This is a genomic window from Microbacterium sp. SA156 (assembly GCF_049065455.1).
GTDB lineage: Bacteria > Actinomycetota > Actinomycetes > Actinomycetales > Microbacteriaceae > Microbacterium > Microbacterium barkeri.
Window position 1 is genome coordinate 1 of sequence record NZ_JBAKGU010000006.1, and the last position, 55,441, is coordinate 55,441.

Here is a 55,441-nt window from a genome sequence, read left to right on the forward strand (position 1 = left end):
AAGCTTGATGTCGAACACATCACCAGATGTTTCGGCGGTCATAGCGAGAGGGAAACGCCCGGCCACATTCCGAACCCGGAAGCTAAGCCTCTCAGCGCCGATGGTACTGCAAGGGGGACCTTGTGGGAGAGTAGGACACCGCCGGACTTCACGTAGACGAAAGGGTCATCCGACGACGGATGACCCTTTCGTGCGTTACACGGGCATCACCGAGGAGTAGACATGCCGAACGACGGAGACAACGACCGCCCCGAGGGCGGGTCACGACCGCGCGGCGGCGACGATAGGGCTCGTGGGCGTGACGGGGCGCGTCCCCGATACTCCGACAGCTCATCCCGCGACCGGCGTCCCCGTGATGGGCGCCCGCAGCGAGACGGTGACCGTCGTCCGTATCAGCGTGATGACCGCAACTCGGGTGAGCGTCGTCCGTACTCCCGTGATGACCGGAACTCGGGGGAGCGTCGTCCGTACCAGCGGGACGACCGCAACTCCGGTGACCGTCGCCCCTACCAGCGTGATGACCGCAACTCGGGTGAGCGTCGTCCGTACCAGCGTGATGACCGGAACTCGGGTGAGCGTCGTCCGTACTCCCGTGATGACCGGAACTCGGGTGAGCGTCGTCCGTACTCCCGTGATGACCGGAACTCGGGGGAGCGTCGTCCATACCAGCGGGACGACCGCAACTCCGGTGACCGTCGCCCCTACCAGCGCGACGACCGGAACTCGGGTGAGCGTCGTCCGTACCAGCGTGATGATCGGAACTCGGGTGAGCGTCGTCCGTACTCCCGTGACGACCGCAGCTCCGGCGACCGTCGCCCCTACCAGCGGGACGACCGCCCGCAGCGCCGTCCGCAGAGCCGCGACGGTCAGGCCGGACCGCGCCGCCCCTACGACCGCGACAGCCGACCCGCGCGTCCGCGTCACGACGATGGCGGCGCGTCGCGTCCGCCCGAGCACGCTCGCGTGCCCGATCCGTTCCTTCCCGAGGACATCACGGCGCGCGATCTCGCGCCGGCGGCCCGCAACGAGCTGAAGACCCTCAGCAAGGAGAACGCGGAGCGCGTCGCACGTCATCTCGCGATGGCGTCGCGCCTGATCGACGAGGACCCGCAACTCGCCCACGAGCACGCCCTCGCCGCGGTGCGACACGCAGGCCGCATCGGCGTCGCCCGGGAGACGCTCGCGATCACGGCGTACGCGAACGGCGACTTCGCGCTCGCCCTGCGCGAGCTGCGCACGCAGCGGAGGATCACGGGGCGCAACGACAACGTCGCGCTCATCGTCGACAGCGAACGCGGCGTCGGGCGCCCCGAGAAGGCGCTCGAGGAGGGCCGCGCCGCCGACCGCGAGGCCCTTGACGTCGCGGCGCGCGTCGAGCTCGCGATCGCGATGTCGGGTGCGCGTCTGGATCTCGGTCAGACCGAGCTGGCCCTGCACGAGCTCGACATCCCGGAGCTCGATCCCGATCGGGCGTTCGAGTGGAGCCCGGGTCTCTTCGCGGCGCGCGCGAACGTGCTTGAGGACCTCGGCCGCACCGATGAGGCGGCGTCGTGGCGCCGCCGGGCGGAGGTCGCCGAGGAGGCGCTCCTCGCGCACCGCGGCGCAGACGAGGACGACTTCATCTTCGTCGACGACACCGACACCGAGGCGCTCCCGGCCGAGGAGGAGCACGCGGCCGACGACGTCGCCTCCGAGCAGGAGCCCGCAAGCGAGCAGGAGCCCGCCGCCGCTCCCGAGCCGGCAGAGGAGCCCGAGCGCGAGACGGCAGTCGAGCCCGAGCCCGAGCCCGAGCCCGAGCAGGACTTCACGATCGAGGACGAGGTGTCCGAGATCCTGATCGCCGCCGGGATCGAGGGCGCCGCCGACGCGACGCCGGACGACGCCGCTGCCGCCGAGCCGGACGCGACACCGGTCGACACCGAGGACGCCGAGTCCGAGGCGCGCGGAGAGCAGCAGCCTGCACCTGAGGAATCGACGACGGAGGATGACCGCCCCGATGGCGCTCTTTTCTAAGCGGACGGATGGCCCCGCACCCATCGAGGGGGTCGACGTCCTCCTCGCCGACCTCGACGGCGTCGTCTACGCCGGCCCCGGGCCGCTGCCGCACGCGGTCGAGAGCCTGAACCGTGCGACGAGCGAGGGCCGCCGGCTCGGGTTCATCACGAACAACGCCTCGCGGACGGACGCGTCCGTCGCCGCTCACCTGAGCGAGCTTGGCATCCCCACCGCGCCCGACGACGTCGTGACGAGCCCTCAGGCCGCCATGCGCCTGCTCGCGGAGCGCGTGCCGGCAGGCTCGACCATCCTCGTCGTGGGCGGGGAGGGCCTCGTCGTCGAGGCCGAGAAGGCCGGCTATGTCGTCACCCGCAGTGCCGAGGACGCGCCGGCGGCCGTGGTCCAGGGCTTCGCACCCGAGGTGGGCTGGACCCAGCTCGCGGAGGCCGCGTTCGCCCTCGCTCTTCCGGAGGAGGAGGGTGGCATCCCCTGGATCGCGACGAACACCGACTGGACGATCCCGCAGGCGCGAGGCGTCGCGCCGGGAAACGGCACGCTCGTGTCGGCCGTGCACACGGCCGTCGGGCGTCTCGCGACGGTCGCCGGCAAGCCCGAGGCCCCGATCTTCCACGCGGCCGTCGCACGATTCTCGGCGCAGAACCCGCTGTTCCTGGGCGACCGGCTCGACACCGACATCATGGGCGCGCAGGCTGCCGGGATGGCGTCGGCGATCGTGCTGACGGGGATCGACCGGCCCAAGCACATCCTCGCCGCGCCGTCTCACTCGCGCCCGACCTACATCCTCAGCGACCTGCGCGAGCTCTTCGAGCCGTATCCCGTCGCCCGCGTGAAGGGCGACACGGTCTGGGTCCGCGACGCTGCCGTGCGCATCGACGGACCCGACGTGCACATCGTGAGCGAGGGAACGCGCGACATCGACCTGCTGCGTGCGGCGTCGAAGGCGATCTGGGACACCGGCCGCCAGATCTTCGGCTTCCGCGTGCCCGAGCGCCTCTACGAGGACCGCTTCCGCCGCGGCTAGTCTGAACGGGTGACGGATCAGGACCACGGCGCAGAGCTCGTCAGCCGGCTCAGGGTGATCGAGGATCAGCCTCTCGCCGAGCGGGCGAGCGCGTACGCGGCCCTGCACGACGAGCTGGCCGCGCGGCTCGAGTCCGCTCCTCGCGACGGCACCGCGCCCCGATGACGCAGCGACTCGACGCGGCGCTCGCCGAGCGCGGCCTCGCGCGCTCGCGCACGCACGCGGCGGGCCTCATCGCGGATGGCGCGGTGCGGGTCGAGGGCGAGATCGTCACGAAGGCGTCGGCGAGGGTCGACGACACGACGCGCATCGAGGTGGACGCCGCCGATCAGTGGGTCAGCCGCGGCGCCCACAAGCTCATTCACGCGCTCGACGCGTTCTCGATCGAGGTCGCCGGCCGGGCCGCGCTCGACATGGGAGCGTCGACCGGCGGCTTCACCCAGGTGCTCCGCGCGCGCGGAGCGTCGCCGGTCATCGCCGTCGACGTGGGCCACGGACAGCTTGCACCAGCGGTCGCGAGCGATCCCGAGGTGCGGGCGGTCGAGGGCTTCAACGTGCGGTTCATGACTCCGGAGCGGCTCGCGGAGGCCAGCGGCATCGCGGCACCGCCCTCCGTCGTCACGGGCGACCTGTCGTTCATCTCGCTCACGCTCGTCCTGCCATCCGTCGCGTCGGTGGCGGCAGACGGCGCCGACGTCGTCCTGCTCGTCAAGCCGCAGTTCGAGGTGGGGCGCACCGGCATCCGCGGCGGTGTCGTGATCGACCCCGCCCTCCGCATCGACGCCGTGCGCGGCGTCCTGCGTGCCGCGTGGAGTCTCGGTCTCGGCACCCGCGCGGTGCGCCGTTCGCCGATCGAGGGCGCGCACGGCAATGTCGAGGTGCTTGTGCACATCTCGCCGGGCCGCGGAGCGGATCCGACAGAATGGGAGGACACGATCGTGACGGAGGCGGGAGGACGATGACGCAGCGCAGGATCCTGATCGTCGCCCACGCGTATCGCGAGGACACGGTGCGCGCCGCGGTGCGGGTCGTGAACGCCGTGCGTGCCGAGGGCGCCGTCCCGGTGCTCGCCCCCGACGACCGTGCCGAGCTGTCCGCGATCGTCGCCGAGCTCGCCGACGTCCCCGCTCTCGGCATCGACGTGGCCCTGACCGAGATCGACATCGCGATCGTGCTCGGCGGAGACGGCACCATCCTGCGCGCGGCCGAGCTGGTGCGCGGTGGCACGGCGCCTGTCCTCGGCGTCAACATGGGGCACGTCGGCTTCCTCGCCGAGATCGAGCGCGACGACATGGACGAGGCCGTCCACCGCGCGATCATCGGCGACTACGCGGTCGAGGAGCGCCTGGCCCTCGCCGTCATCGTGAAGGACGACGACGACCGCGTGGTCTACGAGACGTGGGCCCTGAACGAGGCGGCGATCGAGAAGGACCAGCGCGAGCGGATGATCGAGGTCATCATCGAGGTCGACCGTCGGCCGCTCACGGCGTACGGTGCGGACGGCGTCGTCGTCGCGACTCCGACGGGATCCACGGCGTACAACTTCTCCGCGGGCGGGCCCGTCATCTGGCCGACCGTGCAGGCGATCGCCGTCGTGCCGCTCTCGGCGCACACGCTGTTCTCGAAGCCCCTCGTTGTCGGGCCCGACCACGCCGTCGCGGTCGAGCTCAAGGACGACTCGGCGGGCACCGGCGTCCTCTGGTGCGACGGGCGCCGGTCGCACCCGCTCCCGCCCGGCGCGCGCGTCGTCGTGCGGCGCTCGCCGAAGCCTGTGCTGCTCGCCCGCCTGCACCCCGCCGCGTTCACCGACCGGCTCGTCCGGAAGTTCAAGCTGCCGACCGAGGGATGGCGCGGCCCGAGCGAGCACACGCCCACCGAGACCCTCACGCTGCCGAGCCTGGAGGCCCACGAGTGATCGAGGAGATGCGACTGCGCGACCTCGGCGTGATCGCCGAGGCGACCCTGCCCATGGGCGCCGGGTTCACGGCGATCACGGGCGAGACCGGTGCGGGCAAGACCATGGTGGTGACCGGCCTCGGGCTGCTGCTCGGCCAGCGCGCCGACTCGGGCGCCGTGCGCGCGGGGGCGGCGCAGGCTGTCGTCGAGGGCGTGTGGATCGTGCCGGAGACCGGCGCCGTCGCCGAGCGCGTGCGCGACGCCGGCGGCGACCTGGAGCCGATCGGCGACGGCAGCGCCGAGCTGTATCTCTCGCGCACGCTCGCCGCCGAGGGGCGCAGTCGTGCGAGCGTGGGCGGCCGCGCCGCCCCGGCCGGGGTGCTCGCCGACCTCGCTGATGCGCTCGTCGTCGTGCACGGCCAGACCGATCAGCTGCGTCTCCGCTCGGCGGCCGCTCAGCGCGACGCGCTCGACCGCTTCGCGGGAGCGCCCGTGCGCGAGGCCCTCGAGGCCTACCGGGGCGCATGGCATGCGCACCGCGAGCTCGAGCGCGAGCTGGAGACCCTCACGACCGAGCGCACCGCGCGCGAAGCCGAGGCGGAGTCCCTGCGCGCGACCCTCGCGGAGATCGAGCAGATCGCCCCTGTCGAGGGCGAGGACGTGCAGCTCGCCGAGCGCGCCGAGCGGCTCGCGAACGCCGAGGAGCTGCGGTCTGCGGCGGCGCTCGCCCGCGAGGCCCTCTCGAGCGAGGAGGGAGCTCCGGATGTCTCGGGGCTCGTGAGCGAGGCGCGTCGCGCGCTCGAGCGCGCGGGCGACCCGGCGCTCACGACCCTGGCGGAGCAGATCGCCGACCTCGGATACCGGGCGGCGGACCTCGCCGTCGAGCTCTCGGGCTTCCTCGCCGATCTCGACGAGACCGGGCCGCAGGAGCTGGCGGCGGTCGAGGAGCGCCGGGCCGCCGTCGGCTCTCTCGTCCGCGCTCACGGGTCGCTCGACGCCGCGATCGCCCTCCTCGAGACGGGCTCCGCGCGGCTCGCGGAGCTCGACGACGACGGAGACCGGATCGAGCGGCTGTCCGCCCAGCGCGAGGAGTCGCGTGCCGCGCTCGACGCCGCGGCAGCGACGCTCACCGCGGCGCGCCGGGAGGCGGCGACGCGCCTCGGCGACGCTGTCACGGAGGAGCTGCACGCCCTCGCGATGCCCGACGCGCGCCTCGTCGTGGAGGTCTCGCCGGGCCAGGAATCGGCGACCGGGCGCGACGACGTCGCCTTCCTGCTCGCTCCGCACCCCGGAGCCGAGCCGCGCTCGGTCGCGCGCGGCGCGTCGGGCGGCGAGCTGAGCCGCGTGATGCTCGCGATCGAGGTCGTGATCGCCGAGACCGACCCCGTGCCGACGTTCGTGTTCGACGAGGTCGACGCGGGCATCGGCGGCGCCGCGGCGATCGAGGTCGGCAAGCGCCTCGCGCGCCTCGCGCAGTCGTCGCAGGTGATCGCGGTGACCCATCTCGCGCAGGTGGCGGCGTTCGCGAGCAACCACCTGAGCGTGGTCAAGGCCAACGACGGGTCGGTCACCCGCTCGAGCGTGCAGCGTCTGGAGGGCGCAGAGCGGGAGGCCGAGATGGCACGGCTGCTCTCGGGACTGGCCGACTCGGACGCTGCGCTGACCCACGCGCGCGAGCTTCTCGCGCTCGCCCACACCGCCGTCTGACACCGCCCGCGAGGTCGCTCTCGCCCGCGCGCCGGGAACGTGGCACGATAGCCCGAAGGATGCCGGGCGCGGCGCCTCCCGTCGGCCGCGACAAGCATCCGCCGCTGGGAGCACACTGCGAGCGGCACGCCCTCCTCCCACCCCGGACTGTTAGGATCGAAGCCCGTGATGCAGACTCCTGAGGCACGGCGCGACGACACCACCAAGCAGATCTTCGTGACGGGCGGTGTCGTCTCCTCGCTCGGCAAGGGGCTCACGGCCGCGAGTCTCGGGAACCTCCTCACCGCACGCGGGCTGCACGTGGTCATGCAGAAGCTCGACCCGTACCTCAACGTCGACCCCGGCACGATGAACCCGTTCCAGCACGGCGAGGTCTTCGTCACGGACGACGGCGCCGAGACCGACCTCGACATCGGGCACTACGAGCGCTTCCTCGACATCAACCTGTCGCAGGCCGCGAACGTCACGACGGGCCAGATCTACTCGCAGGTCATCGCGCGCGAGCGCCGCGGCGAGTACCTGGGCGACACGGTGCAGGTCATCCCGCACATCACCGACGAGATCAAGCGACGCATGCGCCTGCAGGCCGAGGACGAGCCGCGTCCCGACGTCATCATCACGGAGGTCGGCGGCACGGTCGGCGACATCGAGTCGCAGCCGTTCCTCGAGGCGGCCCGGCAGCTGCGCCACGAGCTCGGTCGCGACAACGTGTTCTTCGTGCACGTGTCGCTCGTGCCGTTCATGGGCGCATCCGGCGAGCAGAAGACGAAGCCCACGCAGCACTCGGTGGCCGCGCTGCGCCAGGTCGGCATCCAGCCCGACGCGCTCGTGCTCCGCAGCGATCGCCCTGTGAGCGAGAGCAACCGCAACAAGATCGCCCTCATGTGCGACGTCGACATCGAGGGCGTCGTGAACACGGTCGACCTCCCGAGCATCTACGACATCCCCTCGACGCTCAACGAGCAGGGCCTCGACGCCTACATCGCGCGCCGCCTCGGCCTCGCCGAGAAGGCCGGCGATGTCGACTGGACGCGCTGGGGCCGCGTCCTGCACGCGGTCCACAATCCGAAGCACGAGGTGACGATCGGCCTCGTCGGCAAGTACATCGACCTGCCCGACGCCTACCTCTCGGTGACCGAGGCGCTCAAGGCCGGCGGATTCGCGCAGGAGACCAAGGTCAACATCCGCTGGATCCCGTCGGACACCTGCGAGACGCCCGAGGGCGCCAAGGAGCAGCTGTCGTCGCTCGACGGCATCTGCGTGCCCGGCGGATTCGGCATCCGCGGCATCGAGGGCAAGCTCGGAGCGCTCCGCTTCGCACGCGAGCAGGGCATCCCGACGCTCGGCCTGTGCCTCGGCCTGCAGTGCATGGTGATCGAGTACGCCCGCGACGTGGCCGGCATCGCCGACGCGTCGTCGACCGAGTTCGACCCCGAGACGACCGCTCCCGTCATCGCGACGATGGCTGAGCAGGTCGACATCCTCGACCGCGGCGACCTCGGCGGCACGATGCGCCTCGGTCTGTACCCCGCGCGCCTCGCGGACGGCTCGCTCGCCGCCGACCTCTACGGCGCCCCCGAGGTCCAGGAGCGCCACCGCCACCGCTACGAGGTCAACAACGCCTACCGGGCGCAGCTCGCCGAGGCGGGGCTCGTGTTCTCCGGCTTGAACCCCGACCTCGACCTCGTCGAGTTCGTCGAGCTGCCGCGCGACGTGCACCCGTACTACATCGCGACCCAGGCGCACCCCGAGCTCCGCTCGCGCCCGACCGACCCGCACCCGCTGTTCCGCGGGCTCGTCGGCGCGGCTGTCGAGCGCAGCCGGGCGAGCGAGCTGTTCGACGTCGAGAACGCCTGATGACCGAGGAGCTCCGAGACGAGGCCCACGAGGTCGAGATCGTCGAGAGCGAGGTCGCGTTCCGCGGCATCGTGTGGGACATCGTCTCGGAGCGCTTCGTCTACGGCGACGACCAGCTGACGCGCCAGTACCTCGCCCATCCCGGGGCTGCGGCGGTCGTCGCACTCGACGCGGACGAGCGCGTCCTGCTCATCCAGCAGTACCGCCATCCGATCGGCGAGCGCGACTGGGAGCTCCCCGCCGGGCTCCTCGACGTCGCGGGCGAGAGCCCGCTCGAGGCCGCGCAGCGGGAGCTCGCCGAGGAGGCCGACCTCGAGGCCGCGGACTGGCAGGAGCTGAGCGCCGTGCATCTGTCGCCGGGCGGCACGTCGGAGCTCATCCACCTGTTCCTCGCACGCGACCTCACTCCGACGGAAGGCGCGTTCGAGCGCGAGGGCGAGGAGGCCGACATGCGCGTGGAGTGGCTCCCCCTCGAGGAGGCCGTGCGCGCAGTCGTCGAGGGGCGGTTCCGGAACGCGACCACGGGCATGGGACTGCTGCTGACCGCGGCGCGGCTGCGCGGCGCCTAGGACGCGACGTGCGTCTCGAGCGCGCCGTCGACGCGTATCTGCGGCACCTCACGATCGAGCGCGGCCTGTCGGAGCACACGATCGCGGCGTACCGCCGCGATCTGGAGGGCTATGCCGCGTGGCTGCGCGCGAACGGAGTCGACGATGCCGACGCCGTGACCCCCGCGATCGCCGCGGAGTTCGCGGCGGCGCGGGCCGGGGAGAACCCGCCGCCCGCTGCCTCCTCACTCGCTCGCCTCCAGTCATCCGTGCGCGGTCTGCACCGCTTCCTCGTGCGCGAGGGCCTCGCGGCCGACGATCCCGCCCAGCGGCTGCGTCCTCCGAAGCAGCCGCAGCGGCTCCCGAAGGCCCTGACGATCGAGCAGGTCGAGCGCCTGCTCGCCGCGCCCTCGCCCGACGAGCCCCTGGGCATCCGCGATCGCGCCCTGCTGGAGCTGCTCTACGCGACCGGCGCCCGCGTGTCGGAGGCGATCTCCCTCGATGTCGACGACCTCGCGTCCGGCGACGTGCTGCGTCTGCGCGGCAAGGGCTCGAAGGAGCGCATCGTGCCGGTGGGGTCGTTCGCGCGCGCCGCAGTGGATGCGTACCTCACGCGCGTGCGCCCCGAGCTCGCGGCGAAGGGGAGGGCCACCGCGAAGCTCTTCCTCGGCGCCCGCGGCGCCCCGCTCTCGCGGCAGAGCGCGTGGCTCGTGATCCAGGCGGCCGCGGAGCGCGCGCACCTCGAGGCGCACGTGTCCCCGCACACCCTCCGCCACTCGTTCGCGACGCACCTCCTGCAGGGCGGCGCCGACGTGCGCGTCGTGCAGGAGCTCCTCGGCCACTCGTCGGTCGCGACCACGCAGATCTACACCCACGTCACGGTCGACACGCTCCGCGATGTGTACGCGACAAGCCATCCCCGAGCGCTCTGACCGGAATATCACGGGTCGGTAACGAAGTCCTCCGCGATAAGAGGAATCGGCGCTGCGGCGACACATCCTCAGTGAGAGCGCCTCCGCAGATCATCCTCCAGACGGATGCCCCGCGGGTCGCGCGCTTGGAACGATGGCAGGACACAGCACCGCGCGCTCGCCGCGCCTCGACGCAGGGACCATGATGCGAACCACACGCCCTCTCACGCTCGTCGCCTCGGCGGCCATCCTCACCGCGACCCTCGCGGGATGCTCGCAGCAGGGCGGCGGTGAGCCCGAGCTCTCGTGGGAGGACTCGCCCCTCAACGAGTACACGGCGGCCGTGTACGGCAGCGACCTCTCGCCCGAGGAGCAGCAGAAGCAGATGGACGAGCAGACGCGCGAGATCGAGGAGCGCACCGCGGAGTGCATGCAGGCCGAGGGCTTCGAGTACGTGCCCAACCTGCAGAACGGCGGCGTGGTCTTCGAGGACGACGGGGTCTGGGACCCCGAGTCGCGCGAGTGGGTCGCGCAGTACGGGTACGGCATGTTCAACGACCCGTGGCAGGACCAGCCGCAGCCCGAGCCGGAGGAGTACGTCGACCCGAACCAGGAGTACATCGAGTCTCTGTCGGAGTCGGAGCAGCTGGCCTACAACGAGACGCTGTACGGCGAGCAGCCGTCCGAGGACGAGATGAACGACCCTGAGTTCGACTGGGACGCGTTCTACGAGACCGCCGATCGCGGCTGCAACGGGGAGGCGTCGGACGAGGTGTACGGCTCGAACCTCTGGGACAAGCTGTACGAGGAGTTCGAGCCGCTCATGACGAAGATGGACGAGCTCTACACGACCGTCCAGGAGTCGCCCGAGATGGTCGAGCTCGACGCGGAGTGGGCGTCGTGCATGGCCGACGCGGGCCACGCGGGCTACACGAAGCAGGCGGACCCGATGAACGAGCTCTCGGAGAAGCAGAACGCCTTCTACGAGGAGCAGAACGCCGCGTACGAGGACTTCGACTTCGAGAACGCGAGCGAGGAGGAGCTCGCGGCTCTCGAGGAGCAGAGCGACCCCACGCAGACGCCCGAGTGGAAGGAGCTCGCCGAGAAGGAGATCGAGATCGCGCTCGTCGACCTCGACTGCCGCGAGAAGACCGACTACCGCGACGCGAGCCTGCGCATCCAGTTCGAGCTCGAGGAGCAGTTCATCGCCGACAACAAGACCGAGCTCGAGGCGTACAAGGCCGCTGCCGAGCAGGCGAGCTGAGCGGTGCGCGCACGGGATCTTCGCATGGAGGGGCGCGAGAAGAGCGGCGGGGACGAGCAGGACCGAGAGACAGAGCTCGTCCCCGCAACATCCGACGCCGCCTCGACGGACGCGACGTTCGACGAGGTCGTCGAGCAGGCGGCCGTCGAGGAGGCGCCGGCCGAGAGCACGCAGGGACGCGCCGCCGGGTGGGGGCGCGTCATCCGCGGCAACAAGGGGCTGTGGATCACGGCGGCCGTCGCGGTCGTCGCGCTCGCCGGGGGCCTCGCCCTCGGGCGCTTCGTGATCTCGCCGCTCGATGCGGCGGCAGGGGCGGGGGCGCCGGACCCGGGCCTCGTCACGGTGCCCGTCGAGTTCGGCGCGCTGAGCAACGACGTCACGCTGCGCGGCGACGTCGGCTACACCGACGCGGTCGAGCTCAAGATCGACACGTCGTCGTTCACGGGGGCCGCCATCGTGACCGGGCAGGTGCCCGAGGCGGGCGCGGAACTCGACAGCCTCTCGATCGCGCTCGAGGTGACCGGGCGGCCGGTCATCGTGCTGCCGGGGGAGCTGCCGGCCTACCGCACGCTGCGCGTGGGGGTCTCCGGCCCCGACGTCATCCAGCTCAAGGAAGCCCTCACGGCCGTCGGGATCGGTGTCGGCGACGTCGCGTCCGATGTCTTCGACGAGGCGACGGCGCTCGCGGTGGGCGAGCTCTACAACCAGGCCGGGTACCCGGCTCCCGAGCCCGAGGAGGGCGTCGCGGAGGCGGTGATCGCGGCCGAGGAGGGCGTGCGGATGGCCGAGCAGTCGCTCGCGGACGCGCGCAAGGCCCTCGCGACGGCGGGCCAGGGCCCGTCGGACATCGAGATCCGCGAGGCGGACAACCAGATCGCGAGCCTGCACCGCCAGATCGCCGCGGCCGAGGGGGCGGGTGAGGATGCGAGCGACCTGCGCGATCAGCTCGCGGTCGCGGAGCTGCAGCGACAGGCCCTCGACGCTCCCCGCGACACGAGCGCCGAGCAGGCGATGGTCGACAGCGCGATCGCCGGTGTCGAGACGGCGAACGCCTCGCTCGCCGAGGCGCGCGAGTCGGCGCTGCCGTTCCTCCCGGCGAGCGAGGTGCTCTACCTGCAGGAGCTGCCGCGCCGCGTCGACGCCGTGAACGTCGAGCGCGGCGCCGCGCTCGAGGGTGCCGCCATGACGGTGTCCGGCGCGTCGGTCGAACTCACGGGCACCGCCGCTGCCGCCGACGTCGAGCTGCTCGAGGTCGGCGCCGAGGCGACCTTCGAGCTACCGGACGGCGCCGAGCACCGCGCGGTCATCGCCGCGATCGAGCCCGCGGAGGACGGCGGGCGGACGAAGATCTCCTTCGAGCCCGACCCGCTCACTCCCGAGCAGATGGAGCAGGTGCAGGGCACGAACGTCCGCATCAACGTGCCGGTCGGCGCGACCGAAGGCGAGGTGCTCTCGGTGCCGTACGCGGCCCTCACGGCGGGCCCCGGCGGCGACTCGCGCGTCGAGGTCGTCACGGGCGACCCGCGTGACGGCGAGAGCGCCGAGACGCGTCTCGTGACGGTCGAGACCGGCCTCGCCGCGGGCGGCTACGTCGAGGTGACCCCGGTCGAGGGCGAGCTCGAGGAGGGCGACCTCGTGGTGGTCGGCTCGTGACCGACCCCATCGTCGAGCTGCGCGACGTGACCCGCTCGTTCCCCGGGCCGCCGGAGGTGCAGGCGCTCAAGGCCGCATCGCTCCGGCTCGAGCAGGGCGAGTACGCATCGATCGTCGGGCCGAGCGGCTCGGGCAAGTCGACCATGCTGAACATCCTCGGTCTCCTCGATCGTCCGACCGTGGGGGAGTACCGGCTCGCGGGCGCCCTCACCGGCGATCTGACCGAGGACGAGCGCGCCGCCGTGCGCGCGCAGTTCATCGGCTTCGTCTTCCAGGCGTTCCACCTCATGCCGCGCCGCACCGTGCTCGACAACGTGCTCATGCCCATGCTCTACAGCGGCGTGCCGCGCGCCGAGCGCGAGGCGCGCGCAGAGGCGGCCCTCGACCGCGTCGGGCTGGGGCACCGCAAGTCGTTCTTCCCCGGCACGCTGTCGGGCGGCGAGCGGCAGCGCGTCGCCGTCGCGCGCGCGGTCGTGAGCGGGCCCCGGCTGCTCCTCGCGGACGAGCCGACCGGCAGCCTCGACCAGAAGACCTCGCGCGAGGTCATGGAGCTGTTCGAGGAGCTCAACGCCGACGGTCTCACGCTCGTCGTGATCACGCATGACCAGGGCGTGGCCGAGCGCGCGCGCCGGAGCATCCGGATCTCCGACGGCCGGCTGAGCGAGGTCGCATGACCGCCGTCGAGACCGAGACGCCGGCCGAGGAGTCGCCGTCCCGCCGCCGTCGGCTGACCTGGCGCCGGCGGCGGCCCTCTGCCGACGGCCCCGCACCCTCGCGCGCGGTCGACCTCGTGCGCCCCGTCGCGCGCGCCGACCGGTTCACGGCGAGCGATCTGTTCCTCGAGGCGACCACGGACATCGGGTCGCGCCCCGGTCGACTCATCATGACCATCCTCGGCACCGTGCTCGGGATCGGCTCCCTCGTCGCCACCTGGGGGTTCGCGCAGACGGCGGCCGCGCAGATCGCGAGCCAGTTCGACGCGGTCGCCGCGACGCAGGTCTCCATCGCTCCCGCCGAGGCGTCGAGCGGGCCCGACGGCCGGACGGGGGCGCTCGGCACGATCCCGTGGGATGCCCCGGACCGGCTCGAGCTGCTCGCCGGTGCCGAGGCGGCGGCTCTCATCTCGGAGGTGCCGCTCGAGGAGGCCGCCATCACGGCCGTGCCGCTCAACGACCCGTCGGCGCCGGCGACCGCGCCGCCGCCGCTCATGGCGACGTCGGCCGGGCTGCTCGACGTCGTCCGCGGCGAGATGCTCACGGGGCGCATGTTCGACGAGGGGCACGACGTCCGCGGCGACCGCGTGGCCGTGCTCGGCGCGCGTGCCGCAGAGCGTCTCAGCATCGCGCGCGTCGACCGACAGCCCTCGATCTTCATCGACGGCCTGGCGTACGCCGTGATCGGCATCGTGGGCGAGACGCAGACGCGCGGCGAGCTCCGGGATGCCGTGATCATCCCCGACGGCGCCGCGCGCGCCGACTTCTCGCTGCCCGCGCCCGCCGAGGCCGTCGTCCGGATCGCCGTGGGGGCGGGGCCCCAGATCGCCGATCAGGCGCCACTCGCCCTGGCACCCGACGCTCCCGACACGCTCGACGTGCGCGCGCCATCCGCCGGATCGGACCTGGGCGATGCGGTGCAGTCCGACGTCAACATCGTGTTCGTCATCGTCGGCGCGGTGTCGCTGCTCGCCGGCGGACTCGGGATCGCGAACGTCACGCTCCTGTCGGTCATGGAGCGGGTCGGCGAGATCGGCCTGCGGCGCGCGCTCGGCGCCACCCGCCGGCAGATCGCCGCGCAGTTCACGGTCGAGTCCATCGTCATCGGCCTGCTCGGCGGGCTCATCGGGGCCGCGCTCGGGGTCCTGTCCGTCGTCGTCGTGGCCGCGACACAGCAGTGGACGGCCGTGGTCGACCCGCTCGTCGCCTGCGCGGGCGTCGTGCTCGGCGCAGTCGTCGGATGGCTGTCGGGCTGGTACCCGGCGCGTCGTGCCGCGCGGGTCGAGCCGGTCAACGCGCTCCGCGGCGCCTGACACGCGCCGCGGGAAGGGGCCCGGGCACCGGCGACCCCGACCCGCGGCGTCGGCTCACCGGGTCGGGAGAGAGGGCGATTAGACTCGGACAGGTCGTATCGAGACCAACCAGGACAGTGAGAGCAGGGGATTCGGTGGCGCGCAAGGCCCAGCAGGACGAGAGACCGATCGGCCCGACCGGTCGTCCGTACCAGGGGTTCCCGACGCCGCCGAAGCTCGACAGCCACGGCCCTGCCCGGATCATCGCGCTCTGCAACCAGAAGGGCGGCGTCGGCAAGACGACCACGACGATCAACCTCGCGGCCTCGCTCGCAGAGTACGGGCGCAAGGTGCTCGCCGTGGACTTCGATCCGCAGGGCGCCCTGTCGGCGGGCCTCGGCGTGCAGACGCACGACGTGACGACCATCTACGACCTGCTTCTCGAGCCCAAGCGCGACGCGCACGAGGCGATCGTCCACACCGCGGTCGAGGGGCTCGACATCATCCCCGCGAACATCGACCTGTCGGCGGCCGAGGTGCACCTCGTGAACGAGGTCGCCCGCGAGATGATCCTCGCGCGCGTGCTCCGCGGCATCGCGAACGAGTACGACGTCATCCTCGTCGACTGCCAGCCCTCGCTCGGCATCCTCACCGTGAACGCGCTCACGGCGGCGCACGGTGTGCTCATCCCGCTCGAGTGCGAGTTCTTCGCCCTGCGCGGCGTCGCGCTCCTCATCGAGACGATCGACAAGGTGCGCGACCGCCTGAACCCGGCGATCGAGCTCGACGGGCTTCTCGCGACCATGTACGACTCCCGCACGCTGCACTCGCGCGAGGTGCTCGACCGCATCGTCGAGGCGTTCGGCGACAAGGTGCTCGAGACGGTCATCGGCCGCACCGTGAAGTTCCCCGACGCGTCGGTGTCGGGCGTGCCCATCACGGAGTTCGCACCCGAGCACCCGGCGGCTCAGGCCTACCTCCGGCTGGCACGGGAGCTGGTGGCCCGTGGCGCCGTCGCCTGACGCGGCGCACGACGAGACTCCGCTCGCCCCGCGCGCGGAGGAGGCAGACCCGGCCGGGGCCGCGGAGCAGGACGGAGGCGGCGGCTTCCGCGTCTCGCTCGGGAACTTCGACGGGCCGTTCGACCTCCTGCTGACCCTCATCTCGAAGCACGAGCTCGACATCACCGAGATCGCGCTGAGCAGGGTCACCGACGAGTTCATCGCGTATCTGCGCGATCTCGGGCCCGAGGAGGACCTCGACCAGGCCAGCGAGTTCCTCGTCGTCGCCGCGACGCTGCTCGACATGAAGGTCGCGGGGCTCCTTCCGCAGGGCGAGCTCGTCGACGCCGAGTCGGTCGCGCTGCTCGAGGCGCGCGATCTGCTCTTCGCCCGTCTGCTGCAGTACCGCGCGTTCAAGGAGGCGTCCGGATGGTTCCGGGCGCGTCTGCAGGCCGAGGACGGGCGCCACGCACGCGCCGTGCCGCTCGAGGAGAAGCATCGCGCGAAGACCCCGGAGCTCATCTGGACGCTCACGAAGGAGGAGTTCGCGGCGCTCGCGATGCTCGCGTTCGCCCCGAAGGCCCTTCCCCATGTCGGGCTGGACCACCTGCACGCGCCGCTCGTGTCCATCCGCGAGCAGGCCGCGATCGTCGTCACGCAGCTGCGCTCCCGCGAGAAGATGAGCTTCCGGGAGCTCGTCGCGGGGGTCGATCAGATCGGCGTCGTCGTCGCGCGGTTCCTCGCGGTCCTCGAGCTCTACCGGCATGCGGCCATCAGCTTCGAGCAGCTCGAGCCGCTCGGCGAGCTCACCCTCACCTGGACATCCGAGCAGTGGTCGGATGAGATGCTGGCGAGTCTGGGGGCCGACTATGACCGCTGAGCGCGGAGCAGGACGGAAGCGGATGGCCGAGGCAGGAGGGCGAGGATGAGCGACGAGCAGACGGAGACGGCGGAGCGCGTCGACGCGCCGGCGGGCGGCACCGTGACGCAGCGTCTCGAGGCCGTGCTGATGATCGCCGACGAGCCGCTCAGCGTCGTGAGCCTCGCGACGGCAGTGGGGGCGCCCGTGCCCGCCGTGCGCCAGGCGATCGAGACGCTCGTCGCGGACTACGACGGCGCAGCGGGCGGCCCTGTGCGCGGATTCGAGCTGCGCGAGGTCGGCGGCGGATGGCGGTTCTACGTGCGCGAGCAGTTCGACGACCTCGTCGCGGACTTCGTCGGAGGCCAGGCGCCGGCGCGGCTCTCCCAGGCCGCGCTCGAGACGCTCGCGGTGATCGCCTACAAGCAGCCCGTGACGCGCTCGCAGGTGGCGTCCATCCGTGCGGTGAACGTCGACTCCGTCGTGCGGACGCTGCTCGCGCGCGGGCTCATCACCGAGCTCTATGCCGACCCGGAGACGGGCGCGGTCAACTACGGCACGACCGACCTGCTGCTGCAGCAGCTCGGGATCAACTCGCTCGACGAGCTGCCGCCGATCTCGCCGCTGCTCGATGACGGCGCCGACGGGTTCGACGAGCTCACCGCATGAGGACGAACGGCCCGCCCCGTCGTCTGTCTCTTCTCCGGCCGGAGACGACACATGTCTCACTTCCCGCCGGAAACGCGGCATGATTCCAGCGGGAAGCGAGACACGGGGCGGCGCACGACGCACTGATGTCTCACGCGTCGCGGGAAAGGCCGGGGTATTTCCGCCGCGCGTGAGACATGCGAAGAGGAAGAAGAGGAACAGCGCATGACAGAGGCTGAGGGCATCCGCCTGCAGAAGGTGCTCGCGAACGCCGGTGTGGCATCCCGCCGTGTCTCGGAGCAGCTCATCGTCGAAGGGCGCGTGCGCGTCAACGGCACCGTCGTCACCGAGCTCGGCACGCGCATCGACCCCGAGAAGGACCTCGTCGACGTCGACGGGACGGCCGTTCAGCTTGACACGACGAAGCGGTACGTCATGCTCAACAAGCCCACGGGCGTCGTGAGCACCATGAAGGACGACCGCGGCCGCCCCGACCTGCGCCGCTTCACGCGCGAGTGGGAGGAGCGCCTCTACAACGTCGGCCGGCTCGACGCCGACACGAGCGGCCTGCTCGTCCTGACCAACGACGGCGAGCTCGCCCACGTGCTCGCCCACCCGAGCTTCGGCGTCACGAAGGTCTACATCGCGAAGGTCGAGGGGCGGGTGACGCCGCAGACGATCGCGAAGCTCACGCGCGGCATCGAGCTCGAGGATGGCCCGATCGCCGCCGACAAGGCCCGCCTGCTCGACACCTCGGGCGACTCGAGCCTCGTCGAGCTCACCCTGCACTCGGGGCGCAACCGGATCGTGCGCCGCATGATGGCGGCGGTCGGCCATCCGGTTCTCGAGCTCGTGCGCCGCCAGTTCGGGCCCCTGCACCTGGGAACCCTCCCAGTGGGCCAGACTCGCGAGCTGACTAAAGTGGAGCGTGGCGCGCTGCTGACCCTGTCGCGTCGTGAGACGGATGCTCCGCCCGCCGATGGCGTCGAGACTCCGGCATCGGAGGAGCAGGAGACCTCGTGAGCGAGAGCGGCATGCCGAGCGGCGTCGTGTCCGACGCCGCTCCGACGACCGTGAGCGGCCGGGCCGCCCGCGTCACGGGCACCGTCCGCGTCGTCGGATCCGGCCTCCTCGGCGCGAGCATCGGGCACGCGCTCACGCAGCACGGCGTCGACGTCGCGCTCGCCGACACGTCGCCGTCGCAGCTGCGGCTCGCAGTGGACTACGGGGCGGGCCGCCCCGCTGCGGATGGCGACGAGCCCGCGATCGTCGTCGTGTGCGTTCCGCCGGACGTCGTCGCCGACGTCGTCGCGTCGGAACTCGCGCGCTTCCCGCGCGCGGTCGTCACGGATGTCGCATCGGTCAAGCTCGAGCCGCTGCGGGCCCTGCGCGCGCGCGGCGTCGACCTCACGCACTACATCGGCTCGCATCCCATGGCCGGTCGCGAGCGCGGCGGGGCGATCTCCGCGCGCGCCGACATCTTCACCGGGCGCCCGTGGGTGATCTGCCGCGACGGCGAGACGCCCGCGGCCGACCTCGCGCGCATCGAGGCCCTCGCGCTCGACCTCGGCGCCGTGCCGGTCGAGATGACGCCCGAGGAGCACGACCGCTCGGTGGCGCTCGTGTCGCACGTGCCCCAGGTCGTCGCGTCCCTGCTCGCGGCGCGCTTCGCGGACGCCCCCGACCTCTCTCTGAGCCTCGCCGGGCAGGGCGTGCGCGACACCACGCGCATCGCGCACTCGGCGCCCGAGCTGTGGGTGCAGATCCTCAGCGCGAACGCCGAGCCCGTCGTCGAGGCGCTCGACGCGCTCGCCGCGGATCTCGCCGCGGCCGCGGAGGCCCTCCGCGCCCCTGACGCCCCGGGCGCCCGTCGCGCGATCGCCGAGACCATCCGCCGCGGCAATGTCGGCGTGGAGCGCCTGCCGGGCAAGCACGGCCAGCGCCGACGCTTCGAGTCGCTCGTCGTCATGGTCGACGACGTGGCGGGCCAGCTCGGTCGGCTGTTCGGCGACCTCGGCGAACTCGGCGTGAACGTCGAGGACTTCCGACTCGAGCACTCTCCGGGGGCCCCGCTCGGCCTCGCGGAGATCGCGGTCGACCCGGCCATCCTGAGCGCCGCCGTGGAGGGCCTCGAGTCCCGCGGCTGGCGGATTGCGAGCACCAGTGACTGAACCCTTCTTCATCGGCATCGACGGCCCCGCGGGCGCGGGCAAGTCGAGCGTCTCCAAGGAGAGCGCCCGGCGTCTCGGCTACGGCTACCTCGACACCGGGTCGGTGTACCGCGCCCTCGCATGGCACGTGCTCGCCGCCGGCGCCTCGACCGACGACGCCGACGCGGTCCTCGCGGCGTTCGAGACCTTCGAGCCCGTGGTCTCCCTCGATCCCGATGTGCGGACCATCCGCGTGGGCGAGACCGACGTGACCCAGGCCATCCGCACGCCCGAGACCTCTGCCGCCGTGAGCGGTGTCGCGCGCGTGCTGCCGGTGCGGGAGAAGGTCAACGCGCTCTTCCGCGCGCTCGTGGCGGAGTCGGGGCTCCCAGGCGTCGTCGTCGAGGGGCGCGATATCACGACCGTCGTCGCGCCTGACGCGCCCGTGCGCATCCTGCTCACGGCCCACCCCGACGTGCGCGCGGCACGGAGGTCGGCCGAGCTCGGCGACCCCGACACGGCTGCCGTGGCGGAGGCGATGCGCAAGCGCGACGCGTCAGACAGCAAGGTCGTCGACTTCCTCCACGCCGCGCCCGGGGTGGACGTCGTCGACACGACCGACTTGGATTTCGACCAGAGCGTCGCCGCCGTGCTCGCGGTGATCGACGAGAAGACGGGAGGCCGGGATGGCCGCTGAGAACGAGTACGAGGGCGAGCCGGACCGGCTCGCCGAGAAGCTCGCGGAGCTCGACGAGGAGCTCGTCGAGCGCCGCGCGGAGACCCTGCGCGCGAGCCTCGAGGACTACGAGCTCGACGACGAGGATGCGGCGCTGCTCGCCGGCCTGCACGACGAGGGCGACGGGATCGAGTACCTTCCGGCACTGCCGGTCATCGCGATCGTCGGCCGCCCGAACGTCGGCAAGTCGGCGCTCGTCAACCGGATTCTCGGTCGCCGCGAGGCCGTCGTCGAGGACACGCCGGGCGTCACGCGCGACCGCGTGACCTACAAGGCCGAGTGGCTCGGCCGTCGGTTCTCGCTCGTCGACACGGGCGGATGGGAGCCCGATGCGAAGGGCATCGACCGGTCGGTCGCCCTCCAGTCGGAGGTCGCGATCGAGCTGGCCGACGTCATCCTCTTCGTCGTGGACGCGACGGTGGGCGCGACCTCGACCGACGAGCACGTCGTCCGCCTGCTGCGCAAGACGTCGAAGCCCGTCTTCCTCGTCGCGAACAAGGTCGACGACGCGCGTCACGAGCCTGAGGCCGCCGCCCTGTGGAACCTGGGCCTCGGCGAGCCGCACCCGGTCTCGGCCATCCACGGCCGCGGCGTCGCGGACCTGCTCGACGCCGTGCTCGCGAAGACGCCCGACGTGTCGGCCGTCGCCAAGCACGAGATCGGCGGGCCGCGTCGTGTGGCCATCCTCGGCCGCCCCAACGTCGGCAAGTCGTCGCTGCTCAACAAGGCGGCCGGCGAGGAGCGCGTGGTCGTCAACGACCTGGCGGGCACGACGCGCGACCCCGTGGACGAGGTCGTGGAGCTCGGCGGCAAGCTGTGGCGTCTCGTCGACACCGCGGGCATCCGCCGCCGGGTGCACATGCAGCAGGGCGCGGACTTCTACGCCTCGCTGCGCACCTCGGCCGCGCTCGAGAAGGCGGAGGTCGCGGTCGTCGTGCTCGACGTGACCCAGCCGATCAGCGAGCAGGACGTGCGCATCATCGACCTCGTGCTCGAGTCGGGGCGCGCGCTCGTGCTCGCGTTCAACAAGTGGGACATGCTCGACAGCCCCGAGATGATCAACCAGGATCGCCGCCGCTACCTCGAGCGCGAGATCGAGCAGGATCTCGCGCACGTCGCGTGGGCGCCGCGCGTGAACATCTCGGCGAAGACCGGCCGTCGTTTGGACAAGCTCGTGCCCGCCCTCGAGCAGGCGCTCGAGTCGTGGGACCAGCGCATCCCGACCGGCAAGTTCAACGCGTTCATCACGGAGCTCGTCGCGGAGCACCCGCACCCGCTCCGAGGCGGCAAGCAGCCGCGCATCCTGTTCGGCACGCAGGCGGGCACGCGTCCGCCGACCTTCGTGCTCTTCACGACCGGCTTCCTCGACCCGGGCTACCGCCGCTTCGTGCAGCGACGCCTGCGCGAGCTGTACGGCTTCGAGGGCACGCCGATCGTCATCAACATGCGCGTGCGCGAGAAGCGCCAGCGCCGATAGGCGCCGACCGTCGCAAGGGCGCCCCTCTCGGAGGGGCGCCCTTCGTGCGTCTGCGGGGTGGCCCGCCGGGGCGGGGTGGGTCGCGGCGCCGGATGGCCGCGGCGCCGGCAGCGTGCGTGTGTGGATTCGGATCGGTGGGGCTGGTGTGCGCGTGTCATGCTCACGGGGCGACTTGTGCACCGCCGGTCCGATTTCAGGAACGGCGGATGGCCGCGGCGCTGGCAGCGTGCGTGTCCGGATTCGGATCGGTGGGGCTGGTGTGCGCGTGTCGTGCTCAGGGGGCGACTTGTGCACCGGTGCTCCGAATCCAGGGACGGCTGAGCGAGACGCCGGATGGTGACAGCGGATGGCGGCGCCCGCGCGTGATCCGGCTCGCGCGGGCATATGCGAGGCTGGAAGGGTGACGATCGAACCTCCCGCGCCCGGTGAGCCGCGACGGCCTCACGGCCCGCGCGACCCGGGTGACGCGTGGGTGGTCGCGGAGGACGGCACGCGCTACTGGGGCCGCTTCGGCGCTGCCGGGCTCCTCGCCGTCGATCCCGCGCGCGGTGTTCTCCTGCAGCACCGCGTCGGGTGGAGCCACTTCGGCGGAACCTGGGCCCTGCCGGGCGGCGCGCTGCACCAGGGCGAGAGCCCGCTGCGAGGCGCGGTCCGCGAGGCTCAGGAGGAGGCGGGCGTGCCGGATGGTGCGATCGTCCCGCGCTTCACGCATGTGTTCGATGCCCGCATCTGGCGGTACACGACCGTCGTCGCCGATGTCGCCGATCCGTTCGAACCCGTGATCAGCGACCCTGAGAGCCTCGAGCTCGCGTGGGTGCCGCCCGCGATCGTCGACGCGCTGCCGCTTCATCCGGGGTTCGCTGCCGCGTGGCCCGATCTGCGTGCTCGTCTGGACATCCGTCCGGCTGTGCTCGTCGACGCGGCGAACGTCGTCGGCGCGGTGCCCGACGGGTGGTGGCGCGACCGCCAGGGCGCCGCCACACGGCTGCGCGACCGCATCGCCCGCCTGGCCGAGCGCGGTATCGAGGCACCGACGCTGGGGCTCGAGGGCATGCGGTGGTTTCCGCTGTTCGCGATGGTGGTCGAAGGCGCTGCGCGCGGCGTCGAGGACGCGGATGGCGTGCGCGTGTTCTCCGCGGATGGCTCGGGCGATGACGAGATCGTCCGTCGTGCCCAGGCGATGGTCGCGTCCGGGCTGCGGCTCACTGTCGTCACGAGCGATCGGGAGCTGCGTCGGCGGCTGGACGAGGTCGGCGCGGCTGTCGAGGGGACGCGCTGGCTCCTCGAGCAGCTGGACTGATCTCGGTGCTCAGCCGCGCCCGAGCAGCTTGTCGATCTCTCGTCGCTCGCGCTTCGTCGGGCGGCCTGCGCCACGGTCACGTGTGACGATCGGCGCGACGAACTCACGAGGCGGTGGCGGGGGAGTGCGGTCCTCATACGCCTCTGCTGCGAGTGGCGCCGACACGCGCTTCTGGAGCATCCCGCGGACGCCGAGGATCCGATCGAAGCCGTTGATGCGCACGCGCACCTCGTCGCCGACCTTCACGGCGTAGGCCGCCTTCACGTGGTCGCCGTTGACCCGCACGTGTCCGCCGCGGATCGCCGTGGTCGCCGCGGACCGGGTCTTGTAGACGCGCACCGCCCACAGCCAGACGTCGATTCGAACGGACTCGCTCATGATCCGTCCATCGTACGGCGCGCTCGCCGCAGGGCGGTCAGAGGCGCAGAGCGACCACCGCTCGCGATGGGGTCGGGTGCGCGATGACCTCGAACCCCGCATTCGCGAACGTCGAGAGGGTCCCGACGTAGAGGTCGTTAGACCGCGTCTCGCGACGGGAGTCCGTGTCGATGGGGTACGCCTCGAGCACGCGCGCCCCGTTGCTTCGTGCATAGTCGACGGCCGCGTCGAGCAGCGCGCGCGTGATGCCCAGGCCGCGGTGCTCGCGGCGGATGGAGAAGCACGTGATGGCCCAGACGCCGTCGTCCTCCAGAGGCTCCTGTGTTCCCGACTTCACGATGCGCGACCGCAGAACGCGCCGCTGCGCCGGTCGCGGGCCCACGCGCACCCAGCCGGCGGCCCGGCCATCCGCGTAGGCGACGAGGCCCGGGGGTGGACCGGCGTCGATCTCGTCGCGCAGCATGCGCTCGCGCTCTTCGACGGAGGTGGTCTCCCACTCCTTGTTCGGAAGCACGGGCCACATGCACTGGCAGCTGCGGCCGTCGCCGCCGCCCGTGAGGGCGCTCTGCACGTCGTGCCACTGCGCCGTGGTGGCCGGCGCCGTCGTGATCTCAGCCATGCCCCGACGCTACCCCCGACCGCCGACACACGCGGCGGTCGTGTGGGTTCGCGGCACCTCGTTCGACCCGGTAGACTGTTCGAGTTGTCCGCGTTCACGCGGGCTACGGGCTGTGGCGCAGCTTGGTAGCGCACTTGACTGGGGGTCAAGGGGTCGCAGGTTCAAATCCTGTCAGCCCGACGTAAAAGCCCTGATGAGAAAATGTTCTCATCAGGGCTTCGTCATGTTCAGAGGCGGGTTTTCGTCGGTCCCCCTCTGGTCCCTCGCCGAGGAGCCCGTGCGTCTCCCGGCGCTCCGGGCGGCTGCTTCGCGCGTCCGGACGGTCTCGCCTGTGGATAAGGGGCCCAAAAGGGGACCAGAGCGCCCGATCGTGACTCCGGGCCCCGCGTCACAGGGACCTCGACGCGTCGCGGCGGCTCGGCCTGCTGGCCTTGGCGGATCGGGCGAGAAGGTGTTGGCCTGCTCGGCGGCTGATGCGAGGCGGCGGTCGTCGGGGTGGAGGTATCCGCGGGTGATCTCGACGGAGGCGTGGCCGAGGACGTCTTGGAGGACGTGGAGCGGGATGCCTGCGTCGGCCATCCAGGTGGCTCCGGTGTGCCGGAGGCCGTGCCGGGTGAGATCGGGCAGCCCGAGGTCCTTGACGATCTGGTCCCAGTTCGTCGCGTCTCTGACGGTCGCGGTCGTGAGGGCGCCGCCTTTCGGGCCGACCAGAAGCCCGTCCTCTGGCTCCTTGCCTTCCGCGAGACGTTCCAGGATCGGCCGGAGCGGGTCAAGGATCGGGACCAGGCGCTCCCTGCGGCCCTTGGTCTGCTTCGTGATGAGTCCGCCCTTGCCGGGGTAGGTCTGCCGGGCGATGACGACGATCTTCTTGTCGAACCGGACGTCGCTGGCCTGAAGACCCGAGACCTCGGAAGAGCGCGCGGCGAGGAGCGCGGCAAGCATGACGAAGTCCGAGTAGGACTGGTGGATCTTCCCGCAGGCGTCCGCGAGCTTGGTCAGGGTGCCGATGGTGGGGATGGCGTGCGCGCGGGGCGAGGCTTGCTCGGCGGGCTGGGTTCGGAAGGCGTTGCGGTTTATGCTGCGCTTGGCGCGGTTCTTCGCGGGGTTGATCGGGATGAGCCCGTCGCGCACTGCTTCGTCGAGGACGCGGACGAGAGGGGCGATCGAGTTCTTGATCGTGGACGCCCCGTGGCGTCCTCCGAGACGTCGACGGTGCGGTTGATCACGCCGGTGTTGCGACTGCTGCTGCTGCGCTCGCCGTGCTCGCGGCGGGTGTGGCTCATGCGTGTGCGGGGCGTTGGAGCTCGGCGATGGAGGCCCCGTCATCGTCGCCGTGTCCCTGCGCGATGGCCTGGTCGAGCACTGTGCGCAGGGCTTTCCGAAGAGAAGGGTGAGTCCTCCGGTCCGTGCGGCATCCAGGGCGAGATGTACGTCCTTGCGTCCCAGGCGGGTGGTGAAGCCGCCGGGCTGGTACCGGCGTTCGGCGATCAGAGCGCCGTAGGAGGTGTAGACGGCGCCGGGAAACAGGGTCGTGGTGAGCAGGTCAACGAGCTGGTCTGTAGAGACGCCGACCTGCTCGGCCATGTGCGCGACGGTCTTCACTGTGCCACCACCTCTCGTGCGGCGGTGAAGACGTTTGCGGCGCGGATGACCGCATCGAGCGTGGCGGTGAGGGTGGAGCGATTGCGTCCGGCGGTCCAGGCGGAGCCCTCGGGTGTGCGGTACTCGATGAGGGTCAGGGCTTCGGCATCCGCGCCCGACCGCATCGAGCTCTGGTGCAGCGAGAGGATTTCCAGCGTGATCCCCTGGGCGTCGAGAGCGTCGACGAGGGCTTCGGCCGGGCCTGTGCCGTCGTGGGCGGAGCGGTGCTCGACGCCGTCGATGTGGACGGTGACCTCGGTTCTGGCAGTGGCCTCGTCGACGCGCAATGCGCTCAGTCGCACGGCGACGTCGGGGTTCTCGGGCAGGTACACGGAGGTGAAGATGTTCCAGAGGTCGTCGGCGGTGACCTCGTCGCCGGTGGCATCAGTGTGCCGCTGCACGTGGCGGGAGAGGTCGATCTGGAGGCGTCGGGGCAGCTCGATGCCGTACTCGGTCTCCAGCAGGTAGGCGATGCCGCCCTTGCCGGACTGGGAGTTCACGCGGATGACGGCGTCGTAGCTGCGGCCGATGTCTGCCGGGTCGATCGGCAGGTAGGGGACCCGCCAGGCGATCTCGCTCTCGTCGCGTCCTTCGGCCGCAGCGCGGGCGCGATGCTCGGCGAAGCCCTTCTTGATGGCGTCCTGATGAGTCCCGCTGAACGCGGTGTGCACGAGATCGCCGACGTAGGGGTGCCGAGGGTGGACGTCGATGCGGTTGCAGTACTCGACGGTGCGGCGGATCTCGTCGATGTCGGAGAAGTCGATCATCGGGTCGACGCCCTGCGCGTGCAGGTTGAGGGCGAGGGTGGCGATGTCGACGTTGCCGGTGCGCTCGCCGTTGCCGAAGATGCAGCCCTCGACGCGCTGGGCGCCGGCGAGGACGGCGAGCTCGGCGCAGGCGATTCCCGTTCCCCGGTCGTTGTGGGGGTGAACGGACAGGATGACGCCGCCGCGGCGCGCGAGGTGGGTGTGCATGTACTCGATCTGGTCGGCGTACACGTTGGGGGTGGCGATCTCGACGGTGGCGGGGAGGTTCAGGATGACGGGGCGCTCGGGCCTCGCATCCCACAGCTCGGTCATCGCGTCGCAGATCCCGATGACATAGTCGGGCTCGGTGAGGTTGAACACCTCAGGGCTGAATTCGAACCGCACGTTCGGCAGGTCCCCGGCGAACTCCAGCACGTCCCTTCCACCGGCGAGGATCATTTCCCGCAGCTCGTCGCGGTCCTTGCCGAGGACGGTGTCGCGCCAAGTCGGAGCAGTCGCGGTGTACATGTGGATCACGACCTCGTTGCGGATGCCGCGGATCGACTCGACAGTGCGCTCAATGAGGTCGCGGCGCGCAGGGGTGAACACGACGATCGTGACGTCGTCGGGGGCGATGTCGGTCTCGGCGATGAGCCGGACGAAGTCATAGTCGGTCTGGGACGCCGAGGGGTACCCGACTTCGATCTCGGTGTAGCCCATCCGCACCATCAGCTCGAAGAACCGGCGCTTGCGGTCGGGGTCCATCGGCTCCGCGAGGGCCTGGTTGCCGTCGCGCAGATCGACCGGGACCCACAGCGGCGCCTGGGTGAGCCGTCGGTTCGGCCATTGCCGGTCGGCTCCGAGGGGCACCTCGACGCGGGAGTAGGCGTCGGCGTAGCGGTGCGAGGGCATGCCGGAGGGGCGCTGCCGGTTCCAAGAGGGGGCGATCGTGGTGGTCATGTCACGCAGTCCTTCAGGGTCTTCGGGATGTAGACCGGCGCAGCGTTCGGCTCCACGGCGGGGAGCCGGTCTGGCTACGCCCCGCCGTGGCGGCGAAGAAGGAGAGTGAAGGTGAGCACGGGTAGACTGTAACACAAGTCCTCAGACAAGTAGAGGAGATGAGATGGCTCAACTCAGACGCGTCCCCTTGGCGGATCAGGCGGCCGATGCCCTGTTCGCGCGCATCCGCGCGGGGGAGTGGGCGCTGGGCGCAAAGCTCCCCGGCGAGACGACGCTGGCGCCGCAGCTCGGGGTGGGACGGTCCACGGTGCGTGAGGCGATCCGCCAGCTCGCCGGTCGCGGCATCCTCGATTCCCGTCAGGGGTCGGGCGTGTACGTGACGGCGCTGGAGGCACCCGAGGACTGGGAGCAGGTGCTGCGCCGCGCCGACATCGTCACCGTGATCGAGGCGCGTACCGCGATCGAGGTCGAAGCCGCATCCCTCGCCGCCACCCGCCGGACTCCGTCCGATCTGCGCATGATACGGCGGGCGCTGGCACTGCGCACGAGCCCGGGTCAGAGCGTGGAGGAGCATGTGGATGCCGATATGGCCTTGCACCGCACGATCGTGGTCGCCGCGCATAACGAGGTGCTGACCGAGCTGTTCGACGGGTTCGTGCCGCGGGTGCGGCGCGCGATGGTCGACATGCTCCGCATCCGCCCCGTGCACGACGCGAGCGCGGATCAGGATGCGCATGCCGTCGTGGTGGACGCGATCGCCGACCGGATGCCGGATGCCGCCGCCCGCGCCAGCCGCGCCCACCTCGATGCCCTCAAGGCAGGCTTCGCGTGAGCGCCGAGCCGGTCGTAGTGCTTGACGAGGTGACGTTCCGCAGGGCTGGGAGAGAAATCCTGAACCGCGTGTCGCTGCGGATCAATCCCGGGGAGCACTGGGTGCTGATCGGCCCGAACGGGGCGGGCAAGAGCACGGTCCTCGGTCTCTGCGGCGCCCGCACGTTCCCCACCAGCGGCACCGTCGACCTTCTGGGTCATCGGGTGGGTCGTATCGAACTGCTCGCGCTGCGTCGCCGCATCGGCCACGTCGACCCGCGGCATCCGCTCGAATCCCCGCTCACCATCACCGACGTCGTTCTCACCGGGGTCACCGGCACCACCGAGCTCATGATGCGCTGGCAGCCCACTACCGCCGACCGCCGCCGCGCGGCCGAGCTGATCGACCTGCTCGGCCTCGACGGGAAAGCCGAAGAGCGATGGCCGACCCTCTCCCAAGGTGAACGGGGGCGGGCGCTCATCGCCCGCGCGCTGATGAGCGATCCATCGCTCCTGCTGCTCGACGAGCCCTCGACCGGCCTCGATGTCGCCGCGAGAGAGCAGCTGCTGGAGACGATCGACCGGCTCGCCGCGAGCCATCCTGATCTCGCGTCCGTGCTCGTGACTCACCATCTCGAAGAGATCCCGGAAGCGGCCACGCACGCTCTCCTTCTTGCCCATGGCAGTATGGTCGGCGCTGGTCCCGTGTACGACACGCTCACGACCCACCTCGTGAGCCAGGCGTTTGAGCACCCCATCGTCGTCGACCACAGCGAGGGGCGATGGCGCGCCCGCAGCCTCCGCTCCGTCCGCAGCGCCTGAGCATCCTCAGTCTTCGGCGACGCGCAGAGGAGTGCCGTCGGTGACCGCGCCGAGCTGCCGTGCAAGGTAGTCGGTGTCGACGCGATGCCGGCCGCTGGTCATCACCAGCACCGGTTCGTCGTCGGCGAGGAAGAGCAGGCTGCTCGTGATCGCTTCCACCTCGCAGCCGAGCGCGGAGGCGGCATCCCGCCGCGGTGCGGGTGGAATCCGGCCCGGACCATAGCGCGTGGGCTTCCTTGCGCGATGGCGCTCGCGGTAGCCGTCAATCCCTTAGACCGCCTGTACGGGGCGATCCAGCACCTCCCGCTCGGCGTGGCGGCCGGGTGAGAGTTCTCGCGCTCGGGCTTCGTCGTTGATGCCGGTCAGGTCGGTGTCCGTGGTCCGAACGACGCTCGCCGGATGGCTCGGCGACGGACCTATACGGATCAGCAGCTCGAACGTCTGAGGTGCACGGCGTCACGGCCGCGCCCTTCCACGCCGCCAAAGACGCTTCTGGCCCGCGTCTCGTCGGTCTCTCGCCGGACGGCGCACCTGTAGCCCCGATCGAATTCTCTCCCACGCCGAGCTCGTGACCGCGTCGCCTAGGCTTCTTCTGTTCACGGCCCGCAGGAGCAGCGCATGACGGATTCCCGACCCGCAGTCGTTCTGATGCACGGCTGGCCGGTCACTCGTCTGCACTGGCGACGGCTCACGCCGGCACTCGCGGACGCGGGGTTCGCGGTCGTCGAGTTCGACCTCCCAGGGCTCGGCGCGGCGGTGCCGCCGGAGCTGCCGGACCTCGCGAAGCAGTCGCTGGCCGAGTGGATGCACGACTCCCTGCGGCGGCGCGGGCTCGAGCGGTACGCGGTGATCGGCCACGACTGGGGCGGCACCGTGGGCACCCTCCTCGCGGCGACGGCTCCGGACACGGTGACCGCCCTCGTCATCGAGGAGGAGATCCTCCCGGGCGTGGATGTCGCCATCCCGGCCCCCGGCAGCGATCACTATCCGAGTTGGCACGGGCCGTTCAACCGGGCAGCCGGACTCGCCGAGAGCCTCGTGCCCGGTCGCGAGCGGGCTTACTACGGCGGGTTCCTCGCGCAGAGCGCGGGGCCGCTCCCTCTCGATCCCCAGATCGTCGACGAGTACGTCGCCGCGTACGTCGGCGAGGAGCGACTCGCCGCAAGCCTCTCCTACTACCGCAGTCCGGCAGCGGACGCGCGTGCCGTTCGTCGAATCGCCGACGACCCGATCCGCACGCCGGTGCTCGCGCTCGGCGGGGAGTTCGGCATGGGCAGCGCCGTCGAGGAGGGGATGAGGGGCCTCGCGAACCACGTCACCGGCCGTGTCCTCCCTGGAGCGGGCCACTATCCGGCCGAGCAGAATCCCGACGCCGTCATCGACACGGTCATTCCGTTCCTGCGCGCCCACGCGGACTGATCTGCGGGACAGGCGCCCAGCGAAACCAGGTTGGGCTTCGGGCGTGTGCGTCGGCTCTCCTGACCGCCATCGGCGCCCGGCCCGGATAGGGTGACCACGTGCCAGCCCCCGTCTCGCCGACTCCCGCTGCGGCGCCGGTTCCGCGCCCCGGCGCCGTGTACTTCATCGGCCGCGTCATCCTGCGTCCCCTGTTCTGGCTGCTCTACCGCCCGCGCGTCGTCGGCCGAGAGAATGTGCCCGCGAGCGGCCCCGTGCTCCTCGCGAGCAACCACCTCGCGTCGCTCGACACGGTCATCATCCCGACCTCCGCGACGCGGCCCGTGCAGTTCCTTATCAAGTCGGCGTACTTCACCGGCCCCGGTGCTCTCGGCCGCGCCAAGCGCTGGTTCTTCACCTCGATCGGCGGGGTTCCCGTCCAGCGCGCCACCGGACGCGACGCCCGCGCTGCGCTCGACGCGGGAAGCAGCATCCTCCGGGCCGGCAGCGTCTTCGCCGTCTTCCCCGAGGGCAGCCGCTCGCGTGACGGCAAGCTGCACGACGGCCACGGCGGAGCGGCATGGATGGCCCGCGACACCGGCGCCGCCGTCGTGCCCGTCGGCCTCATCGGAACCGGGACCGTCGCGCCGTTCAGCCATCTCCTCCCCGGGAGGCCGCGACTCGAGGTGCGCTTCGGCGAGCCGCTTGACCTCACCGACCTCGAAGGCATGCCTGACGGCAAGGCGCGCCGTGAGATCACCGAGCGCATGATGGCTGCCATCGCCGCACTCAGCGGACAGGAGCGCTCGGGAAGCGTCAACGCGTCGTCGCGGGACTGACGCGCGCCGCGAGGCGGCGTGCGCAGCGACCTCGAGGCCGCAGCGCGGCTCAGCTCACGAGCTCCAGGAGCGAAGAGATCGTGTAGTCGTACGCGTCCGACGCCGCGGGCGCGTCGGCATGCGGGCGTGGGTAGTACGCGGTCTGGAACCCGAACCCCTTCGCTGCGTCGAGATCCCACGGATGCGCAGCCACGAAGACGCACTCCTCGGGGATGAGCCCGAGGGCGTCGATCGCGAAGCGATACGCCTCGGGCTGCGGCTTGAACGCCCGGACGAGGTCGGCCGAGAGCAGAGCGTGCCACCGCAGCCCTGCCGCTGCCGAGAACGCGGATGCCGCCGGGAGCGTGCTGTTCGTCAGCCCGACGACGCGTGCGGACTCCGCGAGCGCGGTGAGCTCGTCGGCGGCACCCGGGAAAGCGGCCAGAGAGCATCCGACCCGCCTCAGCGCCTTGAGCTGTGCGCGCCCCGGCCGATACCGCCGCTCCTGCAGCACGCCGCTCAGGGCCTCCGACCTCAGCGACTCGTAGTCGGCCCAGTCGCGCTCGCCGCGAACGACGGCGTCGACCTCGGACTCGAGCCCCGCCTGCCATTCACGTGCGAAGGCGAGCGACTCGGCGTCGGAGAGGCGGAGCACCTCCGCGACGACCCTCTGCACCGTGCCCACTTCGTCGGTCAGCGTCCCGACGATGTCGAACACGAAGGTGCGGGGGCGTGCGGACGACTCGACGACGTTCCGGTGCGCGCGGCTCACCCGGCCACGCTAACCCCGAAAGCCGCCCTCCGTCCTCGCTCGACAGGAAACATCCAGAGGATCGCTCACCTCACGTCCGCGATGACCCCGGGGAACCGTCGCGCGAGCTCTCCGGCGAGGAAGCCCACGCCATCCGTGCCGCGTGCGAGCACGTCGCCCGCGGTCGCGTGCACGTACGTGGCCCACACGGCGGCGCGAGCGGGGGAGACCCCGCGGGCGGCGAACCCCGCGACGGCGCCCGCGAGGACGTCGCCGCTTCCCGAGGTGCCCAGGCCCGCTCCGCCCGCACGGATGGCCCAGGCGCTGCCATCCGCATCGGCCACGAGCGACTGCGTCGCGACCGCCGCTCCGTACCGGCGGGCCGCCTCGCGGGCCGCTCGCCGGATCTCGCGCGCATCCCCGGCATCCACCGCGTTCTCGTCGAGCAGGACGCCGAGCTCGGTCGGGCTCGGCGTGAGGATGAGGCGCCCGCGAACGGCGGAGGCGAGGTCGGGATCGGCCGCGAGCGCACCGAGAGCGAACGCGTCGACGACGAACACGACCGACTCCGGCGCCTCGGCCGCGAGCGACGCGAGCAGGCGCCCCGCGACCTCGATGTCGTCGAGTCCCGACCCGACGAGCACGGCCTGCACGCGGTCGAGCTCCGGAACGAGAACGGCGCTCGCCTCCGCGCGGACGGAACCCCGATCGGTCTCCGGCAGCGCGACGATGCCCGACTCGGGAACCGCTGCGCCCACGGACGGTGCGACGGAGCGCGCCACGGCGAGCGTGATCCGACCGGCGCCGACCCGGAGGGCGGCCGTTCCGGCCAGGATGGCGGCGCCGGGGCTGCGCAGCGCCCCGCCGACCACGAGCACGGTGCCGCGCGAGTACTTCGAGTCGCCAGGGTCGGGAAGCCGCCAGCCGCGCAGCAGCCGGGGCGTGACCCGCTCACTCCGCAGAGACACGCGATTCCTCCTCCGCGTCGTCGGGATGCCCGGGGTCGATCTCGCCCCCGCTGGGCAGCGCGTCCCGGCGCCCGGTGTGGAGCGTCGCCTCGACGCCCGCCTCGATCAGGTGGCCGACGTCGCCGACGCGTGCAGCGCGCCAGCGTCCGTCCGCCCGCTCGAGCACCGTCGCCGATGCGTTCGGCACGGGCTCCTCGATCGCCGCGGCGAGGACGCGGCGCTCATCCCACCCCTCGAGCACGTACCGGATCAGGTGGACGACCGCCTCGTGCACGAACACGACGCCGGTCGCGGCTGCCGCCTCGGCTGCGTCGGAGAGGAACGAGCGCAGTCGCAGCGCGACGTCCGCCCACGACTCGCCGCCCGGCGGACGATAGAAGAACTTGCCCAGATGGTCGCGTCGCTCGGCCTCCGACGGATACCGCGCGACGACGCCGTGCGAGGTCAGGTGATCGAGCACGCCCAGCTCGCGGTCGCGGAGGCGCTCGTCGGCGACCGCGGGCGCGCCGAGCTCCGCGAGAGCGTGCTCGGCCGTCTGCGCCGCGCGTCGATACGGAGACGTCCAGGCGATCGCATCGCCCGCGCCGAGCGCGCGCAGTGCCGAGCGGAGCGCGGCCGCCTGCGCCTCGCCGGTCGGGGAGAGCGGTGTGTCCGCGTCGCGGTACGGAAGGTCGATGACCTCCTCGCCCGCACGCTCGGCGGCGCTCGCCGCCTCGTTGCCGACGCTCTCGCCGTGGCGGATGAGGATGAGCCGCTGGAGTGCCATCGTCCGAGGCTAGCGAGCGGCCCCCGCCGGTCGGCAACCCCTTGCGCGCCTACGCGCTGCGGGTGTGATCCTCGACGTCGGGCTCTGCCCGCAGCACGTCGGCGATCTCCTCCTCGGGTCGGGGCGCGACGGTCTCGTCGTCCTCCAGCTCGGGCACGCTCGGCTCGCCCGGCGCGGGGACGTGATGCTCTTCCTGTCGAGACATGGCGGCTCCTTCGCTCGCGTCGTGCACAGCGTAACGCGGTCGTCCGCGACACTGGGGGCATGGCACTTCTCGACCATCTCGGAATCACCGTGGAAGACCTCGCGCGGGCCAAGGAGCAGTACCACCCCATCCTCGAGGCGCTCGGCTACACGTGCGGATTCGACGACGGCAGCTCCGTCTCCTGGCAGCGCGGCGACGACACGGAGTTCATCATCTATCCGCCCCGCGAGCCCGACAGCGGGCCCCACCGTCACGGGCGGGTCGGATGGCAGCACCTCGCGTTCGCGGTCGACTCGCGCGAGGAGGTGGACCGGATGCACGCGATCGCGCTCGCCGCGGGGTGGACCCCGGTGCGGGACCCCAAGGAGTACCCGCGCTACACCGACCGGTACTACGCGTCGTTCGTCGAGGATGACAGCGGCATCCGTCTCGAGTTCATGCACAATCCGCCGGCCGACGCGTCCTGACGAGGGCACGGTCGCCGGCGATCCGGTGGATCAGCGCCGCCGCTGCGCGCGGGCCGCGCACGCGACGCACGTGCGTGAAGCGGGCCGGGCGAGCAGCCGCTCGCGGGCGATCGGCTGACCGCAGCTCTCGCAGACGCCGTACGCTCCTTCGTCGATGCGCGTGAGGGCGAGGTCGACGTCGGCGAGGTGAGCGCGCGTCGAGACGAGCAGGGCGCTCGTCTGCGAGCGCTCGAGCGCGATCGTCGATCCCTCGGGGTCGTGCTCGTCGTCGGTCGCCGTGTGGTCGGCGGCGCCCACGATGTCGTCGAACGCGCCCGTGAGGGACGCGATCTGCGCGCGTGCGCGCCGGCTCTCGGCGACGAGCAGCTCGCGGAGCTCCGCGAGGTCGCCCGGCGTGAGCGCGGCCGCCTCCTCGGGACCTGCCATGCCCTCTCCTCCCGTCGTTCCCGCCAGCCTTCCACGCAGCACCGACATCGACCATCCGCGGCCGCATGCCGACATCGGCGAGAACGCGCAACCCCGTGACATGCCGGGGGCCGACGCGCTATACCGAAGTGACCCGCAACGAGAAGGAGCGTGTCATGACCCATCGGATCGGCTACCTCGTCGGCAGCCTCTCGCAGGATTCCATCAACCGCGTGCTCGCGAAGGCGCTCATCCGCCTCGCGCCCGACAGCCTCGAGCTCACCGAGATCCCCATCCGAGACCTCCCGCTGTACAACCGCGACGACGAGATGGACCCGGTGCCCGCGGTGACCGAGTTCAAGGCCGCCATCGAGGGGGCGGATGGGCTGCTGTTCGTGTCGCCCGAGTACAACCGCTCGATCCCCGCGCCGCTGAAGAACGCGATCGACTGGGGATCGCGGCCGTGGGGTCAGAACTCCTTCGCCCGCAAGCCCACCGGCATCATCGGCGCATCGGTCGGAGCGATCGGCACCGCCGTCATGCAGTCGTCGATGCGCAGCGTGCTGAGCTTCCTCGACGCACCGCAGCTGAACGCGCCCGAGGCCTACATCACGTTCAAGCCCGAGGTCTACGGCGACGACGGCGAGGTCGCCGACGAGGGCACGGAGAAGTTCCTCCGCCACTACATGGACGAGTACGCGGCGTTCGTCGAGCGCGTGCTCTCGGTGACGCTGCCGGGCCACATGGGCGACTCCGACCCCGACACGATGCACTGACGCGCGCGAGACGAAGGAGGGAACGACATGCAGGCACCCAAGATCGTGAACGACCTCGTCGAGCGCATCGGGAAGGCGAAGGAGCTCGACGGCATCGTCGAGAAGGTGAGCGGATGGGTCGCGGCCGTCACGAAGGCCGCTCCCGTCAAGAACGCGCTGTCGGGCTCGTGGCTCGGCCACCAGCTGCACCCTGTCCTGACCGACCTGCCGATCGGCGCATGGGGCGCGGCGACGGCCCTCGACCTCCTCGGGGGCGAGGACAGCGCGGAGGCCTCGCGCAAGCTCGTCGGACTCGGCCTGGTCGCCTCGGCGCCGACGGCGCTCGCCGGCGCGGCGGACTGGTCCGACACGTACGGACCCGACAAGCGGGTCGGCCTCGTGCACGCGGCGACGAACGGCACGGCCTCCGTGCTGCAGGCGGCATCGTGGTTCGCGCGCCGACGCGGCCACCGGGGGGTCGGCGTCGCGCTGAGTCTCGTCGCGGTGAGCGTCACGCTGGCGTCGGCCTACCTCGGTGGGCACCTGTCCTACGTCAAGGGCATCGGCGTCAACCACACCGCGTTCCAGAAGACGACCCGGAAGTGGAACGACGTCGCGGCCGACGACGAGATCCGCGAGGGTGAGCTCAACAGGGTGACGGTCGGCGACACGCCGCTTCTGCTCGTGCGCCAGCGCGGTGATCTCCACGCGCTCTCGGCCACGTGCACGCACGCGGGCGGGCCCCTCGACGAGGGCGAGCTCGACCCGAGCGGCTGCGTCACGTGCCCCTGGCACGGAAGCCGCTTCCGCCTCGACGACGGCAGCGTCGATCGCGGCCCCGCGAGCGTGCCGCAGCCGCGCTGGGAGGTGAGGGTCGACGACGGCCGCGTGCTCGTGCGCGCGGCCTGATCGGACGGATGGCGATGGCCGACATCGATCGCCCGGGCGCCGGGGAGTGGGTTCCCGAGGGGGCAGATCTGGACGGCCTTCGGCAGGCTGCCGAGACGTGCCGCGGCTGCGAGCTGTGGGAGGACGCGACGCAGGTCGTGTTCTCGCGCGGCTCGTCCGCGGCGCGTCTCATGCTCGTGGGGGAGCAGCCGGGTGACCGCGAGGACCTCGAGGGGGAGCCCTTCGTCGGCCCGGCGGGCCGCGTCCTCGCGGACGCCCTCGACGCCGCGAGCGTGCCGGATGAGGATGTCTACCGCACGAACGCGGTCAAGCACTTCCGCTTCGAGCGACGCGGCAAGCGGCGCATCCACGAGAAGCCCGCCGTCGGCCATCTCACCGCCTGCCGACCGTGGCTCGAGGCCGAGATCGCCCTCGTGCGGCCATCCGCCATCGTGGCGCTCGGCGCAACCGCCGCGCGGTCGGTTCTCGGCGCCCCCGTGAAGATCGGCGAGGCGCGCGGCACGGTGCTAGAGTCGGCGGACGCCTCGGCGACGCCGACGATCGTGACCGCGCACCCGTCGAGCCTGCTGCGCATCCGCGAGGCGACGGATCGGCAGACGGCCTTCGATCACCTCGTCGACGATCTGCGGACCGCTGCCCGGATCGCTCACGGATGACCCTTCCCCGATCGCTCTCGACGACATATCGTTGAGTATCGTTCGAGATGAAGGAGACGATCATGAGCGGTTCGTTCCCGGCCGGCGGCTTCGGCGGCGGCAACCCCCTCGAGGGCATGTGGCAGATGATGGAGCAGCTGCGCTCGTCGTTCGACAAGCGCGGCACGCGGATGGGGCGCGGCGACGTGCGCGCGGCCGTGCTCGTGCTCCTCGCCGAGCAGCCGATGCACGGCTACCAGATCATCCGCGAGATCGAGGAGCGCACGGGCGGCAGCTGGAAGCCCAGCGCCGGCTCGGTGTATCCCACCCTGCAGCTCCTCGCCGACGAGGGACTCGTGCGCGCCGAGGAGTCGGGCGGCCGCAAGACGTACGTGATGACCGACGCCGGCCGCGAGGAGGCCGCGGGCGCCTCCGTCCCGTGGGGGTCGCCGTCCGAGGGTGCGGAGCGCCCGGCGTTCACGGCGCTGCCGAAGGCCGGACTCGAGCTCGCGCAGGCCGCGGCCCAGGTCGGCCGCACCGGCACGCCCGAGCAGGTGCAGCAGGCGGTGGACGTGCTCGACGAGGCACGGCGCCGGCTGTACGCGATCCTGGCGCAGGACTGAGCGGGGTGGCGGCCGCCGGCGCGTCGGGTGCGCCCGTCGACGACGTCTCCCGAGCGCGCTACCGTCGCATCCTCCGCTTCGCGGCGCGGAACCTCGCGATCGAGTGGTGGTACGAGCTCGTGCTGCCGCGCATCGGCCTCGTGGGCGTCGCCGAGCGCACGAGGACGCAGCGTCTCACGCGCTTCGCGCGGCGCTTCCATGCGCTCGCCGTCGAGCTCGGCGGGCTCATGATCAAGGTGGGGCAGTTCATGTCGTCGCGCCTCGATGTGCTCCCGCCCGAGATCACCTCCGAGCTCGAAGGCCTGCAGGACGAGGTGCCGCCCGTGGCCTTCGCCGACGTCCGCGCGCTCGCGGAAGCCGAACTGGGCATCCCGCTCGACCGTGCGTTCGCGGCTGTCGACGAGGCCCCGATCGCGGCCGCGTCGCTCGGACAGGCGCACCGCGCGCGCCCCGCCGCGGCCGACGCGGCCGAGACGGGCATCCACGGCGTCGTCCTCAAGGTGCAGCGCCCCGGCATCGATGCGGTCGTCGACACCGACCTCGCGGCGCTCCGGCGGGTCGCGGGATGGCTGCGCCGCGTCCGCGTCGTCCGCGAGCGGGTCGACATGCCCGCGCTCATCGAGGAGTTCGCCCAGACGTGCCGCGAGGAGATCGACTATCTCCACGAGGCCGCCGCCTCCGAGCGCTTCGCCGAGGACTTCGCGGGCGACGCCCGCGTCGCGGTGCCGGCCGTGCTCTGGGAGCGCACGACGTGCCGCGTCCTCGCCCTGGAGGACGTCACCGCGATCAAGATCACCGACGCCGACGGGCTGCGCGCAGCGGGCATCGACCCGGCCGAGGTCGCGCCCGTGTTCGCCTCGGTCATGTTCGACCAGCTCTTCGTGCACGGGTACTTCCACGCCGACCCGCACCCCGGCAACATCTTCGTGACGCCGACGGGCGATGGATCGTGGAAGCTCACCTTCATCGACTTCGGGATGATGGGCGAGGTCCCGCCGAGCACCCGCGCGGGGCTGCGCAAGGCGCTCGTCGCCGCGGCGGCCCGCGACGGCCGCGGTCTCGTCGACGCGATCCGGTCGGTCGGCGCCCTCCTGCCCTCCGCGGATGTCGCCGAGCTCGAGCGCGCGCTCGCTGCGCTCTTCGCCCGCTTCGGCGGGATGGGGTTCGCCGAGCTGCGCGAGGTGGATCCGCGTGAGTTCCGCGACTTCGCGGCGGAGTTCGGCGATCTCGCCCGTGCGATGCCGTTCCAGCTGCCCGAGAACTTCCTCCTCGTCGTGCGCGCCATGTCGCTGACCTCCGGGGTGTGCAGCGCGCTCGACCCGCGCTTCAACCTGTGGGACTCGGTCGAGCCGTACGCCGCTCAGCTGCTGCGCGACGAGGGCGGCAACGTCGTGCAGGACGTCGCCAAGGAGGCGCTCGACGCCGCAGGCCTCGCGCTGCGCCTGCCGAAGCGGCTCGACGGCCTCATCGGGAGGATCGAGGACGGATCCGTCGAGGTGTCGACCCCACGGCTGGATCGGCGCCTGTCGCGGCTCGAGAACCTCGCGCGGCGGCTGGGCTCCGCGATCGTGTTCAGCGCGCTTCTCATCGCCGGGGCGATCCTGCACGCGGGCGACGCGGCGCTCGGCGGCTGGCTCATGGCGGCCTCCGCGCTCCCGCTCCTGCACGCCGTGTTCGCGCGCGGGCGCTGAGTCGGCATCCGGACGGGTTCCTAGACTGGGTCCGTGCCGATCACCTCGACGATCCTCGATGTCGCGTCGCGGCATCCCGACCGGACGGCGATCGCGGGGGAGGGCGAGCGGCTCTCGTACGCCGACCTCGTCGAGGACTCGCGGCGCGTGTTCGCGGTCGTCGACGCGCTCCACGGCGCCCAGGACCATCCGCCCGCCCCGGCGCGCGAGACGGAGGGCATCCCGATCACGGCCGTCAGCGTCACCTCGGCCTTCCACACGGCGCGCCTCGTCGCGGGGCTCGCGGGGCACCGATCCGTCTCCGCCGTCATCGACCCGCGCTGGCCGCTCGCGCATCGCGTGCGCGTCGTCGTCGCGACCGGGATCGGCGTCGTCGTGAGCGACGATCCCGCGCTCGCCGCCGCGCTCGCGGAGGCCGGCTGGAGAGGCGTCGTCCTCTCGCTCGACGACGTCCGGCGCCGAGAGGCCGAGACGCGGCCGGCCGCGCCGCCCGCCGTGCGCGACGCGGACGAGCCGTTCCTCATGCTCTTCTCCTCAGGCACGACAAGCGACCCGAAGGCGTTCCTCAAGACCCGCCGGCAGTATCGCGAGAACGTCGCCGTGTCGAGCGCCCATCTCGAGCCGCTGCCCGGTGTCGCGACGCTCGCGCCGGGCCCCGTCTCGTACAGCCTCACGCTCTACGCCGTGATCGAGTGCCTGGCGACGGGCGGCAGCGTGCACCTCGCCGACGCGTTCGACCCCCTCGACGCGACCCGGCGCATCCGCGACGAGCACGTCACGCGCGTCGTCGCGGTCCCTGCGGTTGTCGAAGCGCTCACCGCCGCGGCTCGGCGGGACCCCGACCGGCTCGCGTCGCTCGAGCTCGTCGTGACCGGGGGCGCGAACCTGCCGGCGCGCATCCGCGCGGGCCTCGCCTCGGCGCTCCCGCACGTGCGCCTGATCAGCTACTACGGCGCGGCGGAGATCGGCTTCATCGGCGACAGCCGCGGCGGCGACGGCACGCTCATCGACGTCTACGACGGGATCGCCGTGCGTGTCCGCGACGCCGACGGCGTCGACCTGCCCGACGGCGAGCCCGGCACCCTGTGGGTGCGCGCCGCCGCGTGCTCCGACGGCTACGTCTCGGGCACGACCGACGCCGTGCTGCGCGATGCGTCGGGGTGGGCCACGGTCCACGATCAGGCGCGGATCATCGGCGGCCGTCTCGAGCTCATCGGGCGCGCCGGAGACATCGCGGTGACCGGGGGCCACAAGGTCGCGCTGCCCGACGTCGAGCGGGCGTTCGACGGGATGGCCGGGGTCGGGGCGACCTGTGCGGTCGCCCTGCCCGACGGGCGCCTCGGGACGGCCGTCGCCCTCATCCTCGAGGGCGACGCACCCGACAAGGCGGCGCTCCTGGCGCACGCGCGCTCGCACCTCGCCCCCCAGTTCGTGCCGCGCCGCTGGTACCGGGTCGCTCGCCTGCCGCGGACCGTCGGCGGCAAGATCCGGCGTGCCGAGGCGACGGAACTCGCCGTGCGCGGAGAGGCGGAGCGCCTGTGAGCCGCCGCGTCGTGATCACGGGAGCCGGCGCGGTCACGCCGAGCGGCATCGGCGTCCCCGCGATGTGGCGCGCCGTCGCCGACGGCCGCAGCGCCATCCGCGTGCTGGACGGGCCGGAGTTCGCCGAGCTCCCCGTCCGCATCGGGGGCCAGGTGCGCGACTTCGATGCATCCGACCTCCTCGAGCCCGGCCTCGCGCGGCGCCTCAGCGCCGTGCTCCAGTGGGCTGTCGCCGCAGGAGACGAGGCGATCGACGACGCGGATGCGCGCGGCATGCTCGGCGGCCGCGTCGATGTCATCGCCGCGACCGGCTCGGGGCCGGTCGACGCCATGCAGCGCGCGACGAGAGCGCTGGATGCCCGCGGGCCGCGGGCGGTCCCGCTCGCTCTCGCGATGCACGGCGCGCCCGACGCGGCGGCCGCTCTGCTCAGCCAGAGGCATGGCCTCACCGGAGCCGCCTCGGGGGTCTCGGCCACGTGCGCGAGCGGCGCCGTCGCGATCGGCGAGGGCATGCGCCGCATCCGGCACGGGTACGCCGACGCCGTGCTCGTCGTGGGGATGGAGGACTGCCTCGGACCCGTGAACCTCGCCTCGAACGCCAACCTGCGTGCGCTCGCGACGGGATACGAGGACGACCCGTCGGCGGCATCGCGGCCGTTCGACCGCGGCCGAACGGGCTTCGTCATGTCGCAGGGTGCCGCGGCCGTGCTGCTCGAGTCGGTCGACGGCGCGCGGGCTCGCGGTGCCCGTGCGATCGCCGAGGTCGCGGGATTCGGCGCATCGAGCGATGCGCACCATCCCACCGCTCCGCGCCCCGACGGCGCGGGCGCGGCGGCCGCGATCCGCGCCTGCCTCGATGACGCACGCGTGACAGCCGAGCGGGTGCAGCACGTGAACGCGCACGGCACGGGCACGCCGGCGGGCGATGCGGCCGAGCTCGCGGCGCTCGAGGCCGCCCTCGGCGACCGCGCCCGCGCCATCCCCCTCAGCGCGACGAAGTCGTCGACCGGGCATCTGCTCGGCGCGTCGGGCGTCGTCGAGGCGATCATCGCGGCGCTGAGCATCCGCGACGGCATCCTGCCGCCCACGCTCAATCTCGACGACCCCGAGCCCGGATGGGACGTGGTCGCCGGCGCGGCGCGGCGCGCTGACGTCGCCGCCGTGCTGTCGACGTCGTTCGGCTTCGGCGGGCACAACGGCGCGCTGCTCATCGCGCGCGGAGAGGAGACACATGGACCGGGAACGCAGGCATGCTGAGCTCGCCGAGCGGTACCTCCCCGACGATCTGCTGGAGCGGTTCCGGGAGCGCGCCGCCGTGTACGACCGGGAGAACCGCTTCTTCGACGAGGACCTCGAGGAGCTGCGCGCAGTCGGCTATCTGACGCTGTTCGTCCCCGAGGAGCTCGGCGGGGCCGGCCTCGGCCTCGGCGACGTCTCCCGGCTGCAGCAGCGTCTTGCCGGGGCGGCTCCGGCCACGGCGCTCGCGATCAACATGCACCTCATGTGCACGGGCGTCGTCCAGGCGATGCTCGCGCGCGGCGACCGGTCGCTGGCGTGGGTGCTCGAGGAGGCCATGGCGGGCGAGATCTTCGCGTTCGGCATCAGCGAGCCGTCGAACGACTGGGTGCTTCAGGGGTCGAACACCGTCGCGGAGCCCGACGGCGACGGCGGGTACCGCCTCACGGGCGTCAAGATCTTCACGTCGCTCTCGCCCGTGTGGACGCGCCTCATCGTGCACGGACGCGACGGCTCCGTTCCCGACGACCCCGTGCTCGTGTACGGCTTCGTCGACCGGGACGCGCCCGGCATCACGGTCTCCGACCAGTGGGACGTGCTCGGCATGCGCGCGTCGCAGAGCCGTGCGACCATCCTCGACGGCGTGCCGCTCCGCGCCGACCGGGTCGCTCGCCGGATCCCGGCGGGACGCCATCCCGACCTCCTCGTGTTCGCGATCACGAGCGCGTTCCAGCTGCTCGTCGGGTCGGTCTACGCGGGCATCGCACGCCGCGCGCTCGATCTGGGGGCCGAAGCGCTGAAGCGGCGGCGGTCGGCGAAGACCGGCACGACGTTCGCCGAGGTGCCCGAGGCGCGGGTGCGCCTCGCCGATGCGCACATGGCGTACCTCGCGGTGCCCGCGCAGCTCGAGGCCTATACGCGCGACTTCGACGAGCTCGTCGAGCACGGCGCCGGATGGCCGCTGCGGCTCGTGAGCGCGCGGCTCAACGCGTCGCACGCGGCGCGCAGGGCCGCGGAGACCGCCCTCCTGTGCGCGGGCGGCAGCGGCTTTGACAACGGCAGCGAGCTCAGCCGCCTGTACCGCGACGCGACGGCGGGCCTCTTCCATCCGCCGAGCGCGGATGCCGCGCGGCCCATGTACGCGGCCGCCCTCCTCGACGACGACTGAGCATCACGCGCGCCTAAGATCGGCAGAGGAACGGCATCGAGCGCGGGGGAGACAGCCATGCGGCGGACGACGGTCGAGAGCGAGCCCCGTGGGCCGATCGAGGCGAGGCTCGTGGGCTGGCGCATCCGCCCGTTCACCTTCGGCCTCTTCGGGGCGCTCGGCGTGCTCGTCGCGCTGCTCATCGGGTCGCTCGTGGGCAAGCTCGCCACGGTCCTCGTGTACATCGGGATCGCGCTGTTCCTCGCGCTCGGTCTCGATCCGGTCGTCCGCGCGATCGAGCGGCGGCTCCCGCGCCCGGCCGCGGTCGCGATCGTCGTGGCCGGCGTGCTGCTCGCGTTCGCCGGCATCGTGCTCGCGATCGTCCCCGTGCTCGTGCAGCAGGTGACGAACCTCATCGACAACGGGCCGCAGATGGTGCGCGACGTCATGGCCAGCGACTGGTACCGGCAGCTGAGCGCGCAGTTCGGGTCGTCGTTCGAGGACGCGGCCGGGCAGGCGCTGAGCTTCCTCCAGGATCCGGCCAATCTCACCCAGATCGGCGGAGGCATCGTCGCGGTCGGGGCCGGCATCGCGGGCGGCGTCACGGGCATGACGATCGTGCTCATCCTCACGCTCTACTTCATGGCATCGCTGCGCGGCATGAAGCGCCTCGCGGCGCGCTTCGTTCCCGCCTATCAGCGGGCGCGCTTCACCGAGGTGCTCGAGGAGATCTCGAGTGCGGTCGGCCGCTACGTGATCGGCCAGGCGAGCCTCGCGCTCATCAACGGCGTGCTCAGCCTCATCGTGCTGAGCATCATCGGGGCGCCCATGCCGGCGCTCCTCGCGCTCATCGCGTTCATCGGCTCGCTCATCCCGCTCGTCGGAACGCTCAGCGCGTCGATCGTCAACTCGCTGATCTGCCTGATCGCCTCGCCGGTGACGGCGCTCATCGCGTTCGGGTACTACCTCGTCTACATGCAGATCGAGGCGTACGTGCTGAGTCCGCGCATCATGAGCAAGGCTGTCGCCGTGCCGGGCGCGATCGTCGTCATCGCCGCCGTCGCGGGCGGTGCCCTCGGCGGCGTGCTGGGCGCGCTCGTCGCGATCCCGGTGGCGGCGAGCATCATCATCATCGTGCAGAAGGTGATCTTCCCGTCGCAGGACGCCAAGCGGCTCCCGCCGGCGAAGGTCTGACGAGGGCCCGCGATAACGCGCGCGCGGTCGCGGATCAAGCCCCTCGGCGCGGACCGCGTCGTCGCGCAGAGTGGACGGGTACCGACACCCGGCTCCGACAGGAGGACCCCATGGACGCGAACGACAGCCGCCTGACCGACGACCCCGACGCCATCCGCCCTGTCCGGGATGCGGAGGCGACCGCGTACGCGGACCCGTCGGCCGATCCTGCGCAGGCGGAGTGGGAGCAGACCGAGGCGCGCGATGCGGGGGAGGGCGCGAGCGAGGAGACGGCGACCGGCCGTGACCCCGACGAGATCCCGGCGGACGACGACGAGATCCCGGCGGCCGACCTCCCCGTGAGCGACGTGCAGCCGGAGACGCAGGACGAGGATCCGGTCGTCGCCGAGCTCGGCGAGGACGGGGAGGGCGATCTCGCCGCCGAAGACCTCTGAATCGGCGCGCCGCCTCCGCTCCCGAGAATCGGGGGAATGGCGATCGGCGGGTGCAGAACTCCAGCGTCCCGTGCGCTGAACATGACACTCGTGCGGATATCGCCGGAGCTGCCCGAGATTCCTTCTCCTGAGGCCCGCAAGCGCTGGATTTCCGCGCTTGCGGGCCCATCCTCTGCGTGCGTAGGATCCAGGCGATCCCGCACAGGAGGACCCGCCATGACCGAACCCATCGGCCCCGTCGACGCATCCGTCGTCCCCCGCTTCGCGGGCATCGCCACCTTCGCGCGCCTCCCGCGCATCGACGAGGTGGACCGAGCCGACATCGCCGTCGTGGGCGTTCCGTTCGACAGCGGCGTGAGCTACCGCCCCGGCGCCCGGTTCGGTCCCGCTCACGTCCGCGAGGCGTCCCGTCTGCTGCGGCCGTTCAATCCCGCGCAGGGCGTCTCGCCGTTCGCCGCTCAGCAGGTCGCCGACGCGGGCGACATCGCGGCGAACCCGTTCGACATCGACGACGCGGTCCGCGCGATCGACGAAGCAGCGACGGCGCTGCGCGCAGGAGGAACGCGCCTCGTGACGATCGGCGGCGACCACACGATCGCGCTTCCGCTTCTGCGCTCCGTCGCGCGCGACCACGGACCGGTCGCGGTGCTGCACTTCGACGCCCACCTCGACACGTGGGACACCTACTTCGGCGCGCCCGTCACGCACGGCACGCCCTTCCGTCGCGCGAGCGAGGAGGGGCTCATCGACCAGACCGCGAGCATGCACGTCGGAACGCGCGGCCCCCTGTACGGGCAGGCCGACCTCGTCGACGACGAGCGCCTCGGCTTCGCGATCGTGACGAGCGAGCAGATCGAGGAGGACGGCGTCGAGCGCGCGATCGAGCGGATCCGCACCCGGATCGGCGACGCGCCGCTCTACATCTCGATCGACATCGACGTGCTCGATCCCGCGCATGCCCCGGGCACGGGGACGCCCGAGGCCGGCGGCCTCACCTCGCGCGAGCTCCTGCGCATCCTGCGCGCCCTCGCCGACAAGCGCATCGTCGGAGCCGACGTCGTCGAGGTCGCGCCGGCCTACGACCACGCGCAGCTCACGGCCGTCGCGGCGTCGCACGTCGCGTACGAGCTCATCAGCGCGATGGCGCCCCGGGTCGAGCGATGAGCGTCCGCACGCCCGGCGAGGACGAGGTCGCGGCGGCGGCCGCCGCCATCGTCGACGCGTTCGCCGCGACCGACACCCGGCGCTACTTCGCGCGCTTCGCACCCGACGCCTCGTTCGTGTTCCACACCGAGGCCGCGCGGCTCGACGACCGGGCGTCGTACGAGATCCTGTGGAGGTCGTGGACCGAATCGGGATGGCGCGTGCTGTCCTGCACGTCGTCGGACGCGCTCGTGCAGACCTACCCCGGCGGTGCGGTCTTCAGCCACACGGTGGCGACCCGGGTCGACACCGGCGCCGGCGAGGAGGCGTACCGCGAGCGCGAGAGCATCGTCTTCCGTGTCGACGGCGATCGCCTCGTCGCGATCCACGAGCACCTGTCACCCCTTCCCGCCGGCGACTGAGCCGCACCCCGAGGAGACGCCGATGTCATCCGAACGCCGTCGAGAGACCCCCGCCGATGCGACCGGCCCCGTTACGGGCACGCTCGCGGTCCGGCGTGTCGGGATGATCTGGCTCGCCGCCAACCTCGTCGTGACGACTCTTCTGACGGGCACGCTGTTCGTGCCAGGGATCGACTACGGCGGCGCGCTTCTCATGATCGTGATCGGCACGCTCGCGGGCGTGGCCGTGCTCGCGGCCGTCGGCAACATCGGCACACGCACCGGCCTGCCGACGATGGCGCTGACACGCGGCGCGTTCGGCACCCGCGGCAGCCTGCTGCCGCTCGCGGCGAACGTGTTCGTGCTCATGGGATGGAGCTGGGTGCAGGCCATGCTCGCGGGGGTGACGGTCGACGCGCTCGTCGCGCAGCTCACGGGCTTCTCGAACCCGGTCCTGTTCTCGGTGCTGTGCCAGGCGATCGTGGTCGTCCTCGCGATCTTCGGCCACGAGGGCATCGCCCGGGTCGAGCCGTGGCTCGCGGTGCTCATGCTCATCGTCATCGGATGGATGTTCGCGCAGGCGTTCACGGCGTTCCCTCCGGCGGACTACTTCGCGCTCGAGCCGACCGGCGAGCTCACCCACGTGTTCGTGCTCGACATGGTCATCGCGACGGCGATCTCGTGGACCGTGCTGTCGGCCGATGTGAACCGGCTCGCGCGGACCTCGCGTGCGGGCGTCGTCGGCTCGGTCGCGGGCTACGCGACCTCGACGATCGTGTCGATGTCGCTCGGAGCGACCGCATTCGCGTACATCCTCCTGTCGGGTGGCGACGGGGCGCCGTTCGACCCGACCGCGCTCGTGACGGCGTTCGGGGCGCCGATCGCGGTGGTGATCTTCGTCTCGGTCATGGCGACGAACACGATGGTCGTGTACGGGATGACGACGTCGGTCATGAACTCCCTGCCCGGCTGGCAGCCGCGCTTCCTCCCCACCGCGCTCATCCTCGGCGCGATCTCGATCGCGGGCTCGACGTGGCTCGCGCTGCTCGACCAGTTCACGACGTTCCTCACGGTCATCGGCGCGTTCTTCGTGCCGGTGTTCGCGATCATGATCGTGGACTACTACGTCATCCGGCGCGGGTCGTACAACGCGGACATCCTCCGCAGCTCGGGCGGCCGCTACTGGTTCGCGAAGGGGGTGAACCCGATCGCGATCATCGCCTGGGTCGTCGGCGCGCTCGTGTCCTATCTCCTCACCTATGTCTGGCCGAGTCCGATCGGCGCGACCGCCGCCGCGTTCGCCGTGACATTCGCGGTGTACCTCGTCCCGATGCTCCCCGTCCGGCGTCGCGCGCGTGCCGAGCGCAGCGTGCACCTCGCCGAGCAGTCGCTGGAGGGCTGAGGCCTCAGCGCGCGGCGGGCCGCAGCGTCCGCGCGTAGTCCTCCTTGAGCACCGCGAGGTGCAGCCACGACTCCATCCGCGCGACGCCAGGGAGCGTGCGGAGTCGTTCGAGGCTCGCGTACAGCGCGCCCGCCGTCGGCTCCACGAGCGTCGCGACCGCGTCGAAGCGGCCCAGCGTGCGAGCGGCGAAGTCGACGCCGCGCCACTCGCGCAGCGCGTCGATCACGGCGTCGTCCTCCCCGGAGAGGTTGAGCCCGACCCCCATCGACAGCTGCCGGTGCGCAAGGCCCCGCGCCTCGACGGCGCTGATCTTGATGACACCGCCCGCGATGAGGCGCTGCACGCGTGTCGTGACCGCGGAGGGGGAGAGGCGGACCGCCTCGCCGAGTGCGCGATAGCTCATGCGGCCGTCGCGCTGCAGCATCTCGATCAGGGACATGTCGATGTCGTCGATCACGAGGTCGCCCTGATAGTCGGAGACGAAGAAGCCCTTCACGACCGTCGAGTAGATCAGGGTGCTGATGTCCACGACGCCGCTGAGCCCGCGGATGCGCGCGAGCAGCTCGTGGAGGGTCGCCATGGAGCCGACCCGCACCTCGGTGACGAGATCGTGCGAGCCGCCCACGGCTGAGACGAGCACGGTCTCGGGGAGCCCGCGCAGATGCTCGGCGATGGGCTGCACGGAGCCATCGGCCCGCACCGAGACGTGCGCGAGCACGTGCTGACCGAGGAAGGCGGGATCGACCGCGGCGACGACGCGCACGGTGCCGTCGGCGAGCATCGCGCGGAGCCGTGTCGAGACGGCCGCGCGGGACTGCCCGAGCCTCAGCGCGAGGGAGTGGATGCTCGCACGCCCGTCCTCCTGCAGCGCCCGAACGAGGTCGGCTTCGAAGTCCATCCCGTCTCCGATCCGCGAGATTCCGTGGAACGCGCGTCGACGCGCGCAGAAGTGAAGTCTACTCGCGATTCAAGGAGACACCGCGAGCGGATCTGCGCGTTCCTCGAATCGGAACATCGGCGACAGCGAGATTCTCCTGGAGTTCTGGCCTTGCTCCGCCTGCCGGCCGCTCGTAGCATCCGATGCAACCCGATACCCCCGCAAAGGAGCGGCCACCATGACTTCCACGCACAGCAGAGCGCGGCGCGCCGGCTTCGCCGCGTTCGTCGGCACCACGATCGAGTGGTACGACTTCTACGTCTACGCGACCGCCGCCGCCCTCGTCTTCGGACCGCTGTTCTTCCCGAGCGACGACCCGCTCGCCGAGACAGCGGCCGCCTTCGCGACGTTCGCCGTCGCCTTCCTCGTCCGTCCGCTGGGCGGCATCGTCTTCGGCCACATCGGAGACAAGCTGGGCCGCCGTGTCTCCCTCGTGATCACCCTCCTCCTCATGGGCGTCGCGACCGTGCTCGTCGGCTGCCTGCCGACGTACGCCGACATCGGCATCGCCGCGCCGATCCTCCTCATCGCCCTGCGCGCGCTGCAGGGGCTGGCCGTCGGCGGCGAGTGGGGCGGCGCCGTCCTGATGAGCGTCGAGCACGCGCCCGAGAAGTCGAAGACCTTCTACGGGGGCTTCACGCAGCTCGGCAACCCCGCCGGCGCGCTGCTCGCGTCCGGCGTCTTCGCGATCATGTCGCGCGGCGGCGAGACCTTCATCATCGACGGCGGATGGCGCATCCCGTTCATCGCGTCGATCGTGCTCATCGGGGTGGGGCTGTGGGTCCGCTACCGCGTCGAGGAGTCGCCGGTCTTCGCCTCGAAGGTCGAGGGGCGCAAGCAGTCCATGCCGCTCGCGTTCGCGCTGCGTGCCAACTGGCTGCCGATCCTCCTCGGCATCGGCCTGCTGCCGATCTCGACCGGCGGCTACTACCTCGCGACGACGTTCGCCACGGCATACGCGACCGGCGAGACGGTCGCGCTCAGCGAGCAGCTGATCCTCGACGCGATGACCGTGGCGTCGTTCGTCGAGTTCCTCGTGACGCTCCCCATCGCGTGGCTGGGCGACCGCTGGGGGCGCAAGAACATCATGTACATCGGCCTGGTCACCTCCGTGCTCACGTTCGCGCCCTTCCTGCTCGTCATGCCGGGGCGGATCGAGCCGGCCGTCTTCCTCCTGGCCTCGCTCGTGCGCGTCGCCATGAGCGCGACGTACGCTCCGATCGCCGCGATCCTCGCGCAGATGTTCCGCCCTCAGGCGCGCTACACGTCGATCGCGCTCGCCTATGGCGTGGGCGCGGCGGTCTGGGCAGGGTTCTCGCCCTGGTTCGCGACGCAGCTCATCGCGTGGACCGGCAGCGTCTGGTCGGTGATCGCGATGTTCACCGGGATGGCCGTGCTCGCGGGCATCTGCACGCGGCTCGCTCCCCAGCACTCCGACGAGGCGCCCGTCACGGCGTCCTTCACGCCCCGCACCGACACGAGGACGAACCGACTCCCATGAGGAAGCTGACCCCCTTCGACCGACCCGCTCAGACCGCGCCGCGGATGATCGTCGCGCGTGCGATCCACACTGTCGACGGCCGCGACACGACCGCGACGGCGATGCTCATCGATCGCGGCCGGATCCTCGCCGTCGGCGACCGCGAGACATGCGCTGCGGCCGCGCACGCGCTCGGCCTCGATCCGGAGACCGCCGACCTCGGCGACGGCGTCGTCGTGCCGGGCTTCGTCGACGCGCACGCGCATCCGCTCATGTACGGGCAGATGATGACGTGGGTGGACTGCGGGCCCGAGAAGGCGGGCAGCATCCCCGAGATCGTCGCGCTGCTCCGCGCCGCGGCGGAGGGCCTCCCCGAGGGGCGTCCCGTCCGCGGCTACGGGTACGAGCACCGCAACCTCGCCGAGCGCCGTCACCCGACCCGCTTCGAGCTCGACGAGGTGTCGACCGAGCGCGAGGTCTACCTCATGAACGCCTCGGGCCACGGCGGCGTCGTCAACAGCGTGACGCTCGAGCGCGCGGGCGTCGACCGCGGCACGCCCGACCCCGAGGGCGGCGTGTTCTTCCGCGACGCAGACGGCGAGCTCACGGGCGAGCTGTCCGACGCGGCCTGCAACATCCTCACGGGGGTGCACGGCGTGAAGATCGGCCATCACGGACCGAACTTCCACCTCGCCGACGAGCCGGAGGAGCACCTGCGCCAGCTCGATGTCGCGACCCGCCGGTTCCTCGACGGCGGTGTGACCGCGATCGGCGACGCCCAGGTCTCGCGTCGCGAGTTCGACATGTACCTGCGCCTCGCCGAGGCCGGGCGGCTCGAGCTGCGCGTGTCGATGTACCTGCTCTCGCACCTCCTCGACGAGGCACTCGAGATGGGGCTCGTCGGCGCGTTCGGCAACGCGCACCTGAGCTTCGCCGGCATCAAGCTCTACGCCGACGGCACGCTCGGCGGATGGACGGCGTACTTCCCCGACGGGTACGTGGGCGACCCGTGCCGCACGGGCCAGTTCTACCACGAGCCCGCCGAGTACGCAGAGCTCATCCGCCGCGCACATGCCGCGGGCCTGCAGACCGCCACGCATGCGCAGTCGCCGACCGCGATCGAGATGGTCGTGTCGGCGATCGAGGCGGCGCTCGCCGAGCGCCCCGATCCCGACGCCCGCCATCGGATCGAGCACTGCGGCCTGCCGACGGCCGACCAGATCCGCCGGATGGCTGCAGCGGGCATCCGGCCGGTGAACCAGACGCAGCACTACTACAACTGGGGCGAGGGCGTCGAGGAGGCCATCGGAACCCCGGGGGAGCGGTTCAACCCGCTGGGCGAGTTCGAGGCCGCCGGCGTGCCGATCACGATCTCGTCGGATGCGCCGGTCGCCGAGCCCATCCCGCTCGAGGCGATCCAGACGGCCGTGACGCGGGTGACGCGACGCGGGCGCCGTCTCGGCCCCGACGACCTGCGCGTGTCCGCGCGCGCGGCGCTGCGCGCCCACACCTACGAAGGCGCGGTGTCGCTCGGGCGGGAGGACGATCTCGGCTCGCTCGAAGTCGGGAAGTGCGCGGACTTCGCCGTGCTGAGCGACGACCCGCTCGCGGTCGAGCCCGAGCGCATCGCCGCCATCCGGGTCAGGGAGACATGGATCGGCGGCGAGCGCCGTCACCGCGCGGAGGTCGGCTCGTGACCGGGGCGCGCGACGCGGACACCGCGGGGCGTGCGGTGCTCGAGACGATCCGCGCCTACGGCGTCACGGCCGTCTTCGGCATCCCCGGCACGCACAACCTCGAGCTCTACCGCCCGCTGGCCGATCTCGGCATCCGCGTCGTCACGAATCGCCATGAGCAGGGCTCGGGCTACGGGGCGGACGGCTGGGCGCAGCTGACGGGGATGCCGGGCGTCGTCATCACGACCTCGGGGCCCGGTCTGCAGAACGCCATGAGCGCGATCGGCACGGCGTTCTGCGAGTCCCGCCCGCTGCTCGTGCTGTCGCCCGGGGTCGCGCGCGGAGACGAGTTCCGAGACGTCGGCACGCTCCACGAGACCAAGGATGCGAGCGCCATGGTCGGTGCGATCGCGGAGTGGTCGCGCCGCGTCGAGAGCGCGGCTGAGGCCGTGGACGCCGTGCACGACGCCTTCGCGCTCTTCCGCACGGGGCGGCCGCGCCCCGTGCACATCGAGATCCCGCTCGACGTGCTCGAGGCGCCGGCCGAGGTGCCGGTCGCCGCACGGGCGCCGCGCGAGCTCCGCCCRGCGGCACGGCCGGACGCGACCGCCGTCGCCCGTGCTGTCGCGCTTCTCGAGGGCGCCCGGCGCCCCGTGATCGTCGCCGGCGGGGGCGCCACGCGCGCCGCGACGCAGGTGACGGCGCTCGCCGAGCGCCTCGGCGCTCCGGTGCTGACGACCCTCAACGGCAAGGGGACGGTCGACGAGCACCACCCCCTGTCGCTCGGCTCGAACCTGCGACTCGCGTCGGCGCGCGGGGTCGCGGAGGACGCAGACGTGCTCGTCGTGCTCGGCTCGAAGCTCGGCGAGGCCGAGCTGTGGGCTCCCGCACTCGCCGCACGCGGCCGGGTCATCCGCATCGACATCTCGGCCGCGCAGGTGCACAAGAACCTCGAGGCGACGGTCGGGATCGTGGGCGACTGCCGGGCCGTCCTCGACGCGCTGCTCGCCGAGCTCGCGATCCGGACGCGCCCCGCGCCGGACCTCGCCGACGCGCGCGCGGCCATCCTCGCGGAGACACGTGAGGCCCTCCCGGAGACCGTCGCGCTCGCCGAGGCCATCGCGCGAGCCCTGCCCCACGACGCGGTCGTCGCAGGCGACTCGTCGCAGATCGTCTACATGGCGCTCGCGAACGTGCTCCGCCAGGCGCGCCCGCATTCGCTGCTCTACACGCCGACCTACGCGACGCTCGGATACGGACTACCCGCCGCGATCGGCGCCCGGGTCGCCCAGACCGAGCGGCCCGTCGTCGCCGTCCTGGGCGACGGCGCGCTCATGTTCTGCGTCAACGAGCTCATGACCGCGGTCGAGCAGCGGCTCGACCTCGTCGTCGTGTGCGTCGACAACGGCGGCTACGCGGAGATCCGGCAGAACGAGATCGACCGGGGCATCGCGCCGATCGGCGTCGATCTCGTCCAGCCGGACTGGGCTGCGCTCGCGGATGCCTTCGGCGCGCGGGGCGTGCGCGTCGAGCGACGGGGCGACATCGGCACCGCGATCGGCGAGGCGGTCGAGGCCGGAGGCGTCCGGCTCGTCCACATCCCGCAGGGTGCAATCGCGGACGGATGAGTCCTCAGCGCGCTCGGTCGTAGACGAGCGCGAGCTCCCCGCGGTCGCCGGCCTCGTGCAGCACCAGGCGCCAGGACGACGACGGGAGCCCGTCCTCGAGCAGCCGCTCGCCGCCGCCGGAGATCTCGGGGCAGACGATGAGGTAGAGCCGGTCGATGAGGTCCGCGGCGAGGAGCGGGCGGATGAGGCTCGGGCTGGTGTTGACGAGGATGTCGCCCTCGCCGGACGCGCGCAGCTGCGTCACGACGTCGGCGACGGGGGCCGAGACGATGCGCGTGCGCTCCCAGGGCGCCTCCGAGAGGGAGGACGAGAGGACCACCTTCTCGACATCGCGGAGCCAGGCGGCGTAGCCGCGGTCGCGCGGGTCTGCGGAGGGGTCGTCGGCGACGGAAGGCCAGAAGCCGAGGAACCCCTGCGCGTTGCCGCGTCCGAGCACGGCCGTCGTCGCGTTCTCGTGCATGCGGTGCATCTGGTCGCGTGCGACATCGGTCACCGCGTACGGGACGATCGCCGCGAGGTCGCCGGGCCCGCCGGGGCCGTTGAAGCGTCCATCGAGGGTGAGGGTGAGGTTCGCCGTGACCCTGCGAGGTGCGTGAGCGTTCATGAGAGGGGTTCCTTCCGATCAGGCCGCGGATCCGCGGCGACGCGTGCGACGAGGTTGTCGAGCACCTGGTTCCAGCCGGTCTCGATGCCGGCGATGAAGGGAGAGGAGGCGACGGCGGTGGCGTCGAGGTGCAGCTCCGCCACGAGACGGGTTCCCCGGGGAGCCTCGTCGAGCGAGACCGCGTAGTGGGCCGTGAAAGCCACACCGCCCTCGCTGTCGCGCACCGACAGGTCGAACTCGAGGCGCTCCGGAGCCTCGGCGACCCGGACCCGCCCGTCCGACCGGTAGTGAGCGCCGTCCGGATCGCGGTAGGCGAGCACGACCGCCCCCTCCGGGTGCGGTGCGATCGTGCTCTCGACGACCTCGAAAGACGGCGGCGCCCACCACGTGGCGAGGAGTGCGGCGTCGGTCCAGTGACGCCACACCGTCTCGCGCGGGGCGGCGAGGTGGCGCTCGAAGGCGAACGAGCGGCCATCCGCCCATCCAGGGGAGTCCGCGGCGGCACGCTCCGCGCTGATGGCGGCGCGATAGCGATCGAGCACCTCGCGCTCGTCGGCGTGCGCATCGGCCTGCTGCAGGAGGTTCGCGAGGCGGTTCGCCGCAGCCCGGAGGGGCGACGTCTCGAGCGCGTACACCCTCCGCTGGCCGAGGGGATGCACGCTGACGACGCCCGCGCGCGCGAGCGTCTGCAGGTGCTTGGTGGTCTGCGGCTGGCGCAGGCCGAGGAGCTCCGCCAGCTCGCCCACGGCTCGGGGGCGGAGGGCGAGCAGCTCGATCATCCGCCATCGGGCGGGATCGGCGAGAGCGGCGAGCAGCGGGTCCATGACTGAAGTATTCACTGCGACGAATATTCATGTCAAGGAAAATCTTCGGCACGGTGTACCGTCGGCGCATGCGCGATCTCAGCCATCCCATCCGCACCGGCATGACCGTGTATCCCGGCGACCCCGCGGTGCGCATCGAGCCGGCTCTCGAGATCGCGCGCGACGGCGTCGAGGTCGCCGCCCTGCACCTCGGCTCGCACACGGGAACGCACCTCGACGCGCCGTCCCACGTCCTCGCGGGCGGGCGCACGACCGGCGCGATCCCGCTCGACGAGCTCGTAGGCGAGGCAATCGTCCTGCACCTCGGCGAGGTCGCCGCCGGCGCGGTCATCACGCTCGACGACCTGCGTCGGGCGTCGGCCGACCTCGAAGCCGATCTGC

The 55,441-nt window shown here is 71.9% G+C and carries 57 protein-coding genes, 1 tRNA gene and 1 rRNA gene (1 of these 59 cut by a window edge); 45 read left to right on the plus strand and 14 right to left on the minus strand.

Annotation, left to right across the window (positions count from 1 at the left end):
* Positions 1-30 precede the first annotated feature (30 nt).
* A 5S ribosomal RNA gene (gene rrf / locus ACOWU6_RS07060) occupies positions 31-147 on the plus strand.
* Between the two features lie 183 nt (positions 148-330).
* Here rrf and ACOWU6_RS07065 read toward each other — a convergent pair.
* On the minus strand, positions 331-924 hold the full coding sequence (locus ACOWU6_RS07065) for a hypothetical protein (protein ID WP_421075231.1): 594 nt from the start codon (positions 922-924) through the stop codon (positions 331-333).
* 39 nt (positions 925-963) lie between these two features.
* Here ACOWU6_RS07065 and ACOWU6_RS07070 point away from each other — a divergent pair, with 39 nt between their 5' ends.
* The 21 genes from ACOWU6_RS07070 to ACOWU6_RS07170 all read left to right on the plus strand — a co-directional run bounded on the left by ACOWU6_RS07070 (position 964) and on the right by ACOWU6_RS07170 (position 23,049).
* Entirely contained in the window at positions 964-2,013 is a 1,050-nt protein-coding gene (locus tag ACOWU6_RS07070; RefSeq protein WP_421075232.1) for a hypothetical protein, read from the plus strand.
* On the plus strand, positions 1,997-3,037 hold the full coding sequence (locus ACOWU6_RS07075) for an HAD-IIA family hydrolase (RefSeq protein ID WP_282979244.1): 1,041 nt from the start codon (positions 1,997-1,999) through the stop codon (positions 3,035-3,037). Before ACOWU6_RS07070 ends, ACOWU6_RS07075 begins: the two co-directional genes overlap by 17 nt.
* A 9-nt stretch (positions 3,038-3,046) precedes the next feature.
* Positions 3,047-3,202, plus strand: coding sequence for a hypothetical protein (locus tag ACOWU6_RS07080; RefSeq protein ID WP_271173390.1), 156 nt, complete (start codon positions 3,047-3,049; stop codon positions 3,200-3,202).
* The gene (locus ACOWU6_RS07085) at positions 3,199-3,999 is read left to right on the plus strand and encodes a TlyA family RNA methyltransferase (protein WP_421075233.1); all 801 of its coding nucleotides are present in this window, start codon (positions 3,199-3,201) and stop codon (positions 3,997-3,999) included. Before ACOWU6_RS07080 ends, ACOWU6_RS07085 begins: the two co-directional genes overlap by 4 nt.
* Positions 3,996-4,952: an NAD kinase gene (locus ACOWU6_RS07090; RefSeq protein WP_271173388.1), complete on the plus strand. Its 957-nt coding sequence runs from the start codon at positions 3,996-3,998 to the stop codon at positions 4,950-4,952. Before ACOWU6_RS07085 ends, ACOWU6_RS07090 begins: the two co-directional genes overlap by 4 nt.
* Positions 4,949-6,640 (plus strand): DNA repair protein RecN, encoded by a 1,692-nt coding sequence (recN, locus tag ACOWU6_RS07095; protein WP_421075234.1) that lies wholly within the window; start codon positions 4,949-4,951, stop codon positions 6,638-6,640. Before ACOWU6_RS07090 ends, recN begins: the two co-directional genes overlap by 4 nt.
* 168 nt (positions 6,641-6,808) lie before the next feature.
* Complete coding sequence (locus ACOWU6_RS07100; RefSeq protein WP_271173386.1) at positions 6,809-8,497, plus strand: CTP synthase; 1,689 nt, start codon at positions 6,809-6,811, stop codon at positions 8,495-8,497.
* Complete coding sequence (locus tag ACOWU6_RS07105; RefSeq protein WP_271173385.1) at positions 8,497-9,066, plus strand: NUDIX domain-containing protein; 570 nt, start codon at positions 8,497-8,499, stop codon at positions 9,064-9,066. Before ACOWU6_RS07100 ends, ACOWU6_RS07105 begins: the two co-directional genes overlap by 1 nt.
* 8 nt (positions 9,067-9,074) lie before the next feature.
* Positions 9,075-9,977, plus strand: coding sequence for a site-specific tyrosine recombinase XerD (gene xerD, locus ACOWU6_RS07110; RefSeq protein WP_282979230.1), 903 nt, complete (start codon positions 9,075-9,077; stop codon positions 9,975-9,977).
* A gap of 181 nt (positions 9,978-10,158) precedes the next feature.
* Positions 10,159-11,220, plus strand: coding sequence for a hypothetical protein (locus tag ACOWU6_RS07115; protein WP_282979229.1), 1,062 nt, complete (start codon positions 10,159-10,161; stop codon positions 11,218-11,220).
* Positions 11,221-11,244: 24 nt separating this feature from the next.
* Positions 11,245-12,873: a hypothetical protein gene (locus ACOWU6_RS07120; protein WP_421075235.1), complete on the plus strand. Its 1,629-nt coding sequence runs from the start codon at positions 11,245-11,247 to the stop codon at positions 12,871-12,873.
* Positions 12,870-13,547 carry an ABC transporter ATP-binding protein gene (locus ACOWU6_RS07125; RefSeq protein WP_271173381.1) on the plus strand — a complete coding sequence of 226 codons (678 nt, stop codon included), beginning with the start codon at positions 12,870-12,872 and terminating at the stop codon, positions 13,545-13,547. Before ACOWU6_RS07120 ends, ACOWU6_RS07125 begins: the two co-directional genes overlap by 4 nt.
* Complete coding sequence (locus ACOWU6_RS07130) at positions 13,544-14,899, plus strand: ABC transporter permease (RefSeq protein WP_421075236.1); 1,356 nt, start codon at positions 13,544-13,546, stop codon at positions 14,897-14,899. The genes ACOWU6_RS07125 and ACOWU6_RS07130 overlap by 4 nt, the downstream gene beginning before the upstream one ends.
* Before the next feature lie 134 nt (positions 14,900-15,033).
* Positions 15,034-15,900, plus strand: a complete 867-nt coding sequence (locus tag ACOWU6_RS07135) for a ParA family protein (protein ID WP_271173379.1) — start codon at positions 15,034-15,036, stop codon at positions 15,898-15,900.
* Positions 15,884-16,759 carry a segregation and condensation protein A gene (locus tag ACOWU6_RS07140; RefSeq protein WP_271173378.1) on the plus strand — a complete coding sequence of 292 codons (876 nt, stop codon included), beginning with the start codon at positions 15,884-15,886 and terminating at the stop codon, positions 16,757-16,759. Before ACOWU6_RS07135 ends, ACOWU6_RS07140 begins: the two co-directional genes overlap by 17 nt.
* Before the next feature lie 45 nt (positions 16,760-16,804).
* On the plus strand, positions 16,805-17,407 hold the full coding sequence (scpB, locus tag ACOWU6_RS07145) for an SMC-Scp complex subunit ScpB (RefSeq protein ID WP_282979226.1): 603 nt from the start codon (positions 16,805-16,807) through the stop codon (positions 17,405-17,407).
* Between the two features lie 204 nt (positions 17,408-17,611).
* On the plus strand, positions 17,612-18,409 hold the full coding sequence (locus ACOWU6_RS07150) for a pseudouridine synthase (RefSeq protein WP_421075237.1): 798 nt from the start codon (positions 17,612-17,614) through the stop codon (positions 18,407-18,409).
* 11 nt (positions 18,410-18,420) lie between these two features.
* The gene (locus tag ACOWU6_RS07155) at positions 18,421-19,557 is read left to right on the plus strand and encodes a prephenate dehydrogenase (RefSeq protein WP_282979241.1); all 1,137 of its coding nucleotides are present in this window, start codon (positions 18,421-18,423) and stop codon (positions 19,555-19,557) included.
* Positions 19,550-20,233 (plus strand): (d)CMP kinase, encoded by a 684-nt coding sequence (gene cmk / locus ACOWU6_RS07160; protein ID WP_271173375.1) that lies wholly within the window; start codon positions 19,550-19,552, stop codon positions 20,231-20,233. Before ACOWU6_RS07155 ends, cmk begins: the two co-directional genes overlap by 8 nt.
* Complete coding sequence (der, locus tag ACOWU6_RS07165; protein WP_282979224.1) at positions 20,223-21,749, plus strand: ribosome biogenesis GTPase Der; 1,527 nt, start codon at positions 20,223-20,225, stop codon at positions 21,747-21,749. Before cmk ends, der begins: the two co-directional genes overlap by 11 nt.
* A gap of 400 nt (positions 21,750-22,149) precedes the next feature.
* Complete coding sequence (locus tag ACOWU6_RS07170) at positions 22,150-23,049, plus strand: NUDIX domain-containing protein (protein ID WP_421075238.1); 900 nt, start codon at positions 22,150-22,152, stop codon at positions 23,047-23,049.
* A 9-nt stretch (positions 23,050-23,058) separates the two neighbouring features.
* Here ACOWU6_RS07170 and ACOWU6_RS07175 read toward each other — a convergent pair whose 3' ends face one another.
* Together ACOWU6_RS07175 and ACOWU6_RS07180 are read right to left on the minus strand one after the other, a co-directional pair.
* A complete protein-coding gene (locus ACOWU6_RS07175) occupies positions 23,059-23,427 on the minus strand; it encodes an RNA-binding S4 domain-containing protein (protein ID WP_271173372.1) in 369 nt (122 codons plus the stop codon).
* Between the two features lie 37 nt (positions 23,428-23,464).
* On the minus strand, positions 23,465-24,046 hold the full coding sequence (locus ACOWU6_RS07180) for a GNAT family N-acetyltransferase (protein ID WP_421075239.1): 582 nt from the start codon (positions 24,044-24,046) through the stop codon (positions 23,465-23,467).
* A gap of 106 nt (positions 24,047-24,152) precedes the next feature.
* Between ACOWU6_RS07180 and ACOWU6_RS07185 the strand changes: the two genes are divergently transcribed.
* Positions 24,153-24,226 (plus strand) — tRNA-Pro (locus tag ACOWU6_RS07185).
* 30 nt (positions 24,227-24,256) lie between these two features.
* Here the strand turns inward: ACOWU6_RS07185 and ACOWU6_RS07190 are convergent.
* Both ACOWU6_RS07190 and ACOWU6_RS07195 read right to left on the minus strand, forming a co-directional pair.
* Entirely contained in the window at positions 24,257-25,630 is a 1,374-nt protein-coding gene (locus ACOWU6_RS07190; RefSeq protein ID WP_421075240.1) for a tyrosine-type recombinase/integrase, read from the minus strand.
* 14 nt (positions 25,631-25,644) lie between these two features.
* Complete coding sequence (locus tag ACOWU6_RS07195; RefSeq protein ID WP_271173362.1) at positions 25,645-27,393, minus strand: 2-isopropylmalate synthase; 1,749 nt, start codon at positions 27,391-27,393, stop codon at positions 25,645-25,647.
* Positions 27,394-27,556: 163 nt separating this feature from the next.
* Between ACOWU6_RS07195 and ACOWU6_RS07200 the strand changes: the two genes are divergently transcribed.
* Together ACOWU6_RS07200 and ACOWU6_RS07205 are read left to right on the plus strand one after the other, a co-directional pair.
* Complete coding sequence (locus ACOWU6_RS07200) at positions 27,557-28,225, plus strand: FadR/GntR family transcriptional regulator (RefSeq protein WP_421075241.1); 669 nt, start codon at positions 27,557-27,559, stop codon at positions 28,223-28,225.
* Positions 28,222-29,025, plus strand: a complete 804-nt coding sequence (locus ACOWU6_RS07205) for an ABC transporter ATP-binding protein (protein ID WP_421075242.1) — start codon at positions 28,222-28,224, stop codon at positions 29,023-29,025. Before ACOWU6_RS07200 ends, ACOWU6_RS07205 begins: the two co-directional genes overlap by 4 nt.
* 6 nt (positions 29,026-29,031) lie before the next feature.
* On the opposite strand, the gene ACOWU6_RS07210 is transcribed toward ACOWU6_RS07205, so the two are convergent.
* The gene (locus ACOWU6_RS07210) at positions 29,032-29,184 is read right to left on the minus strand and encodes a hypothetical protein (protein ID WP_421075243.1); all 153 of its coding nucleotides are present in this window, start codon (positions 29,182-29,184) and stop codon (positions 29,032-29,034) included.
* Positions 29,185-29,643: 459 nt separating this feature from the next.
* Between ACOWU6_RS07210 and ACOWU6_RS07215 the strand changes: the two genes are divergently transcribed.
* Entirely contained in the window at positions 29,644-30,444 is an 801-nt protein-coding gene (locus ACOWU6_RS07215; protein WP_421075244.1) for an alpha/beta fold hydrolase, read from the plus strand.
* A 98-nt stretch (positions 30,445-30,542) separates the two neighbouring features.
* Positions 30,543-31,259 carry a lysophospholipid acyltransferase family protein gene (locus ACOWU6_RS07220; protein ID WP_324011864.1) on the plus strand — a complete coding sequence of 239 codons (717 nt, stop codon included), beginning with the start codon at positions 30,543-30,545 and terminating at the stop codon, positions 31,257-31,259.
* Positions 31,260-31,308: 49 nt separating this feature from the next.
* Here the strand turns inward: ACOWU6_RS07220 and ACOWU6_RS07225 are convergent, their stop codons facing one another.
* From ACOWU6_RS07225 to ACOWU6_RS07240, 4 genes are all read right to left on the minus strand, one after another.
* Entirely contained in the window at positions 31,309-32,010 is a 702-nt protein-coding gene (locus ACOWU6_RS07225) for a haloacid dehalogenase type II (RefSeq protein WP_421075245.1), read from the minus strand.
* A gap of 65 nt (positions 32,011-32,075) precedes the next feature.
* Positions 32,076-32,957 carry an ADP-dependent NAD(P)H-hydrate dehydratase gene (locus ACOWU6_RS07230; protein ID WP_421075246.1) on the minus strand — a complete coding sequence of 294 codons (882 nt, stop codon included), beginning with the start codon at positions 32,955-32,957 and terminating at the stop codon, positions 32,076-32,078.
* Positions 32,941-33,723 (minus strand): histidine phosphatase family protein, encoded by a 783-nt coding sequence (locus ACOWU6_RS07235; protein WP_421075247.1) that lies wholly within the window; start codon positions 33,721-33,723, stop codon positions 32,941-32,943. Before ACOWU6_RS07235 ends, ACOWU6_RS07230 begins: the two co-directional genes overlap by 17 nt.
* 49 nt (positions 33,724-33,772) lie before the next feature.
* Complete coding sequence (locus tag ACOWU6_RS07240; RefSeq protein WP_271173353.1) at positions 33,773-33,928, minus strand: hypothetical protein; 156 nt, start codon at positions 33,926-33,928, stop codon at positions 33,773-33,775.
* 59 nt (positions 33,929-33,987) lie between these two features.
* On the opposite strand from ACOWU6_RS07240, the gene ACOWU6_RS07245 reads away from it, so the two are divergent.
* Positions 33,988-34,395 carry a VOC family protein gene (locus tag ACOWU6_RS07245; RefSeq protein WP_324011859.1) on the plus strand — a complete coding sequence of 136 codons (408 nt, stop codon included), beginning with the start codon at positions 33,988-33,990 and terminating at the stop codon, positions 34,393-34,395.
* Positions 34,396-34,425: 30 nt separating this feature from the next.
* On the opposite strand, the gene ACOWU6_RS07250 is transcribed toward ACOWU6_RS07245, so the two are convergent.
* Positions 34,426-34,821 (minus strand): TraR/DksA family transcriptional regulator, encoded by a 396-nt coding sequence (locus ACOWU6_RS07250; protein ID WP_421075248.1) that lies wholly within the window; start codon positions 34,819-34,821, stop codon positions 34,426-34,428.
* Positions 34,822-34,976: 155 nt separating this feature from the next.
* On the opposite strand from ACOWU6_RS07250, the gene ACOWU6_RS07255 reads away from it, so the two are divergent.
* The 13 genes from ACOWU6_RS07255 to ACOWU6_RS07315 all read left to right on the plus strand — a co-directional run bounded on the left by ACOWU6_RS07255 (position 34,977) and on the right by ACOWU6_RS07315 (position 47,911).
* Positions 34,977-35,576 (plus strand): NADPH-dependent FMN reductase, encoded by a 600-nt coding sequence (locus tag ACOWU6_RS07255; RefSeq protein ID WP_421075249.1) that lies wholly within the window; start codon positions 34,977-34,979, stop codon positions 35,574-35,576.
* A gap of 27 nt (positions 35,577-35,603) precedes the next feature.
* Positions 35,604-36,464 carry a Rieske 2Fe-2S domain-containing protein gene (locus ACOWU6_RS07260; protein ID WP_421075250.1) on the plus strand — a complete coding sequence of 287 codons (861 nt, stop codon included), beginning with the start codon at positions 35,604-35,606 and terminating at the stop codon, positions 36,462-36,464.
* 14 nt (positions 36,465-36,478) lie between these two features.
* On the plus strand, positions 36,479-37,120 hold the full coding sequence (locus tag ACOWU6_RS07265; protein WP_421075251.1) for a UdgX family uracil-DNA binding protein: 642 nt from the start codon (positions 36,479-36,481) through the stop codon (positions 37,118-37,120).
* Between the two features lie 62 nt (positions 37,121-37,182).
* On the plus strand, positions 37,183-37,722 hold the full coding sequence (locus ACOWU6_RS07270) for a PadR family transcriptional regulator (protein WP_421075252.1): 540 nt from the start codon (positions 37,183-37,185) through the stop codon (positions 37,720-37,722).
* The gene (locus ACOWU6_RS07275) at positions 37,719-39,413 is read left to right on the plus strand and encodes an ABC1 kinase family protein (protein ID WP_421075376.1); all 1,695 of its coding nucleotides are present in this window, start codon (positions 37,719-37,721) and stop codon (positions 39,411-39,413) included. Before ACOWU6_RS07270 ends, ACOWU6_RS07275 begins: the two co-directional genes overlap by 4 nt.
* Positions 39,414-39,446: 33 nt before the next feature.
* Entirely contained in the window at positions 39,447-40,955 is a 1,509-nt protein-coding gene (locus tag ACOWU6_RS07280) for an AMP-binding protein (protein WP_421075253.1), read from the plus strand.
* Positions 40,952-42,211, plus strand: a complete 1,260-nt coding sequence (locus ACOWU6_RS07285; protein WP_421075254.1) for a beta-ketoacyl-[acyl-carrier-protein] synthase family protein — start codon at positions 40,952-40,954, stop codon at positions 42,209-42,211. Before ACOWU6_RS07280 ends, ACOWU6_RS07285 begins: the two co-directional genes overlap by 4 nt.
* The gene (locus tag ACOWU6_RS07290; RefSeq protein WP_421075255.1) at positions 42,186-43,358 is read left to right on the plus strand and encodes an acyl-CoA dehydrogenase family protein; all 1,173 of its coding nucleotides are present in this window, start codon (positions 42,186-42,188) and stop codon (positions 43,356-43,358) included. The genes ACOWU6_RS07285 and ACOWU6_RS07290 overlap by 26 nt, the downstream gene beginning before the upstream one ends.
* A 57-nt stretch (positions 43,359-43,415) precedes the next feature.
* Entirely contained in the window at positions 43,416-44,531 is a 1,116-nt protein-coding gene (locus ACOWU6_RS07295; RefSeq protein ID WP_282979201.1) for an AI-2E family transporter, read from the plus strand.
* A gap of 110 nt (positions 44,532-44,641) precedes the next feature.
* Positions 44,642-44,965, plus strand: a complete 324-nt coding sequence (locus tag ACOWU6_RS07300; protein ID WP_271173341.1) for a sugar ABC transporter ATPase — start codon at positions 44,642-44,644, stop codon at positions 44,963-44,965.
* Positions 44,966-45,181: 216 nt separating this feature from the next.
* Positions 45,182-46,129: an agmatinase gene (gene speB, locus ACOWU6_RS07305; protein WP_421075256.1), complete on the plus strand. Its 948-nt coding sequence runs from the start codon at positions 45,182-45,184 to the stop codon at positions 46,127-46,129.
* The gene (locus ACOWU6_RS07310; protein WP_421075257.1) at positions 46,126-46,530 is read left to right on the plus strand and encodes a nuclear transport factor 2 family protein; all 405 of its coding nucleotides are present in this window, start codon (positions 46,126-46,128) and stop codon (positions 46,528-46,530) included. The genes speB and ACOWU6_RS07310 overlap by 4 nt, the downstream gene beginning before the upstream one ends.
* A gap of 22 nt (positions 46,531-46,552) precedes the next feature.
* The gene (locus ACOWU6_RS07315) at positions 46,553-47,911 is read left to right on the plus strand and encodes a purine-cytosine permease family protein (RefSeq protein WP_421075258.1); all 1,359 of its coding nucleotides are present in this window, start codon (positions 46,553-46,555) and stop codon (positions 47,909-47,911) included.
* A gap of 4 nt (positions 47,912-47,915) precedes the next feature.
* Here ACOWU6_RS07315 and ACOWU6_RS07320 read toward each other — a convergent pair whose 3' ends face one another.
* Positions 47,916-48,809, minus strand: coding sequence for an Lrp/AsnC family transcriptional regulator (locus ACOWU6_RS07320; protein WP_271173337.1), 894 nt, complete (start codon positions 48,807-48,809; stop codon positions 47,916-47,918).
* Positions 48,810-49,026: 217 nt separating this feature from the next.
* Here ACOWU6_RS07320 and ACOWU6_RS07325 point away from each other — a divergent pair, with 217 nt between their 5' ends.
* The 3 genes from ACOWU6_RS07325 to ACOWU6_RS07335 are packed head-to-tail and all read left to right on the plus strand — an operon-like array spanning position 49,027 to position 53,632.
* Positions 49,027-50,349 (plus strand): MFS transporter, encoded by a 1,323-nt coding sequence (locus ACOWU6_RS07325; protein ID WP_271173336.1) that lies wholly within the window; start codon positions 49,027-49,029, stop codon positions 50,347-50,349.
* Positions 50,346-52,025 (plus strand): amidohydrolase, encoded by a 1,680-nt coding sequence (locus ACOWU6_RS07330; RefSeq protein ID WP_421075259.1) that lies wholly within the window; start codon positions 50,346-50,348, stop codon positions 52,023-52,025. Before ACOWU6_RS07325 ends, ACOWU6_RS07330 begins: the two co-directional genes overlap by 4 nt.
* On the plus strand, positions 51,980-53,632 hold the full coding sequence (locus ACOWU6_RS07335) for a thiamine pyrophosphate-binding protein (RefSeq protein ID WP_421075260.1): 1,653 nt from the start codon (positions 51,980-51,982) through the stop codon (positions 53,630-53,632). The genes ACOWU6_RS07330 and ACOWU6_RS07335 overlap by 46 nt, the downstream gene beginning before the upstream one ends.
* 4 nt (positions 53,633-53,636) lie before the next feature.
* On the opposite strand, the gene ACOWU6_RS07340 is transcribed toward ACOWU6_RS07335, so the two are convergent.
* Both ACOWU6_RS07340 and ACOWU6_RS07345 read right to left on the minus strand, forming a co-directional pair.
* A complete protein-coding gene (locus ACOWU6_RS07340; protein WP_421075261.1) occupies positions 53,637-54,236 on the minus strand; it encodes a dihydrofolate reductase family protein in 600 nt (199 codons plus the stop codon).
* Entirely contained in the window at positions 54,233-55,060 is an 828-nt protein-coding gene (locus ACOWU6_RS07345) for a metalloregulator ArsR/SmtB family transcription factor (protein WP_421075262.1), read from the minus strand. The genes ACOWU6_RS07340 and ACOWU6_RS07345 overlap by 4 nt, the downstream gene beginning before the upstream one ends.
* Positions 55,061-55,089: 29 nt before the next feature.
* Between ACOWU6_RS07345 and ACOWU6_RS07350 the strand changes: the two genes are divergently transcribed.
* Positions 55,090-55,441, plus strand: the 5' portion of a protein-coding gene (locus tag ACOWU6_RS07350; RefSeq protein WP_421075263.1) for a cyclase family protein. 314 nt of this gene lie beyond the right edge of the window; only the first 352 of its 666 coding nucleotides appear in the window; its start codon is at positions 55,090-55,092; the stop codon falls past the right edge of the window.

Excerpts from the sequence above, each read along its gene's own strand:
- ACOWU6_RS07075 (WP_282979244.1), top strand. The coding sequence starts at position 1,997 with ATGGCGCTCTTTTCTAAGCGGACGGATGGCCCCGCACCCATCGAGGGG.
- ACOWU6_RS07085 (WP_421075233.1), top strand. The coding sequence starts at position 3,199 with ATGACGCAGCGACTCGACGCGGCGCTCGCCGAGCGCGGCCTCGCGCGC.
- ACOWU6_RS07090 (WP_271173388.1), top strand. The coding sequence starts at position 3,996 with ATGACGCAGCGCAGGATCCTGATCGTCGCCCACGCGTATCGCGAGGAC.
- ACOWU6_RS07100 (WP_271173386.1), top strand. The coding sequence starts at position 6,809 with ATGCAGACTCCTGAGGCACGGCGCGACGACACCACCAAGCAGATCTTC.
- ACOWU6_RS07105 (WP_271173385.1), top strand. The coding sequence starts at position 8,497 with ATGACCGAGGAGCTCCGAGACGAGGCCCACGAGGTCGAGATCGTCGAG.
- ACOWU6_RS07115 (WP_282979229.1), top strand. The coding sequence starts at position 10,159 with ATGATGCGAACCACACGCCCTCTCACGCTCGTCGCCTCGGCGGCCATC.
- ACOWU6_RS07120 (WP_421075235.1), top strand. The coding sequence starts at position 11,245 with ATGGAGGGGCGCGAGAAGAGCGGCGGGGACGAGCAGGACCGAGAGACA.
- ACOWU6_RS07130 (WP_421075236.1), top strand. The coding sequence starts at position 13,544 with ATGACCGCCGTCGAGACCGAGACGCCGGCCGAGGAGTCGCCGTCCCGC.
- scpB (WP_282979226.1), top strand. The coding sequence starts at position 16,805 with ATGAGCGACGAGCAGACGGAGACGGCGGAGCGCGTCGACGCGCCGGCG.
- ACOWU6_RS07150 (WP_421075237.1), top strand. The coding sequence starts at position 17,612 with ATGACAGAGGCTGAGGGCATCCGCCTGCAGAAGGTGCTCGCGAACGCC.
- ACOWU6_RS07155 (WP_282979241.1), top strand. The coding sequence starts at position 18,421 with ATGCCGAGCGGCGTCGTGTCCGACGCCGCTCCGACGACCGTGAGCGGC.
- der (WP_282979224.1), top strand. The coding sequence starts at position 20,223 with ATGGCCGCTGAGAACGAGTACGAGGGCGAGCCGGACCGGCTCGCCGAG.
- ACOWU6_RS07175 (WP_271173372.1), bottom strand. The coding sequence starts at position 23,427 with ATGAGCGAGTCCGTTCGAATCGACGTCTGGCTGTGGGCGGTGCGCGTC.
- ACOWU6_RS07180 (WP_421075239.1), bottom strand. The coding sequence starts at position 24,046 with ATGGCTGAGATCACGACGGCGCCGGCCACCACGGCGCAGTGGCACGAC.
- ACOWU6_RS07190 (WP_421075240.1), bottom strand. The coding sequence starts at position 25,630 with ATGGCCGAGCAGGTCGGCGTCTCTACAGACCAGCTCGTTGACCTGCTC.
- ACOWU6_RS07195 (WP_271173362.1), bottom strand. The coding sequence starts at position 27,393 with ATGACCACCACGATCGCCCCCTCTTGGAACCGGCAGCGCCCCTCCGGC.
- ACOWU6_RS07200 (WP_421075241.1), top strand. The coding sequence starts at position 27,557 with ATGGCTCAACTCAGACGCGTCCCCTTGGCGGATCAGGCGGCCGATGCC.
- ACOWU6_RS07215 (WP_421075244.1), top strand. The coding sequence starts at position 29,644 with ATGACGGATTCCCGACCCGCAGTCGTTCTGATGCACGGCTGGCCGGTC.
- ACOWU6_RS07235 (WP_421075247.1), bottom strand. The coding sequence starts at position 33,723 with ATGGCACTCCAGCGGCTCATCCTCATCCGCCACGGCGAGAGCGTCGGC.
- ACOWU6_RS07240 (WP_271173353.1), bottom strand. The coding sequence starts at position 33,928 with ATGTCTCGACAGGAAGAGCATCACGTCCCCGCGCCGGGCGAGCCGAGC.
- ACOWU6_RS07245 (WP_324011859.1), top strand. The coding sequence starts at position 33,988 with ATGGCACTTCTCGACCATCTCGGAATCACCGTGGAAGACCTCGCGCGG.
- ACOWU6_RS07250 (WP_421075248.1), bottom strand. The coding sequence starts at position 34,821 with ATGGCAGGTCCCGAGGAGGCGGCCGCGCTCACGCCGGGCGACCTCGCG.
- ACOWU6_RS07255 (WP_421075249.1), top strand. The coding sequence starts at position 34,977 with ATGACCCATCGGATCGGCTACCTCGTCGGCAGCCTCTCGCAGGATTCC.
- ACOWU6_RS07260 (WP_421075250.1), top strand. The coding sequence starts at position 35,604 with ATGCAGGCACCCAAGATCGTGAACGACCTCGTCGAGCGCATCGGGAAG.
- ACOWU6_RS07265 (WP_421075251.1), top strand. The coding sequence starts at position 36,479 with ATGGCCGACATCGATCGCCCGGGCGCCGGGGAGTGGGTTCCCGAGGGG.
- ACOWU6_RS07270 (WP_421075252.1), top strand. The coding sequence starts at position 37,183 with ATGAGCGGTTCGTTCCCGGCCGGCGGCTTCGGCGGCGGCAACCCCCTC.
- ACOWU6_RS07290 (WP_421075255.1), top strand. The coding sequence starts at position 42,186 with ATGGACCGGGAACGCAGGCATGCTGAGCTCGCCGAGCGGTACCTCCCC.
- ACOWU6_RS07295 (WP_282979201.1), top strand. The coding sequence starts at position 43,416 with ATGCGGCGGACGACGGTCGAGAGCGAGCCCCGTGGGCCGATCGAGGCG.
- ACOWU6_RS07300 (WP_271173341.1), top strand. The coding sequence starts at position 44,642 with ATGGACGCGAACGACAGCCGCCTGACCGACGACCCCGACGCCATCCGC.
- speB (WP_421075256.1), top strand. The coding sequence starts at position 45,182 with ATGACCGAACCCATCGGCCCCGTCGACGCATCCGTCGTCCCCCGCTTC.
- ACOWU6_RS07310 (WP_421075257.1), top strand. The coding sequence starts at position 46,126 with ATGAGCGTCCGCACGCCCGGCGAGGACGAGGTCGCGGCGGCGGCCGCC.
- ACOWU6_RS07315 (WP_421075258.1), top strand. The coding sequence starts at position 46,553 with ATGTCATCCGAACGCCGTCGAGAGACCCCCGCCGATGCGACCGGCCCC.
- ACOWU6_RS07320 (WP_271173337.1), bottom strand. The coding sequence starts at position 48,809 with ATGGACTTCGAAGCCGACCTCGTTCGGGCGCTGCAGGAGGACGGGCGT.
- ACOWU6_RS07325 (WP_271173336.1), top strand. The coding sequence starts at position 49,027 with ATGACTTCCACGCACAGCAGAGCGCGGCGCGCCGGCTTCGCCGCGTTC.
- ACOWU6_RS07330 (WP_421075259.1), top strand. The coding sequence starts at position 50,346 with ATGAGGAAGCTGACCCCCTTCGACCGACCCGCTCAGACCGCGCCGCGG.
- ACOWU6_RS07340 (WP_421075261.1), bottom strand. The coding sequence starts at position 54,236 with ATGAACGCTCACGCACCTCGCAGGGTCACGGCGAACCTCACCCTCACC.
- ACOWU6_RS07345 (WP_421075262.1), bottom strand. The coding sequence starts at position 55,060 with ATGGACCCGCTGCTCGCCGCTCTCGCCGATCCCGCCCGATGGCGGATG.